This is a genomic window from Paenibacillus ehimensis NBRC 15659 (assembly GCF_004000785.1).
GTDB classification, from domain to species: domain Bacteria; phylum Bacillota; class Bacilli; order Paenibacillales; family NBRC-103111; genus Paenibacillus_G; species Paenibacillus_G ehimensis.
Genome location: NZ_BILX01000023.1, coordinates 1 through 55,281, shown reverse-complemented (window position 1 = coordinate 55,281; position 55,281 = coordinate 1). Strand labels below are relative to the sequence as shown.

59 protein-coding genes, 1 pseudogene and 1 riboswitch (1 of these 61 only partly in view) are annotated in these 55,281 nt (G+C 55.0%); of the genes and pseudogenes, 49 read left to right on the top strand and 11 right to left on the bottom strand.

Annotated features, from left to right (window positions below):
• On the bottom strand, positions 1 to 2 hold a 2-nt sliver of the coding sequence (locus PEH01S_RS15320; protein ID WP_127486454.1) for a hypothetical protein. 307 nt of this gene lie to the left of the window's left edge; only 2 of the gene's 309 nt are visible here; only part of the start codon is in view: it crosses the left edge, with 2 bases visible at positions 1 to 2; the stop codon falls past the left edge of the window.
• Positions 3 to 65: 63 nt separating this feature from the next.
• Between PEH01S_RS15320 and infC the strand changes: the two genes are divergently transcribed.
• From infC to PEH01S_RS15280, 9 genes are all read left to right on the top strand, one after another.
• Positions 66 to 545 carry a translation initiation factor IF-3 gene (gene infC / locus PEH01S_RS15315; RefSeq protein WP_127486452.1) on the top strand — a complete coding sequence of 160 codons (480 nt, stop codon included), beginning with the start codon at positions 66 to 68 and terminating at the stop codon, positions 543 to 545.
• Positions 546 to 666: 121 nt separating this feature from the next.
• Entirely contained in the window at positions 667 to 1,479 is an 813-nt protein-coding gene (locus tag PEH01S_RS15310; RefSeq protein ID WP_127486450.1) for a class I SAM-dependent methyltransferase, read from the top strand.
• A 37-nt stretch (positions 1,480 to 1,516) separates the two neighbouring features.
• The gene (locus PEH01S_RS15305; protein WP_127486447.1) at positions 1,517 to 2,398 is read left to right on the top strand and encodes a phosphotransferase family protein; all 882 of its coding nucleotides are present in this window, start codon (positions 1,517 to 1,519) and stop codon (positions 2,396 to 2,398) included.
• Positions 2,399 to 2,654: 256 nt separating this feature from the next.
• Entirely contained in the window at positions 2,655 to 3,383 is a 729-nt protein-coding gene (locus PEH01S_RS15300; RefSeq protein ID WP_025850613.1) for an MBL fold metallo-hydrolase, read from the top strand.
• A gap of 2 nt (positions 3,384 to 3,385) precedes the next feature.
• Positions 3,386 to 3,982: a TetR/AcrR family transcriptional regulator gene (locus PEH01S_RS15295; protein WP_025850612.1), complete on the top strand. Its 597-nt coding sequence runs from the start codon at positions 3,386 to 3,388 to the stop codon at positions 3,980 to 3,982.
• A 109-nt stretch (positions 3,983 to 4,091) separates the two neighbouring features.
• Positions 4,092 to 4,658: a metal-dependent hydrolase gene (locus tag PEH01S_RS15290; RefSeq protein ID WP_025850611.1), complete on the top strand. Its 567-nt coding sequence runs from the start codon at positions 4,092 to 4,094 to the stop codon at positions 4,656 to 4,658.
• A 131-nt stretch (positions 4,659 to 4,789) separates the two neighbouring features.
• Entirely contained in the window at positions 4,790 to 4,954 is a 165-nt protein-coding gene (locus tag PEH01S_RS34615; RefSeq protein WP_161782264.1) for a hypothetical protein, read from the top strand.
• A 242-nt stretch (positions 4,955 to 5,196) separates the two neighbouring features.
• The gene (rarD, locus tag PEH01S_RS15285) at positions 5,197 to 6,096 is read left to right on the top strand and encodes an EamA family transporter RarD (RefSeq protein ID WP_127486445.1); all 900 of its coding nucleotides are present in this window, start codon (positions 5,197 to 5,199) and stop codon (positions 6,094 to 6,096) included.
• Positions 6,097 to 6,220: 124 nt separating this feature from the next.
• Positions 6,221 to 7,120, top strand: coding sequence for an aldo/keto reductase (locus tag PEH01S_RS15280; protein ID WP_127486444.1), 900 nt, complete (start codon positions 6,221 to 6,223; stop codon positions 7,118 to 7,120).
• Positions 7,121 to 7,124: 4 nt separating this feature from the next.
• Here the strand turns inward: PEH01S_RS15280 and PEH01S_RS15275 are convergent, their stop codons facing one another.
• A complete protein-coding gene (locus tag PEH01S_RS15275; RefSeq protein ID WP_025850608.1) occupies positions 7,125 to 8,279 on the bottom strand; it encodes an MFS transporter in 1,155 nt (384 codons plus the stop codon).
• Between the two features lie 265 nt (positions 8,280 to 8,544).
• On the opposite strand from PEH01S_RS15275, the gene PEH01S_RS15270 reads away from it, so the two are divergent.
• From PEH01S_RS15270 to clpP, 3 genes are read left to right on the top strand one after another with little or no spacing between them, the layout of a single operon-like run.
• Positions 8,545 to 8,964, top strand: a complete 420-nt coding sequence (locus tag PEH01S_RS15270; protein ID WP_127486443.1) for a MerR family transcriptional regulator — start codon at positions 8,545 to 8,547, stop codon at positions 8,962 to 8,964.
• A 44-nt stretch (positions 8,965 to 9,008) separates the two neighbouring features.
• On the top strand, positions 9,009 to 9,503 hold the full coding sequence (locus tag PEH01S_RS15265; protein WP_127486442.1) for a hypothetical protein: 495 nt from the start codon (positions 9,009 to 9,011) through the stop codon (positions 9,501 to 9,503).
• Positions 9,504 to 9,521: 18 nt separating this feature from the next.
• A complete protein-coding gene (gene clpP, locus PEH01S_RS15260; protein WP_127486441.1) occupies positions 9,522 to 10,106 on the top strand; it encodes an ATP-dependent Clp endopeptidase proteolytic subunit ClpP in 585 nt (194 codons plus the stop codon).
• Here the strand turns inward: clpP and PEH01S_RS15255 are convergent.
• Positions 10,103 to 11,068, bottom strand: coding sequence for a cation diffusion facilitator family transporter (locus tag PEH01S_RS15255; RefSeq protein WP_127486440.1), 966 nt, complete (start codon positions 11,066 to 11,068; stop codon positions 10,103 to 10,105). The genes clpP and PEH01S_RS15255 overlap by 4 nt on opposite strands.
• Positions 11,069 to 11,385: 317 nt before the next feature.
• On the opposite strand from PEH01S_RS15255, the gene PEH01S_RS15250 reads away from it, so the two are divergent.
• Positions 11,386 to 12,162 (top strand): DUF1836 domain-containing protein, encoded by a 777-nt coding sequence (locus PEH01S_RS15250; protein WP_127486438.1) that lies wholly within the window; start codon positions 11,386 to 11,388, stop codon positions 12,160 to 12,162.
• A gap of 368 nt (positions 12,163 to 12,530) precedes the next feature.
• Positions 12,531 to 13,988, top strand: a complete 1,458-nt coding sequence (locus tag PEH01S_RS15245) for an alanine/glycine:cation symporter family protein (RefSeq protein ID WP_127486436.1) — start codon at positions 12,531 to 12,533, stop codon at positions 13,986 to 13,988.
• 85 nt (positions 13,989 to 14,073) lie between these two features.
• Here PEH01S_RS15245 and PEH01S_RS15240 read toward each other — a convergent pair whose 3' ends face one another.
• Positions 14,074 to 15,126, bottom strand: a complete 1,053-nt coding sequence (locus PEH01S_RS15240; RefSeq protein WP_127486434.1) for a hypothetical protein — start codon at positions 15,124 to 15,126, stop codon at positions 14,074 to 14,076.
• Between the two features lie 85 nt (positions 15,127 to 15,211).
• Positions 15,212 to 15,994: a hypothetical protein gene (locus PEH01S_RS15235; protein WP_127486432.1), complete on the bottom strand. Its 783-nt coding sequence runs from the start codon at positions 15,992 to 15,994 to the stop codon at positions 15,212 to 15,214.
• A gap of 562 nt (positions 15,995 to 16,556) precedes the next feature.
• Here PEH01S_RS15235 and PEH01S_RS15230 point away from each other — a divergent pair.
• The 9 genes from PEH01S_RS15230 to PEH01S_RS15190 all read left to right on the top strand — a co-directional run bounded on the left by PEH01S_RS15230 (position 16,557) and on the right by PEH01S_RS15190 (position 22,554).
• The gene (locus PEH01S_RS15230) at positions 16,557 to 16,994 is read left to right on the top strand and encodes a GNAT family N-acetyltransferase (RefSeq protein WP_164827859.1); all 438 of its coding nucleotides are present in this window, start codon (positions 16,557 to 16,559) and stop codon (positions 16,992 to 16,994) included.
• A gap of 64 nt (positions 16,995 to 17,058) precedes the next feature.
• On the top strand, positions 17,059 to 18,174 hold the full coding sequence (locus PEH01S_RS15225) for an NADH-dependent flavin oxidoreductase (RefSeq protein ID WP_025850598.1): 1,116 nt from the start codon (positions 17,059 to 17,061) through the stop codon (positions 18,172 to 18,174).
• 224 nt (positions 18,175 to 18,398) lie between these two features.
• Positions 18,399 to 18,788 carry an MmcQ/YjbR family DNA-binding protein gene (locus tag PEH01S_RS15220; RefSeq protein ID WP_127486428.1) on the top strand — a complete coding sequence of 130 codons (390 nt, stop codon included), beginning with the start codon at positions 18,399 to 18,401 and terminating at the stop codon, positions 18,786 to 18,788.
• Positions 18,789 to 18,953: 165 nt separating this feature from the next.
• Positions 18,954 to 19,418 carry a hypothetical protein gene (locus PEH01S_RS15215; protein WP_127486426.1) on the top strand — a complete coding sequence of 155 codons (465 nt, stop codon included), beginning with the start codon at positions 18,954 to 18,956 and terminating at the stop codon, positions 19,416 to 19,418.
• A gap of 177 nt (positions 19,419 to 19,595) precedes the next feature.
• Entirely contained in the window at positions 19,596 to 20,132 is a 537-nt protein-coding gene (locus PEH01S_RS15210) for a GNAT family N-acetyltransferase (RefSeq protein WP_127486424.1), read from the top strand.
• 2 nt (positions 20,133 to 20,134) lie between these two features.
• Positions 20,135 to 20,338 carry a hypothetical protein gene (locus PEH01S_RS15205; protein ID WP_127486422.1) on the top strand — a complete coding sequence of 68 codons (204 nt, stop codon included), beginning with the start codon at positions 20,135 to 20,137 and terminating at the stop codon, positions 20,336 to 20,338.
• A gap of 273 nt (positions 20,339 to 20,611) precedes the next feature.
• Positions 20,612 to 20,938 carry an ArsR/SmtB family transcription factor gene (locus PEH01S_RS15200; RefSeq protein ID WP_025850595.1) on the top strand — a complete coding sequence of 109 codons (327 nt, stop codon included), beginning with the start codon at positions 20,612 to 20,614 and terminating at the stop codon, positions 20,936 to 20,938.
• Positions 20,939 to 20,996: 58 nt separating this feature from the next.
• Positions 20,997 to 21,953, top strand: coding sequence for an NAD-dependent epimerase/dehydratase family protein (locus tag PEH01S_RS15195; protein ID WP_127486420.1), 957 nt, complete (start codon positions 20,997 to 20,999; stop codon positions 21,951 to 21,953).
• Between the two features lie 52 nt (positions 21,954 to 22,005).
• A complete protein-coding gene (locus PEH01S_RS15190) occupies positions 22,006 to 22,554 on the top strand; it encodes a putative glycolipid-binding domain-containing protein (RefSeq protein ID WP_127486418.1) in 549 nt (182 codons plus the stop codon).
• 293 nt (positions 22,555 to 22,847) lie between these two features.
• Here the strand turns inward: PEH01S_RS15190 and PEH01S_RS15185 are convergent, their stop codons facing one another.
• On the bottom strand, positions 22,848 to 23,636 hold the full coding sequence (locus tag PEH01S_RS15185) for a stalk domain-containing protein (protein ID WP_164827857.1): 789 nt from the start codon (positions 23,634 to 23,636) through the stop codon (positions 22,848 to 22,850).
• A 137-nt stretch (positions 23,637 to 23,773) separates the two neighbouring features.
• Between PEH01S_RS15185 and PEH01S_RS15180 the strand changes: the two are divergent.
• The 3 genes and pseudogenes from PEH01S_RS15180 to def form a co-directional block, all read left to right on the top strand.
• Positions 23,774 to 23,995: pseudogene (locus PEH01S_RS15180) on the top strand (DUF2087 domain-containing protein); the annotation flags it as partial.
• Positions 23,996 to 24,386: 391 nt separating this feature from the next.
• Complete coding sequence (locus tag PEH01S_RS15175; RefSeq protein WP_127486414.1) at positions 24,387 to 24,632, top strand: helix-turn-helix domain-containing protein; 246 nt, start codon at positions 24,387 to 24,389, stop codon at positions 24,630 to 24,632.
• A gap of 22 nt (positions 24,633 to 24,654) precedes the next feature.
• Positions 24,655 to 25,173 (top strand): peptide deformylase, encoded by a 519-nt coding sequence (gene def, locus PEH01S_RS15170; protein WP_025850589.1) that lies wholly within the window; start codon positions 24,655 to 24,657, stop codon positions 25,171 to 25,173.
• A gap of 68 nt (positions 25,174 to 25,241) precedes the next feature.
• Here the strand turns inward: def and PEH01S_RS15165 are convergent, their stop codons facing one another.
• Positions 25,242 to 25,457 carry a hypothetical protein gene (locus PEH01S_RS15165; RefSeq protein ID WP_025850588.1) on the bottom strand — a complete coding sequence of 72 codons (216 nt, stop codon included), beginning with the start codon at positions 25,455 to 25,457 and terminating at the stop codon, positions 25,242 to 25,244.
• A 139-nt stretch (positions 25,458 to 25,596) separates the two neighbouring features.
• On the opposite strand from PEH01S_RS15165, the gene PEH01S_RS15160 reads away from it, so the two are divergent.
• Complete coding sequence (locus PEH01S_RS15160) at positions 25,597 to 25,986, top strand: FkbM family methyltransferase (RefSeq protein ID WP_307720094.1); 390 nt, start codon at positions 25,597 to 25,599, stop codon at positions 25,984 to 25,986.
• Between the two features lie 53 nt (positions 25,987 to 26,039).
• On the opposite strand, the gene PEH01S_RS15155 is transcribed toward PEH01S_RS15160, so the two are convergent.
• Entirely contained in the window at positions 26,040 to 26,903 is an 864-nt protein-coding gene (locus PEH01S_RS15155; RefSeq protein ID WP_127486410.1) for a helix-turn-helix transcriptional regulator, read from the bottom strand.
• A gap of 124 nt (positions 26,904 to 27,027) precedes the next feature.
• Here PEH01S_RS15155 and fabF point away from each other — a divergent pair, with 124 nt between their 5' ends.
• Positions 27,028 to 28,266: a beta-ketoacyl-ACP synthase II gene (gene fabF, locus PEH01S_RS15150; RefSeq protein WP_127486408.1), complete on the top strand. Its 1,239-nt coding sequence runs from the start codon at positions 27,028 to 27,030 to the stop codon at positions 28,264 to 28,266.
• Positions 28,267 to 28,369: 103 nt separating this feature from the next.
• On the opposite strand, the gene PEH01S_RS15145 is transcribed toward fabF, so the two are convergent.
• Entirely contained in the window at positions 28,370 to 28,666 is a 297-nt protein-coding gene (locus tag PEH01S_RS15145; protein WP_051570484.1) for a hypothetical protein, read from the bottom strand.
• Between the two features lie 222 nt (positions 28,667 to 28,888).
• Between PEH01S_RS15145 and PEH01S_RS15140 the strand changes: the two genes are divergently transcribed.
• Genes PEH01S_RS15140 through cysC form a run of 6 tightly spaced genes read left to right on the top strand, consistent with a single transcriptional unit; the run spans position 28,889 to position 34,508 of the window.
• A complete protein-coding gene (locus PEH01S_RS15140) occupies positions 28,889 to 29,734 on the top strand; it encodes an STM4015 family protein (protein WP_127486406.1) in 846 nt (281 codons plus the stop codon).
• On the top strand, positions 29,735 to 30,922 hold the full coding sequence (locus PEH01S_RS15135) for an STM4014 family protein (protein ID WP_127486403.1): 1,188 nt from the start codon (positions 29,735 to 29,737) through the stop codon (positions 30,920 to 30,922).
• A 3-nt stretch (positions 30,923 to 30,925) separates the two neighbouring features.
• Positions 30,926 to 31,711 carry an STM4013/SEN3800 family hydrolase gene (locus PEH01S_RS15130; RefSeq protein WP_025850580.1) on the top strand — a complete coding sequence of 262 codons (786 nt, stop codon included), beginning with the start codon at positions 30,926 to 30,928 and terminating at the stop codon, positions 31,709 to 31,711.
• A gap of 30 nt (positions 31,712 to 31,741) precedes the next feature.
• A complete protein-coding gene (locus PEH01S_RS15125; RefSeq protein WP_127486401.1) occupies positions 31,742 to 33,088 on the top strand; it encodes an STM4012 family radical SAM protein in 1,347 nt (448 codons plus the stop codon).
• Positions 33,079 to 33,981: an STM4011 family radical SAM protein gene (locus PEH01S_RS15120; protein WP_127486399.1), complete on the top strand. Its 903-nt coding sequence runs from the start codon at positions 33,079 to 33,081 to the stop codon at positions 33,979 to 33,981. Before PEH01S_RS15125 ends, PEH01S_RS15120 begins: the two co-directional genes overlap by 10 nt.
• Positions 33,969 to 34,508: an adenylyl-sulfate kinase gene (gene cysC, locus PEH01S_RS15115; protein WP_025850577.1), complete on the top strand. Its 540-nt coding sequence runs from the start codon at positions 33,969 to 33,971 to the stop codon at positions 34,506 to 34,508. Before PEH01S_RS15120 ends, cysC begins: the two co-directional genes overlap by 13 nt.
• On the opposite strand, the gene PEH01S_RS34610 is transcribed toward cysC, so the two are convergent.
• Positions 34,502 to 34,675 carry a hypothetical protein gene (locus PEH01S_RS34610; RefSeq protein ID WP_164827856.1) on the bottom strand — a complete coding sequence of 58 codons (174 nt, stop codon included), beginning with the start codon at positions 34,673 to 34,675 and terminating at the stop codon, positions 34,502 to 34,504. The genes cysC and PEH01S_RS34610 overlap by 7 nt on opposite strands.
• Before the next feature lie 214 nt (positions 34,676 to 34,889).
• Between PEH01S_RS34610 and PEH01S_RS15110 the strand changes: the two genes are divergently transcribed.
• Together PEH01S_RS15110 and PEH01S_RS15105 are read left to right on the top strand one after the other, a co-directional pair.
• Positions 34,890 to 36,686 (top strand): M3 family oligoendopeptidase, encoded by a 1,797-nt coding sequence (locus tag PEH01S_RS15110; protein ID WP_127486397.1) that lies wholly within the window; start codon positions 34,890 to 34,892, stop codon positions 36,684 to 36,686.
• A gap of 176 nt (positions 36,687 to 36,862) precedes the next feature.
• Positions 36,863 to 37,516 (top strand): deoxynucleoside kinase, encoded by a 654-nt coding sequence (locus tag PEH01S_RS15105; protein WP_025850575.1) that lies wholly within the window; start codon positions 36,863 to 36,865, stop codon positions 37,514 to 37,516.
• A 105-nt stretch (positions 37,517 to 37,621) separates the two neighbouring features.
• Here the strand turns inward: PEH01S_RS15105 and PEH01S_RS15100 are convergent, their stop codons facing one another.
• Entirely contained in the window at positions 37,622 to 38,974 is a 1,353-nt protein-coding gene (locus PEH01S_RS15100; RefSeq protein ID WP_127486395.1) for an LLM class flavin-dependent oxidoreductase, read from the bottom strand.
• Positions 38,975 to 39,127: 153 nt separating this feature from the next.
• Here PEH01S_RS15100 and PEH01S_RS35815 point away from each other — a divergent pair, with 153 nt between their 5' ends.
• From PEH01S_RS35815 to PEH01S_RS15035, 13 genes are all read left to right on the top strand, one after another.
• Positions 39,128 to 39,256 carry a hypothetical protein gene (locus PEH01S_RS35815; protein ID WP_275452163.1) on the top strand — a complete coding sequence of 43 codons (129 nt, stop codon included), beginning with the start codon at positions 39,128 to 39,130 and terminating at the stop codon, positions 39,254 to 39,256.
• Positions 39,257 to 39,561: 305 nt separating this feature from the next.
• Positions 39,562 to 40,347 (top strand): methionine ABC transporter ATP-binding protein, encoded by a 786-nt coding sequence (locus PEH01S_RS15095; RefSeq protein WP_025850573.1) that lies wholly within the window; start codon positions 39,562 to 39,564, stop codon positions 40,345 to 40,347.
• Entirely contained in the window at positions 40,344 to 41,012 is a 669-nt protein-coding gene (locus tag PEH01S_RS15090) for a methionine ABC transporter permease (RefSeq protein ID WP_025850572.1), read from the top strand. Before PEH01S_RS15095 ends, PEH01S_RS15090 begins: the two co-directional genes overlap by 4 nt.
• A 57-nt stretch (positions 41,013 to 41,069) precedes the next feature.
• On the top strand, positions 41,070 to 41,939 hold the full coding sequence (locus PEH01S_RS15085) for a MetQ/NlpA family ABC transporter substrate-binding protein (protein ID WP_025850571.1): 870 nt from the start codon (positions 41,070 to 41,072) through the stop codon (positions 41,937 to 41,939).
• A 58-nt stretch (positions 41,940 to 41,997) separates the two neighbouring features.
• Positions 41,998 to 42,108: riboswitch (TPP riboswitch) on the top strand.
• An 88-nt stretch (positions 42,109 to 42,196) separates the two neighbouring features.
• Positions 42,197 to 43,981 carry a phosphomethylpyrimidine synthase ThiC gene (gene thiC, locus PEH01S_RS15080; RefSeq protein WP_127486393.1) on the top strand — a complete coding sequence of 595 codons (1,785 nt, stop codon included), beginning with the start codon at positions 42,197 to 42,199 and terminating at the stop codon, positions 43,979 to 43,981.
• 19 nt (positions 43,982 to 44,000) lie between these two features.
• Complete coding sequence (bluB, locus tag PEH01S_RS15075; protein WP_025850569.1) at positions 44,001 to 44,648, top strand: 5,6-dimethylbenzimidazole synthase; 648 nt, start codon at positions 44,001 to 44,003, stop codon at positions 44,646 to 44,648.
• A gap of 173 nt (positions 44,649 to 44,821) precedes the next feature.
• Positions 44,822 to 45,352 carry a GNAT family N-acetyltransferase gene (locus PEH01S_RS15070; protein ID WP_025850568.1) on the top strand — a complete coding sequence of 177 codons (531 nt, stop codon included), beginning with the start codon at positions 44,822 to 44,824 and terminating at the stop codon, positions 45,350 to 45,352.
• 658 nt (positions 45,353 to 46,010) lie between these two features.
• Positions 46,011 to 47,195 carry a Glu/Leu/Phe/Val family dehydrogenase gene (locus tag PEH01S_RS15060; RefSeq protein WP_246062932.1) on the top strand — a complete coding sequence of 395 codons (1,185 nt, stop codon included), beginning with the start codon at positions 46,011 to 46,013 and terminating at the stop codon, positions 47,193 to 47,195.
• 124 nt (positions 47,196 to 47,319) lie between these two features.
• Complete coding sequence (locus PEH01S_RS15055) at positions 47,320 to 48,939, top strand: spore germination protein (RefSeq protein WP_127486391.1); 1,620 nt, start codon at positions 47,320 to 47,322, stop codon at positions 48,937 to 48,939.
• 165 nt (positions 48,940 to 49,104) lie between these two features.
• Positions 49,105 to 49,527 carry a heterocycloanthracin/sonorensin family bacteriocin gene (locus PEH01S_RS36150; RefSeq protein ID WP_407669435.1) on the top strand — a complete coding sequence of 141 codons (423 nt, stop codon included), beginning with the start codon at positions 49,105 to 49,107 and terminating at the stop codon, positions 49,525 to 49,527.
• Positions 49,528 to 49,701: 174 nt separating this feature from the next.
• Positions 49,702 to 51,675, top strand: coding sequence for a putative thiazole-containing bacteriocin maturation protein (locus PEH01S_RS15045; protein ID WP_127486388.1), 1,974 nt, complete (start codon positions 49,702 to 49,704; stop codon positions 51,673 to 51,675).
• On the top strand, positions 51,672 to 53,615 hold the full coding sequence (locus PEH01S_RS15040) for a TOMM precursor leader peptide-binding protein (RefSeq protein WP_127486385.1): 1,944 nt from the start codon (positions 51,672 to 51,674) through the stop codon (positions 53,613 to 53,615). Before PEH01S_RS15045 ends, PEH01S_RS15040 begins: the two co-directional genes overlap by 4 nt.
• A gap of 23 nt (positions 53,616 to 53,638) precedes the next feature.
• Positions 53,639 to 55,234, top strand: a complete 1,596-nt coding sequence (locus tag PEH01S_RS15035; protein WP_127486383.1) for a SagB family peptide dehydrogenase — start codon at positions 53,639 to 53,641, stop codon at positions 55,232 to 55,234.
• Positions 55,235 to 55,281: the final 47 nt, after the last annotated feature.

Genomic DNA, 55,281 nt, shown 5'->3' with positions numbered 1-55,281 from the left:
ATTGAAAAATCTCCTTCTAAGCGGTAAGATGGGTTCATTATATCGAAAGTTCAGGTGGGTTCACAATGATTATTAACGAAAAAATTAAAGCGTCCGAGGTTCATTTGACCGGCGTCGACGGCGAAGATTTCGGCATTGTTCCTACTGCCGAGGCGCTGGCCATGGCCCGGAAGCTCAAGGTCGACCTGGTCTGCACCTCGCTCATGAGCAGTCCGCCGCCGTGCAAGCTGGTCCGCGCCGGGACGGCGAAACAGGAAGCGCAGCAAGCCCGGAAGCGCGAGCAGGCGCCGAAGCTGAAGGAAATTCGTCTGACGCCGCAGATCGAAGAGCACGATTACGAGACGAAGAAGCAGCAGGCGGAGCGGATTTTGAAATCCGGGGATTCTGTTCAATTTGTCGTGCGGATTCAAGGCAAGGAAGGGGCGCAAGCCAAAGCGCTGCTTGAATCGCTGTTGAACGATTTGGCCGCGAGCGGACGCAAGAAGACGGGCATCCAGGTTAGCGGCAAGCAAGCCGCCGTTCAAGTCGATCCGTTGACCGAGTAGGGCGGAAGGACACGCAGATAAGGCAGGACGGATTTTTTAGCTTTAACTAAATTGGGTATTTACTCCTGCTTTCGGATCGCGATAGGATGGAAAGGATCGTAATCTGGAAGGAGTTTTCCATATGGAATACGGAATGAACAAAAATCGGGACAACTGGAACGACCGGACGCCGGTGCATGAGCAATCCGAGTTTTACGACGTGGCGTCGTTTCTTGCCGGCCGTTCGTCTCTCCTCTCGGTCGAGCTGGACGAATTGGGCGAAGTGGCGGGGAAGTCGATGCTTCATCTGCAGTGTCATTTCGGCCAGGACAGCTTGTCTTGGGCCAGGCTCGGAGCGCGGGTGACCGGGGTCGATTTTGCCGAGGAAGCGGTTAAGCTTGCCCGCTCGCTGAACGACAAGCTGGGGCTGGACGCCCGGTTCGTATGCGCAAATGTGTACGATGTGCCTCAGGCGTTGCCGGAGGAGACATTCGACATCGTGTTCACGTCTTACGGCGTCCTATGCTGGCTGCCGGACCTGACCCGGTGGGCGGAAATCATCTATGAGAAGCTGAAGCCCGGCGGCACCTTTTATATTGCCGAAGGTCATCCGCTTGCCGATGTTTTCGAAATCGTCGACGGAGAGCTGCGCATGGTTTATTCGTATTTCGAAGGCGAAGCGATCGTACTTGATCTTGAGGGCACATATGCCGACCGGAGCGCCAAGCTCGGCAATACCGTCACCTACGAGTGGGCGCATTCGCTGGGCTCCATCGTGACCGCGCTGATTCAAGCCGGGCTGCACATCGAATTCGTGCATGAGTTTCCCTTCTGCATGTACGAGAAATTTCCGGGGCAGATGGAGAGAGGCGAGGACGGCTGGTGGAGATTGAAGGGGAAGGAGTTTATCCCGATGCTGTTCTCAATCCGGGCGACCAAGCCGGCGGAAGCTTGAAACGGGCGCAGCTTTGGCGGCCAGGGATTCGATTAATATGGAAAATAAAGCTTTATATTTGGAAACGCTTCGGCGCGATTGTCCCGAGCTGCCTTTGCGCGAGGTCGAGGCGATTGAGTCCGGTCAAAACAACGACGTGCTGCTGGTCAATGGCGAGTGGATTTTCCGATTTCCCAAATATGCGGAAGGGATCGGCCGGCTTCGCTACGAAGTCCGTCTTCTGAAGATCGTAAGGGAGCGGGTGTCGATCCCGGTTCCAGTCCCGGCGAAATGGAATCTCCAATCCGAGCGGATCGGCAGCGTGTTTGTCGGCTATCCGAGAATTCCCGGGAAACCGTTACTTGACGGACAATGGAAGGAACTGGAGAACGGCGGCGTTCCGATGATTCGCGGGCTTGCCCGGCAGCTTGCCGCCTTTTTGAAGGCATTGCACGGCGTGCCCGCCGGCGCATTGGAAGAATCCGGGCCGGAGTATGACGGGTACCGCGAGTGGGCGGACCTGTTCGAGCGCATTCGTGCCAAGCTGTATCCTTACATGAGCCGGGAAGCGCAGCGGTGGACGGAGCGGCACTTTGCAAGCTTTCTCGGCAACGGGTCCAACTTTCAAGTAGCGCCGGTGCTCGTTCACGGCGATTTCGGGGGCTCCAACATCCTTTATGATCCGCGGCGGCGCGAAATTAGCGGCATTCTCGATTTCGGTTCGTCGGGTCCGGGCGACCCGGCGGTAGATTATGCGGGGCTGCTTGCTTCCTACGGGGAGCCGTTTCTGCAGCATATGATCGAGGCTGATCCGGACATTGAAGGGCTGCTGGACCGGGTGAAATTTTATCAAGGAACGTTTGCGCTGCAGGAAGCGCTGTTCGGCTTGGAGAACGACGACCCCGAAGCCTTTCGCGACGGGATCGAATCATATAGGTAAGCTGCATGGGGACGAAGAAGCGGTACAGGGTCGCATAAGATGCCGAGCAGTGATACGGGCGGCCGGGCCGCTCGTCTGCGGCGTGCAAATCCTCGGCTTGATTCGGGCTTGGGCCATAAGGAAACAGTTATCTTCCAAAAGGTAACTGTTTTTTTTGTTTTTCATCCGCCAGAATAAAATAGACTTGCAAAAACTAATGGTATTAGTTATTATAAAACTAATGATATTAGTTAATTGACTAAGGGGAGATATAACGATGCAAATCAAACAAGAACGGACCGTCTACCAACTGACGTTTATGCCGCGGCTTTTCCCGGTAAATTGTTACTTTGTCGAAGAGGACGACGGGTTGACCTTGATCGATGCGGCGCTGCCGTATAGTGCCAAGGGCATCCTTCAAGCGGCCAATACGATCGGGAAGCCGATTGCACGCATTGTCTTAACCCACGCGCACGACGATCATGTCGGCGCGCTCGATAAGCTGAAGCAAGCGCTGCCCGGCGTCCCGGTGCATATTTCCGCGCGGGATGCGCGGCTGCTGACAGGCGATGTTACGCTGGACCCGGGCGAGCCGGACGCCCCGGTCCGCGGCGGCGTGCCGAAGAACGTGCGTACGCGCGCCGACGTGCTGCTTCAGGACGGCGACCGGGTCGGCTCGCTGCTGGCTGTGGCGGCCCCTGGACATACGCCGGGCTCGATGGCTTTTCTGGACACCCGCAACCGGGCATTGATTGCCGGTGACGCGTTCCAGACGAGAGGCGGCATCGCCGTGTCGGGTCAAGTCCGGCCTTGGTTCCCGTTCCCGGCGATGGCTACCTGGAGCAAGGAGCTTGCGCTGGAGAGCGCCCGCAAGCTTCGCGAGCATCGGCCTTCGCTGCTGGCCGTAGGGCACGGGAGCATGCTCGGCGAGCCCGGAAAAGCGATCGACCGCGCCATTGCCGACGCCGAACGCAATCTGCCCCTCGTTGCGAAAAGGAGCGTGTAACGATGTCGCCAAGAATCGGTCTCGATCTGCCTGCCATTCTGCAAGCCGCAGTTGAAATTGCGGATGCCCGCGGCCTGGAGGAAGTCACGCTGGCTTCGCTCGCGCAGAAGCTGGACGTCCGATCCCCTTCCCTTTATAACCATGTGAACGGATTAAGCGGGCTGCGCAGCAAGCTGGCCGTCCACGGCTTGGAGCAGCTTCTGCATGTCATGACGCAGGCTGTTGTCGGCCGCTCGGGAGACGATGCGGTCCGCGAGTTAGGCAAGGCCTACGTGGCGTTTGCCCGCGCGCATCCGGGGTTGTACGATGCGACGCTCCGCGCTCCCGACCCGGAGGACGCAGAGGTGCGGCGCTTGGCCGGCGAAACGGTCGATCTCGTTGTCCGCGCGCTGCAGGCCTACGAGCTGAAGGACGAAGCGGCGCTGCATGCCGTACGCGGACTGCGCAGCCTTCTACACGGCTTCTCCTCCCTTGAGCAGCGCGGCGGGTTCGGGATGCCGCTCGATCTCGACGTCAGCTTCCGGCTGCTTCTCGACACCTTTCTTGCGGGTCTGCACGAGATGAAGCGAAGGGCGAAAGCAGAGTCGAAGCGGGATTAAGAAGGAGGAAACCGGCATGAGCTTTATCGTCTTCGTGCTTTTATTCACGCTTGGATGCGGGTGGCTGGACGCCAAAGCACGCACATACCCGAAAAAGGAGGGCTAGGTCATGTTCGCAGGTCATTTCGGACTAGCCGCGGCAGTGAAGGCCAAGACCCCGAACGTTCCGCTATGGGCGCTTATGCTCAGTACGCAGCTGCTGGACATTGTCTTTGTGCCCCTCTTATTGTCAGGGGCGGAGACGCTGGAGGCGGTCGCGGGCGAAGGCTACGGAGGAAGCTTGATTCACGCGGATTACACGCACTCCTTTGTCGGAGCCTTGCTGCTTGCGTTTCTCGCCGGTTGGGGAGCCGGAAAGCTGTGGGGGAGACGGGGAGGTGTAGCGGTCGGCTCGGTCGTATTCAGCCATTGGCTGCTCGATTTGCTCGTACACCGGGCCGACATGCCTCTTTTTCCGGGGAATGCAGGCGCCTTTCCGCTGCTCGGACTCGGCTTGTGGCAGGTCCCGACGGTCAGCATCGTCCTGGAATCCGCATTGGTCTTGATCGGGGCCGTGCTGTATTACCGGTCGGTCGCGTCGGCCGCGGAACGAAGCCGTCGAGGGTGGGCCATTGCGGCAGGCGGTATCATGGGCTTGTTATTAACCCTTTCGCTTGTAACAGATGTGCTTGGATAGAGGAAGAAAGAGGAGTCTTGCATCTCATTTTGGAAGGAGATGGGAAGTCTCCTTTTTACTTGTTTCCAATAACTTGAATTTCCGTTATAATCACATCCATAGGCACCTGAAAAGATAAGGCCGGTGATCGCATGTCCATTCGGATCAGGGAAGCGGCTCCGGAAGAGCCCGGTCTTGTCTATCGGATGATGCGCGAAGAACAAGCATACCCCGGAGATACGGACCGTTGGTACATCCTGAGCAAGCGATTGATTGCCGAAGCCGGAACCAAACCAGAAAAGGAGATGATCGGATGATTGCAACTTTCATTCACACCATAACCGGATTTCTTTCTATGGATTTATACGAGGCGGTTTTTCCCTTGTTAGCGGTCGCTTTTGCCTGCATTGCCTTATGTTATTTTATCGATAAACGGATCCGCAGGCAGGCCCGATAGAACGCATCGTTCATCACTCGTGCTTGCCGGATACTCGGTTCGGGAGTATACTTAGGTCTTTAGCTATTCCGAAGACGTAGAGATAGAGAAGGAGAGAGAAACGTGAATGCTGGGATCATTTACGGGCTGCTGGCTTACCTTGCCTGGGGCCTTTTGCCGTTGTTTTGGAAAACTTTCATTTCCGTATCCTCGGGAGAAATATTAGGTCACCGCGTGGTGTGGTCCTTCGTATTCGTTGCGCTGCTGCTGTTGATCGGCGGCCGTTGGAAGGCGTTGAAGAGCGCTTTTTCCGAGCGCAAAAATGTTTTGCCGATGATAGGGTGCTCCCTGCTGATCAGCCTCAACTGGCTTATCTACATCTGGGCCGTCAACCATGACCGCGTTGTCGAAACGAGTCTGGGCTATTATATCAACCCGCTGATCAGCGTGCTGCTTGGGGTTTGCTTCTTGGGCGAAAGGCTCCGCGTAGTGCAATGGGCGGCGATGGCCCTTGCCACGGCGGGGGTAACCGTTCTGACCTTTAGCTACGGATCGGTTCCTTGGATATCGTTGGCCTTGGCGCTGAGCTTCGGAGTGTACGGGCTCGTCAAAAAGAAGATGCATCTCGAGCCGATGGTTAGCCTTGCCGGGGAAACGGTGGTCGTGCTGCCTGTGGCCGCCGTTTATTTGCTTGTCGTCGGGATGACAGGCCAATCGACGACATCGTCGTTAAGCGCGGACTATCAGCTGCTGTTGGCGCTGTCGGGAGTGGCCACGGCGATGCCGCTGCTGTGGTTTGCCCAAGCCGCTCAGAGGCTGTCGCTGACGACCGTCGGATTCCTGCAATATTTGGCTCCGACCATTAGCCTCATTCTGGGCGTCGCTCTATACGACGAGCCGTTCACGACCGTGCACCTGATCAGCTTCTGCCTGATCTGGAGCGCGCTGCTGCTGTTCACGCTGAGCTCGCTGAAAGGAAGGCTGGCGATGCGTGCGACAGGTACCGGAGTGCAGAAGGGATGAGCTTCATTGAAGCCGGTTCGACCGCAGGGTCGGCCGGCTTTTTGTTATTCTGCCCGCTTGCGGCTTACAAAGGAGTAAATATTTGTTAAGATAAGGTTAATCCGAAACGAAGGAGTGACAAGCCATGGAAAGACGTCAGTTGGGAAATACGGACATGCAGGTCAGCATGCTTGGATTCGGCGGAGCGGAGATTGGGTTCGAAGGCGCCTCCGTCTCGACCGTGGAGCGGTTGCTCGATTCGGCGCTGGATGAGGGGCTGAATATTATCGATACGGCGGAATGCTATAAAGGCAGCGAGGAGCTGATCGGGAAAGCGGTCGGGCACCGCCGGAAGGATTATTATTTGTTCACGAAGTGCGGACATGCCTCCGGCTTTGCCATTCCGGACTGGGACCCGGATCTGCTCGCCCAAAGCATCGACCGCAGCTTGAAGCGTCTGAAGACGGATTATATCGACTTGATCCAGCTGCACAGCTGCTCGGAACAATTGTTGAGGCAAGGGGACGTCATTGAGGTGCTTCAGCGGGCGCGCGAGGCGGGGAAAGCGCGCTATATCGGCTACAGCGGCGACCGCGAAGCGGCGCTCTATGCCATCCGCTGCGGGGCGTTCGATACGCTGCAAACGTCGGTTAACATTGCGGATCAGGAAGCGGTAGAGCTCACGATACCGGAAGCTGTTCAGCGAAGGATGGGCGTTATCGCCAAGAGACCGCTCGCAAATGTCGCCTGGCGGACCGGCGAGAAGCCCGTTTCGGCTTACCATGAGCCATATTGGGAGCGGTTACAGAAGCTTCGTTACGACTTTCTGCAGGAGGATTTGGAGCATTCGGTCGAAATCGCTCTGCGGTTCACGCTGAGCGTTCCGGGAGTAAGCACGGCCATTGTCGGCACGGCGAACCCGGACCGCTGGGTGCGGAACGCGGAGCTGGCGGGGAAAGGAGTCCTGCCGGAAGCGCAGCTGCAAGCGATTCGCAGCCGTTGGCGCGAAACGGCGTCCGGACAGGACTGGAGAGGACAAGGATAATGCTTCAGGCGTCGAGGGCCTGCTCCGAACGGGCTTGCCTTAAGCTGATGATGACGATCGCTGCGGCGCAGGCGGCGGCGACCCAGCCGTTGAACACAAAGACGCTTCGCATGCCGTACGCCTCGCTCGCATAGCCGCCCAAGAAGCTGCCGATGATCCGGGCAAGGCCCAGATTCAGCAGCCCGTTCAGCGTCTGGCCGCTCGCTTTGAGCTCCTTCGGCACTTCCTGGTTGATATACATCGCCATCGTGACGGTCAGCACGATAAAGATAAGCCCGTGAAGCAGCTGTGTGGGGAGCACCCAGTACGGATTGTCCGTGAACGAGAAGATGAACCAGCGGGCCATGGCCGCCAGACTCGACAAAAGCAAAATATGCGTCATGCGAACGCGCTTCATAATCTTGGAGGCGAACAGCAGAAACGGGATTTCGCTCAGGGACGAAATGACCATCGACCAGCCGAGCAGCACGCTGTCGCCGCCCATTTCTTTGTAGTACACCGGAAAAAACGTATAATAATACCCCATCGTAATTTGCAGCACCAGATTAATCGCCAGATAGGTGACGAGCTTGCGGTTTTTGAACAGCACCCATACCTGCATTTTGTTGCCGGCCGACTGATACCCCGATACCTTGGGGAACTTTGCCAGCAGCATTAGCGACACCAGCATGACCAAGGCGTACGCGTAAAACAAATAGCCGATATGATCCTTGGCGATCCAGCCGAAGGTGATGGACATGACCGCGAAGCCAAAAGTGCCGCCGAGCCGGATCGGGCCGAACGACCAGCGCTTGTGCTTCTCCAATTCTTCCAGCGTGATGGCGTCGCTCAAGGCGAAGATGGACGTTTGGAAAAACGTAAACAGGCAGACGACGACAAGCAAATACAGGAACGCTTCGGAGAAGGGGAACAGCAGAATCATCGCTCCGCTGCCGACGATCAGCCAGCCGAGGACGGCATTTTTCGTCCTGGCCCGGTCCCCGACGGCGCCCCACAGCGGCTGAGCGAGGACGGCGACGAACGGACCGACGCTGAGCAGCGCCCCGATCTGGGTCGGCGTCGCGCCGATCGACTGGAAGTAAACGGGAAGGTACGTCCCGTAAATGGCATTGCCCATGTAAATGACGAAATAGAACAATAGAAAATACGACATAGCCATCGTGAGATCCCGCGCTTTCGTCGGCAAAATGAGGAACGACCATTATTATCTCATTCCTCCGGCGGATTGACAATGAAAATCGGGCCTGCACGCGATGCGCAGCCAAAGCGTATGAACTCGGTTCACGAGCTCGCACGCTTTTTTTTCGTCCGGCCACGGGAAATTTCTTCGTTGCTATTTTGCGCTCCAGCGGATATAATTACAGTCAACTGCATATGTTACAGTAAACTGTAAAACTGACACTAAAGTGTTATGGGGTGATCGGATGAACGGCTACACAGCCAAGCAAATCACGGAGCTGCTCCAACAGGACGAGCCGGGGATCAACCTTCGGACCGTGCGCTATTACACCCAGATCGGGATCGTTCCTCCGCTTGAACTGGCAGGCAACAAACGCGTCTATACGGATAAGCACCTGCATTATTTTCGCGCGGTTCTGACGCTCTCCAAGACCGGGGAAACGCTTGCCGCCATCCAGGAGAGGCTGAAGGATTTACCGTTGGACGAAATCAGGCGGATCGGGGAGAGCATGGACATGTACCGCCCGGAGCGCGTGCTGGAGAACGAGACCTTCCGGATCAGCGAGGATGTGTACATAACAATGGGGCCGCATGCCTCGGGCGAGCTGAAACGAAAAATTATCGCGGCCGTTACGGACGTCGTGAAAGGGGAGAACCGGCTATGATCCTCGCCAGGCTCGCAAAGCAAGCAATGGAGCATGAGGAAGGTATGAATCATCTATGGGTCCGTTTCGAGCTGCCGCATGCCGGGAGCATCACGGATATCCGGTTGACGCTTGATCTGCCTCAAGGCGTGCATCGAGCCCCAAACTTGAACGGCTGCCCGGAAACCAACTGCGGTGTTATTTTACTTGGGGATTCGCCTAAGGATCATGATGTCCTTCTCGAACTGTACACGAAGGAGGCGGCCGTTTGCGGCAGGGCGGAAATTGGGATCGTCTTGGAATTCAAGGACGGGGAAACGCAAATCCGTGCGGTTCATGGCGTCTCCTTGGAGTTAAAAACGGAGGACGAGGCGGAAGAGTGGCCGGTTGACAAGGAGGTAGTCGAACGGGTGAAGGCGCTGCAATGCAGGCTTCAGGACAGAGCTGCCGAAAAGGCAAGCGAATACGTTATCCTTCCACCGATCATCAGACAGCGAAGCGGGGATTTCGAGGATTGGGAGAAAAAGTATCGTGTCGATTACAGCTTTAACTATCGATAACCGAAGGAGGAACGTTTCATGCATTTGATTCCTTATGTCGTCGAGCAAACCGGCCGTGGAGAACGGGCGTACGATATTTATTCCAGGCTGCTGCAGGACCGGATCGTGTTTCTGACCGGACCGGTTACGGACGAAACGGCGAATGCGATCATCGCACAGCTCTTGTTTCTGGATGCGGACGATCCGGATAAAGAAATCAAGCTGTATATCAACAGTCCCGGCGGATCGATTGCGGCAGGCCTCGCCATCTACGATGCCATGCGGCATGTCAAGGCCGATGTGAGCACGTTATGCATCGGACTTGCCGCCTCGATGGGCGCGTTTCTTTTGTCCGGCGGCACGAAGGGGAAGCGCTATGCGCTGCCAAGCAGCGAAATCATGATTCATCAGCCCCTTGGCGGGGCTCAAGGCCAGGCTTCGGACATTGAAATCAGCGCCCGAAGAATTCTCAAGCTTCGCGACAAACTGAACGGGCTGCTCGCGGCACATACCGGGCAGCCCTTGGATACGATTGAACGCGATACCGAGCGGGATTATTTTATGGATGCGCGGGAAGCTATGGCTTACGGCATCATCGACCAAATTCTGTACCGCGACGTTTAAGGATTAAGCTCAGGTCTCCAGTCCCGGACGCCGTTGTCTTCGAGAATGCCTAACGTAACGTCGGTAATGTCCGGATCGTTCAGCAGAGTCGCTCTTAAGCGGAATTTAATATCGTCGGCGTCCGCCAGCGTCAGGCCGACGCGGAGCTCCACGTAGCCGTCGACGTGATACGTCCGGCCTTCCTGCAGAATGCGGAGCCGGTTAATGTCCCGGACATCCGGGTCCGCCAGCAGCAGGCCGGCGACCCGGTCCTCCACATCTTTCGGCGCGGCTACGCCGATCAGGCCTACCATATTGTCATAGCCGACCTTGAACGCCACGCCGACCATGAGCAGTCCGATCAGGATCGTGGCGATTCCGTCCAGCATTTTGAAATCCGACAGCTGCGTTACGATGACCGCGATTAAGGCAAGAGCCGCGCCCAGCGTCGCGACGATATCTTCATAGAAGACCAGCCGGGTAGGAGGGGCGGACCGTCCGACGTTCCGAAATGCCGCCGGGACGATTGCAAGTCCTTTGGCTTCTACCCGCGCTTCGCGGACGATTTCTTTCATCGCCTTCCACAGGATGGCACCGTCGATGAGGATAGCGATCAGCAGGATGGCAAAGTTCAGCCAGAAATTCGAAGCTTCCGCCGGGTGGGCCAGCAGATGAAAGCCTTCCAGTATCGTTTCGTAAGCCATGAAGGAAACGACCATGACCGCGACCATGCAGAACAGATTGATCACACGGCCGAAGCCGGTGGGAAACCGCCGGGTCGGCTGCTTTTCCGCGAGCACGCTTCCGGCAAATACAAACCCCTGGTTGATCGCATCGGCTACGGAGTGCATGGCTGACGCGAACATGGCGCCGCTTCCGCTAAGCGCTGCGGCGACTCCTTTGGCTGCCGCGACTGCCGTATTTCCAAGCGCCGCCATTAAGGAAGAAGTGTTCCCTTTTTTAAGTAAAGCCCATAATCCCATCGTTTGCTCTCCTCATCGTTTTCGAGTTTGATGCACTTCCTGCCGCGCGACCTTGTCCTTCTAGTGTAGCCTGTTTGTCTCCACGGCAAAAGCGTCATAAAGAACTTTTATGTTACGAGTTCTTATGAACTTATATTACGATCTTTTCCATGGAATGACAAAGCTCATTTTGAAGCATTCCCGGCGAAATAACGTCAGAAACGAAAAAGACAATGCCTGAGAAAGCTCATTCTTAGCCGGATGAGCTTTTTGACATTCTCACTACAAAGTCTTAAGATAAGTTCAAATGAACTTGTGTGGAGCAAAGGGGCTCGTGTATGGAAACCTTTTATTTGACGAGAAAACAAATGGGCGGCTTGCTTATGTCTCTTGCAGGAAAGACGAACCGGACGCCGCTCGCTACGCTGCAGGAGGCCTGGGCCAAATCGCACCGGTCGGACATGGAGCACGGCAAGACGCTGGGGGCGTTCGTAGCCACCTCGCTCCCGCCGATCTTCGAGAAGCTGATCAAGATGAAGCATACGAACGAAGGCTTCTCGTTGACCGATATCGTTGCATTGGGCAATCAGATCGAATACGCGCAGTATTCGGTCACTTCGGTGCAAAATTGGGTGAAGCGCGATTTCAAGACGCTCATTCCTTCGCCAAGGCTGGGGAAAAAATATTCAATCGACCAAACCGCGATCTTGTTCATGATTGACGATTTGAAGGCGACGCTCGATTTCGAGTCGATCCGCAAGCTGCTGACGCTCGTCTTCAACCGCCCGGACGACGATGACGACGATGTCGTTTCCCCGCTGCGGCTGTACTCGGCGTACTCCTCGATCTTTGAGGAGCTCGACCAGAACAACGACCAGGTGCTGGACCTGTCCGGACATGACAGCGGCCTGCGGAACCATGACCATATGCTGGAGCATTTAATCAAGCAAAAAGCCGACGAATACGCCGGGGCGGTGGAAGGATTGAGCGACGGGCAGAAAAAGCTGCTGAGCCATACGATTTTTATCGCCATGGTGTCGGTGCAGACCTCGTACTTTCAATCTCTGGCCAAGCGTTATTTGAATGCAACGTTGTTTTTGCAGGATTTGGTGTAGGCGGTCCGGTGCAATTAAAATTCGGACCGTCTTTTTTTCGATCATGCGATACGGCTTGCGTAAAAATCCTCCGAGCTAATCAATATCGGATGACCTTAAAATTTTGTTGTTATTGGCATGGTCCCCGTTGAATTCGTTGCAGATGATAATGTAAGATTATATAACATAAAATAAAGTTATATTTTCTGGTAAAAGCCATATTCTAATAAAGCATGCGAAAAATCATTAATGGTAAGCGCTACCACAAATTTCTTATTGCATTGCAGCGATGTCATATTATATTGTGTAAATATATATAACATATTGAAAGGGTTTACATACATTTTCGAGGCATGAGCATGTAAATAATTTAAAGGGGGAACTTTTATTTGCAAGCACTAGTAGATTGGCTAAACGGGATTATTTGGAGTAAATCGTTAATTTTCCTTTGCCTCGGTGTAGGATTATTTTACTCATTAGCTACCCGCTTCCTCCAAATTAGGCACTTTTTCCACATGATCAAATTGATGTTTGAGGGCAAAAGCTCGGAATCCGGTGTTTCGTCTTTTCAAGCGTTAAGCATCGCGCTTGCGGGCCGGGTGGGAACAGGCAATATAGCGGGTGTAGCTACGGCGATCGCGTTCGGCGGGCCTGGCGCGGTGTTTTGGATGTGGATGATGGCCTTCCTGGGAGCAAGTTCCGCTTTCGTGGAGGCGACGCTTGGCCAAGTCTACAAAACCAAGTTGGACGGCCAATTCCGGGGCGGTCCGGCGTATTACATTGAAAAAGGCCTTAGAATCAAATGGTTTGCCATCCTATTTTCCATTGTAACGGTTTTTGCGACAGGAGTATTTTTGCCGGGTGTCCAGGCGAACAGTATCGCTGCCGGGATCGAAAATGCATTTGGGATTAATACTTTTGTTACCGGGATCGTTTTAGCTCTAATTCTCGGTATCATTATTTTTGGCGGTATTAAGAGGATCGCCCGTGTAGCCGAAGTTGCCGTGCCTTTTATGGCTGCAGGTTACATTTTGATCGCTTTGATCATTGTGTTCGTCAATATGGACCAATTGCCGCATGTCATTTCCCTAATTTTCTCGAGTGCCTTCGGTGCCGATGCCGCTTTTGGCGGAATTATGGGCTCTGCCATTTTATGGGGGGTGAAGCGCGGGGTCTATTCCAACGAAGCGGGTCAAGGTACGGCGCCGCATGCCGCTTCCGCCGCGGAGGTTTCCCATCCTGCCAAACAAGGGCTGGTTCAAGGCTTTTCCGTTTATATCGATACATGGTTTGTCTGTTCCGCAACGGCCTTTATGATTCTGCTGACGGGGATGTATAACGTAACTCCTGAGGGCGCGGCTCCGATTGTGAATAATCTGGCGGATCTCAAACCGGGACCTGTCTTTACACAAAAAGCCGTTGAAACCATCTTCCCGGCATTCGGCGCTCCGTTTATCGCGATTGCTCTTCTTTTCTTCGCATTTACGACGATCATGGCTTATTACTATATGGCGGAAACGAATTTGGCTTACCTGAACCGTGCGGTGAAGCGCGTTTGGTCCGAGTATGCGCTCAAGATCGCGATCATGTTCGTCACATTCTACGGATGCGTGAGAACCGCGGATCTAGCTTGGGGCTTGGGGGATATCGGGGTAGGAAGCATGGCATGGTTGAATATTATCGCTATCCTTCTGCTCACGAAGCCGGCATTGAAAGTGCTGAAAGATTATGAAAGACAGAAGAAAGAAGGCAAAGACCCTGTCTTTGACCCGGTAAAGCTCGGCCTCTCAAACGCTGACTTCTGGGAAAAGGAATACAAGCACCAGGAATCTGCCAAAATGGAGTAAAGAGAAACCGGTCGTAGTCCATCCAACGAGTCTTTGCGTAAGGAAAGGGGAGGCCCTTTCCTTACTTACTTTATGTGATTTTAAATTACTGTTTTAAAAGGACAAAGTTATTAATATAATGCTCGTCCTTTATAAAGATTGGCGTCACTTGGCGCGTGTCCAAATTAAAATAATATAATCCATTTGGAGGCCCCGACTTTTCAATACTGCTGGAAGCTTCCCCCATTGAATTTGGGACCCCTAGTATAAAAAGCCCTTTTTCGTCCGGGGCTATTACAGCATGGGATACCGTACTGATTCCCGGGATGTCCAGCTTTTCTCTCCTCTTTGTCTCCAAGTCGTACAAATAAAGTTCCCGACGTTCGAAAACCATGGGCGCGCTTCTCATGATAGCTTGCTTAGCATCTTTGGAAACATGGAACCTGACGATCTTCTCCTGTGCGGAATAAAGTTCTCTCAGGCTCTTGCCATTCAAGTCATATTCAACGACCCGGTGAACGGCCGGAACCGTGTCGTCTGCTTGGGTTTCCGCTGTTTTTTTACTATTGCGTCTGCCTTCTTGCGCTGAGAACAGAGTGGCATATAAGCGACTTGTGTAAGGATTGAATGTCAAATCTTCAACGGAAGTATCGTCATCTTCAGCGCCAAACCAGAAATTGAGCTGCTTTGTTTCCGTGTTAAAGGTAACCGGCTGAACCGAATTTTTCTCTTTTGAGGCGGCGGCCAAGATCACTAAGTTGCCAGCGGGAATCATATAATTTATGGCAAAAAGGTTCTTTGTAAGCTGCTCTTTTTGCTTTGTTTTCAAATCCAACTTGAAGAGCTGGTCGGAGCCGGTCGAATCACGCTCGGCATAGTAGAGAAGCTGCTGTGCACGATCTACTGCGCCGAGGGGATATTGTGCCGTGTCCGGAGTAATGGCGGCTTCCTCCAGCACTTTAGTTTCAAGATCGTATGTAAAATAGTGGTTTTCTGATTTTTTATTGGTCACCGTAAGTGAGAGGTAGGTTGATTCTTTAGATTTCTCTAAAAACTGTTCCGTCTCCGGATTAGAAATCGATTGGTTACGGGACTCTGCGCAGGCTTGAAGCAGGGAAGCAACTAGAAGTAAAATGACGGCAAACCACGCTCGCTTCATGAAGTTCCTCCTGTCGTTTTGGAAAACAGATAAGTGCCGGACGTACGATCCCGACACTTATCTGTTTTATGAAAGAATGAGACCTTTACTTTTCGTAATACGTTCTGCCGTTAAAACGGCCTGTATTCTTCTTTTTATCCACTTTTGCTCCGAAATCCTTGCTCATCTTGTCAGGCATGATGTCTAAAACCGCATTGGGTAAAGAGCCGACATCGGCTTTGTACACATTGGCTACCTTATCGTTATCCAAATTTCTCACCCTGATTTCCGTATTATACGGAGGTCTGTCGTAATCCATTTTGGTTGCGCAATTATCATTTGTTAATTTTTTGTTGTCAGCTCCTGTTTGGCCAACACCGTCATACCACGTAACATTACCTTCACCAAGTACGTACTTATCCGTAATCGTTAGTTTGTTTGATTTCCACTCGTAAGTGCCATTTTTTGGGGGTGTCCATTTGCTCAGCCCGATGGTTGTTCCTTGAGCATCGACAACTTTCGTAGGCAGCCCCATGCCGTCATAGTAAACGATCATACCGGGCTGTGGAGCCGGCAGTACCGGATCTGGCACCTTAAATACAGGAAGCGATTTTGCCTCTTCCTTCACTTGGGCAACAATGGCGTTTTCTTTTTCATAAGCGGGCCCATTGGAAACTTTGGCCGATTCCGAGGCGGGTTGGGCCGCTGGGTCCGAGTTTTCTTTGAATTCGAAGTTTTTAATTTGGGCATTGTTATGTGCGTCATAAGTAATGATGGTGCCGGGTTCCGCCGTAGCGGGGATGGTTGCCGTCGACTGAGCAAAAGCCGAGGCCGAAACAGTCAAAGCAGCTAAAGCGGAGACAGCAATTGCAACTTTTTTCATTTTCAATACACTCACTCTCCTATTATTCTATTATATGGAATTATATACCATATAATAGAATGATAGCACACCTTAATGGATGTATTAATATGACTTTATTACCAAAATTTATAAATAAATATTTATAAATGTAAGACAATCCCAATATTCGAATAACATTAATTCACAGCCCGTTTCAGCTTCGGGGCCATGCTGCCTACATTCGAAATGCTTTGATTTCCAATAATTTACACACGCGCTTCAATGTGGCTTCGGTTCCGTTTGGCGCATTGCCGGCGATTTATAGCTGAATTGAGGGGTAGGACTATTTACCCGCAGCGCCAAACGATCTTTGTAATAGGTGGTTAATTCGGCCCTGCACCCACACTGCATGCTCTCTCGTATGCATTCCGTATGGTTCGGGCAAACCCTCCTAGTAGATGAATCAACGATTCACCTTCTTACTTATTCTATAGTAATTTTACTTTTTACTTCAGGTTGCGGCAACTTTAGCTGCAACTTGTTCTCGGACAAGCCCCGGCAGGCCGGCCCGTGCTATAATGTTACCGTGAAGGAGGAGAATTCGAACATGTTAACCTTGAGAGCCGCACGAGAAGAAGACATGCCGTGGGTGAACGAGCAGTACCGGGAAGTAGGCTTCGCCGCATCCGATTACGGGAACGAAATGATCGTGATCGCCGAGTGGAATGGGGAAATGGCCGGCGTCGGCCGCTTGGTCAACATGGGGCAGGATACATACGAGATGGGCGGCATTTATGTGCAGGAGCGCTTCCGGGGGAAACAGGCGGCAAGCGCCATCGTCGGTTTGCTGGTGGAGGAGGCTGGGCGGCGGGAGATTCCGCACGTCTACTGCATTCCGTTCGCCCATCTGGAGTCTTTCTACAGCCGGTTTGGCTACAAACGGGTGGAGGACGAGTCTGCCGTACATCCCGGCGTATGGAAGAAGGTTCGGTGGTGCCGCGCCGAGTATCCGCAAGAGACGATTTTGATGAAGCTCAATCCCTGACGGTAATTGGCAGGGATTGTCTGCTATACTAAGCACACTAAACAATTGTAAGGGAGATGCAGCAATGACGAAATCCGTTCAACCACTACTTGAGCCGTTTACGTTACCGAATGGGATCGAACTGAAAAACCGCATCGCCATGGCGCCGATGACGCATTCCGCTTCGCAGCCGGATGGGTCCGTTTCGGATGCGGAAATCAAGTACTACGCGAGACGTGCCAACGGGGTTGGCATGCTGATCACGGCCGCGGCCGGCGTCACCTCCGGCGGAAGCTTCCCGGGTACGGCACTTGTTGACCGCGACGAGCTGATTCCCGGACTGAGCCGCCTTGCTTCCGCCATCAAGAGCGAAGGGGCCAAGGCGGTTCTGCAAATCGTTCACGGCGGACGCAAGTGCCTTCCGGGCGGAGATCTCGTGAGCGCAAGCGCGATCCCGGAAGAAAAGGAAGGGGCCGCCGTGCCCCGCGAACTGACCGATTCGGAGATTACCGGTATCATCCGGGCGTTCGGCGAAGCGACCCGCCGGGCGATCGAAGCCGGCTTCGACGGGGTCGAGCTTCACGGGGCGAACGGATTTCTCATCCATCAGTTTTTCTCCCCGCACTCCAACCGCCGCACCGACCGTTGGGGCGGAACGCTGGAGAAGCGCATGACGTTCCCGCTGGAGCTGATCGGCGAAGTGCAGCGGGTCGTGCGCGAGCATGCGAAGGAGCCGTTCATCGTCGGGTATCGGCTGTCCCCTGAGGAACCGGAAACGCCGGGGATTACGATGGCGGATACGTTGGCTTTTGTCGAGGTGCTTGCAGGCCAAGGACTCGACTATCTCCATATCTCGCTCAATGACTTCCGGTCCGTACCCCGGCGCGGGGCTGACGATTCCCGAACCCGCCTGGAGCTTATTCAGGAACGGGTCGGCGGCCGGGTCCCGGTAATCGGCGTGGGGGCGATCCGCACCGCTCAAGACGCCGTGCAGGCGCTGGAGTCGGGAATTCCGCTCGTCGCGATCGGCCGCGCGCTTATTCTCGAGCCGGATTGGGTCGCCAAAGTGGCGCAAGGACGCGAGCAAGAGCTTCGCATGACGCTGTCCAAGAACGATCAGGAAGCCTTGGTCATCCCGGATTCGCTTTGGAAAATGATCTTGGCCGTACCGGGCTGGTTCCCGGTCGAAGCCGAAGCGTAGCGAAATACGAGCCAGTCGCGAACACACTTCCGGAAAGGGACGGAAGTGTGTTTTTATTTTGTCAAGGGGATTCGATGTGAACTACAGCGAGGCTCATCCTCCCTTGGCAAAGGAGAATCGATGCCATCTCGCGAAATCGTTAGAGCATCGTCCCGGTTGGGAATACTGAGCTTGAGAAGCGTTATGACGTACCTAACAAGCCATTTTCGGAGGAGTGTCGAACCGTGCAGCAAGATCAAACCAAAACCGTGAAATCCGAAGGCGGCTTACAGCTGCTGGACAAGGTCCGAACGTATTGTATAGGGCTGCCCGAAGTGGCGGAGCAGGTGGACTCCTTCGGTCATACCTCGTTTCGGGTGAACGACAAGCCTTTTGTGATGCTTGGGGAACATGGGGAGGACGGTTCGCTGGCCATCAAGACCTCCCCGGCAACTCAAGAGATTCTTTTGCAGCAGGATCAAACGGAGTATTTCAAGACTCCCTACATCGGACAGCACGGCTGGGTCTCGATCCGCTTTGCGAACCGGGCGGACTGGCAAGAAATCGAAGAGCTGATCCAGGAAGCTTATCTCCGGACGGCACCGAAGCGTTTGATTCGACTGTTGGACCGGTAAAGGGAAAACAGTAATGGAAACGGAAGCAAGCTAAAGGCCAAAAACTCTCCATCCTTGGGAAGGGGAGTTTTTTAATTTGCGTGCAGCCAAGGAAGGGATTTCCGCTTATGTGCAGAAATGTTAAGGAACACACGTACGATAGGATGAAAGAAGAGGGTGGACGCTATGAAGTCCGGTTTTCGGGAAGTAAGATTGTCCGAATTGAGCGATATTCAAGTTGAATATTTCATCGGGCCGTCAAAGACCGTAGAATATTGCGATATTATGATTATAAAATACTCGGGCGAGTACGGCTTCGGCTCGGCGGGGAACAGCGATGCGGTCTATATGAAAGCGATGGGCAGGGCGGCGCTGGAAGCCTGGGAGCCGGATGCTGTGATTCTGGACTGGTCCGAGCTGAAGTATGAATGGGGAGATATGCTGGCGCTGGCGCTGGATATCGACACCGGCTGCTGCGAGCCGGCCCTGCCCATGGCAGTTGTTGTGGGCCCGCCTTGCGAGGAGGCCGTCAGGACGCTGCTGCTTGGAATCAACAGCGAGGAAGGGCTGGAAACGATCGAATGGATGTTCAAGAATAAGGACGAGGCGATCGCTTACATCGAAAAACAACTGCAGAAAGCAGAGTCCTAAAAAGTTAAGCTCTGTAACCATTTCCTTGATCATTACGTTTGGTATATGGGCGGCGTGGTTGGAACAGGAGGAACAGACATATTTCACTTGGGTGGTGAGGATCTCGCAGCAGAATATAAGCTATAGTGTGATTGTCCATGCGCACGGGAACCAAATCATAGGAGTGCCTGGTTACTTATGATAACTATAACGACGGAAAGACTGCTCCTTCGGGAATATAAGGAAAGCGATTTCGACGAACTTAGGACGCTGCTTTCCGACTCCAAGACGATGCGCTTTTGGCCTCAGCCTTTTGATGATCAGCAGGTCCGTAATTGGCTGGAAAGAAGCATTCGAAGCTATCAGGATTCAGGGTATGGCAGATGGGCTGTCATTTCGAAGGCGAATCGGAAGCTCATCGGCGACTGCGGCTTCATGAAGTCCAATATTATGAATCGCATCGAAAACGACCTCGGCTATATTATTCACCATCCTTACTGGCGTCAAGGCTATGGGTACGAAGCGGCCAAGGCTTGCTTGGAATACGGCTTCGGTCCACTGGAATTCGACAGCGTATGCGCCAATATGGCGCACGATCATCTGGCCTCGCAGAAGGTGGCCGAAAACTTAGGGATGAAACGGGAAGCGCAGTTTACGAATCCGCGGAACCGGAACCTGCTGACCTATGTATACCGGATAAGCAGAAGTGAGGCTTTTGACAAGGGAGGAAAATGAACATGAACAAGCAAGAATTTGTGATGTTCACGTCACTGATTTCGTTCTTAAAGGAATACGGAATTAACTTTACCGAATTTCTATCCCGGGATGAAGTGAAACGATACACGGAAATCGCCGAGAAGTATGTGTCCATAAGCGACGAGGAATTCAGGGATGAGCTGAAAAACATGATTGAAGAGCAGGCAAAGCGGTTATTGAGCTGATCTTTTGCGGCCCCGGACGAAGCTCCGCGGGCTGTTGATTCAAGTACGGCGATGGGGAGGGAGTCTGCATGAAATTGTAACGATCTTCCGAAGGGTATCGTGTGCGGCGTTGTCGCTTTTGTGCGGTTTTTTGCGAGATTTTGCTGATCGTGCGCGGTTTTTCGACTCGTGAAAATGAGCCAATTGCCCGTGAATGGATCAATGGGTTGCAAGAATAAAAATGATGCAGTACAATGAACATGTTTAAAAGTTTAAACCTATAAGGTGATGACGATCGAAAAGCGCGAGTGCACGAACAAAGAGGTTATTTTGGAAAAATTCAAGTTGAGCACGCCGATCTTCCAGGCTTTGGGCGACGTCAACCGGCAGCAGATCATTGCGCTTCTGCTGGAGCTGAACAGCTTGAATGTCAATCAAATTACCGAGCGCATGAATATTTCCAGGCCTGCGATTTCCCATCATTTGAAAATTTTAAGACAGGCCGATCTAATCGACTTCGACCGCAGCGGCAAAGAGAAATATTATCGGCTAAGCAAAAATCTGCGCGGTTCGCTGCAGCTGATCAAAGATTTGATCGTTGCGGTGGAGGAAAGCAACTAATTTTTTTGGCAAACATGTTTATATGTTTAAACTTGATAAAACAAAGAGGGTGGCATGAATGAAAGCAGTCGTTTTTGGAGGCAGCGGATTTATCGGGAGTCATACGGCGGAGCAATTGGTGTTGGCCGGGCATGAGGTGACCGCGGCCGTTCGCGAGCAGAGCGATACGGCTTTTTTGGACCGTCTGGGGGTGAATGTTGTCCGGGTTGATTTTTCCGATCCGTCGTCGCTTGCGAAAATTATTCGCGGCCATGAGATCGTTTATAATTGTACGGCGGATGCGAAGCTGCACACGGTCATCGATACGGAAGCCGAGGTGGAGGTCAAGCTGACCCGGAGGTTAATCGAAGCGGCCGCTTCGCAAGGGGCCGGACGTTTTGTCCAGCTAAGCACGATTGTCATGTACGATTTTCGGACAGGAGACCCCATTGACGAATCCTACGTGACCATGCCGGAATATCCGATCCAAGCGTTGGCCGTGAAGCGGGAGGAAGTGGTCCGGCAAGCCGGGCGGGAGGCCGGGATCGGGACAATTCTGCTGCGTCCGGCCAGTACGATCGGGGTCCGGGATCTTTCATCGTTCTTCTCAAGGCTGTTCCGAGCGCATGCGCACGATCAATATCCGATCGTTGGAGACGGCTCCGGCCGGGTTTCGCTTATCGATACGCGCGATATCGGGCGGGCGATGGTATGGCTGGGGACCTTGGATAGGAACGGTCAAGCGGACGACGCTTACCTGCTGAAAGGGTTCGATACGACCTGGAGCGGATTGAAGGCCGAGATCGATCGCGCCGCCGGTAAAGCCGCTGCAACGAGACGGATTCCGGAAAGCCTGACGGAGGAGGAGCTGGCTCGGCTGCATTTGACCCCTTTTGCGATAAAGAGCTTCACCGTCAACCGCTTATGGAATGATAGTAAAATTCGCCGGCAAGGCTTTGCCACCCGCTATTCGCTGACCGATGCCGTGGATGACGCCGTCCGGGACTTGCTCCGACGGAACGGGAACGGTTTTTAAACATCGTTCTTAACAAGGCCCCTAGAACATGATAAACTTCCTGTGAAAGAAAATGATGGGAGAGTTTACTTATGCTGCCTGCAAATATTTTTTGGAAAACAATCAAATCCTCATAGATAGTATTGTTGTTGGAAGTCATCATAACAATGAGATTTTTAGAATGAAATATGATATCGTGCTCGATCAAGGCTGGGTCACCAGAGCAGTCACATTGCGTTACTTGGGAGAAGATCAAGGAGTGAGTCTTTCGTCGGATGGTCATGGCATCTGGAAAGACGAGCAGGGGCAAGTCCTTCCCGAATTATCGGGCTGTGTGGATATTGACATTTCATGCACTCCCTTTACGAATACACTTCCGATCAACCGATTGCCGTACGTGCCAATGCAGCAGCAGGAGATACAAGTGGTCTACATTTCCGCCGCCGATTTGAAGTATAAACTGGTTAAACAGAAATATACCTTGCTTGAAAGTCGGAATGATTCGTCTGTGTTCCAATATCAGAGCGGGAATTTTAAGGAGAACATTACGGTTGATTCTAACGGTATCGTACTGGATTATCCAAATCTGTTCTATCGCGAGATGGGGCCGGATGCACGATAAGAGAGTCCATAACAAAAAGCCCCGGAAAGGGGCTCAGGCTGTTGAGAAAGTGGTCAGATGAGATAATAGAGGTTACGATGGGGTGGGGTATCCACTTCCGACCGCTCTTGTCCTCGGGAAATTTGATTGGAAGCCGCTTAATAGCGGACATTTCCCGAAGACAAAGGCGGCCGCTATCGCTTCTCCAGTGGATACCCCACCTCCGTATGCATCTCTATTTTTGTAAACGACCACTTTCTCAACAAGCTCAGCCCCGGAAAGGGGCTTTGTATGTTTCATGCGACAACGAAGGATTAATAATTTTGTACATTTTTGGACCATTCGGCGTAGCCTTTGGAGGATTTCTCTTTTGCGATTTTTGCGTAATCGTCGGCTTTTCCTATGTTATTTAAATATTCGTTATAATCGCTTGCTTTTTTGTCCCGGACATATTTATCGAGATAATCCAATGCAAGCTGGTAATGCCGGGCGCTATCTTGGTAACCGACCAGGATGAATCTAATCTGGCTCGAATCGATACCATACTTATTGAAATCGTCATAGACGCTTTCCGTTGTTTCCTTCGCAAGGTTGGTTAGCGTCTCATTGGCTTTGAAGTAGCTTGTCTTGGCAATGGAAATCAAGGAGGAAGCCTCCGCTTTCCCTGCATTCATGGCATCGGCAGTCAGTCGTATGGTAGTGCGGGCGGAATCGAGCGATTCGCCGAGTGTCTGCAATTTCAAGTATAGCTCGGCGGCTTCGGCATATTTTTTAAGCTTCTTTACATCGTTTTGCTGCTTCGCGACCTCGGATTTGTCCGCTGCTGCAGGAGGTGCCGCAGGAGGCTCGGGGAGCTTGACATCTACCTGATAAGTGTCGCCGTCCCATGTCACGGAAGCCCCAAGCTGCCGGAGCAACGAAATCGGCACGAGCGTGTTGCCGTCATAGATCATGGCCGGCACTTCGCCCGCTTCGAGCGGCTTCCCGTTCGACGTTACTTTCACGATCGGATTTCCTTTGTAATCCCCGTTCAATCCGGAGGCATTTACGGCTCCGGCCATCAGGATCAGGGTGGCGGACAATACCGCAATCTTCTTCTTCATGGAGTTCCCTCTCTGATTCCCCATCGGCTGGGGGATTGGCTAATAACTGGATAACAATACTAATTATCTATATTTTCAGCGAGTTTGTCCAATGACAGGGTCCTAGGCGGCGTGATAGAGTAGAGCTGCCTGAGCATAAAAAGCTTACCGGCCTGACCGACCATCAAAATAGTTTGCTCCGGCATTTTTACCAAGGGATGAGCGAGGCGGCCATTCAGAAGGAAATGGGTATCGGCAGCGCATCGACCATCCGCAATCACCGCTTCGCTCTGAAGGAAAGAGAGCGCCAGTCCAAGGTGTATTTGGCGATGATGGAGCTGCTCAAGGAAAAGGACAAGCGCGCGCCGGCCTTCGTCAAGCCTCGTACAGAAAAAGCACAAGCGGGTTGTGCTGAGAGAGATCGCTAAATGAAGTAACGGTGGGGGAGAAAAGGGGAATTTGCGACGAATCGGCGGGATGAACTGCAGCAGTTATACAAAGAAGTAAAGCCTCAGGCGGGCGCTACCAGTTTACCAGATCAAGAACACCGTCAACGGCTTCTACCGTACGGCGAGCGGGGATATAACCAGGAAAAGTAAGGACCGCTCGCAACACAAGGAAGAGGGATCTGCGTCAGCTTTGACGTTGGTTCCTCTTTTTTGAGTGATAACATGCCATGCTATTTATTATTGCCAGCCGATGTGATATATTAGGTAGTGCCTAACAAATTTAGGCGCTGCCTAATCTTTGGGTTCGGAAAGGGGAAGGGTCATGCTGGTGTGGATGTTGAGAGAAATGATGATGGAGCGGGGCATCCGTACGGGGGCTGTGCTGGCCCGGCTGTTAAAGGAAAAAGCAGGCTACGAGCTGTCCGCTCCTTCGATCAGCGCCCTGCTGACCGGACAGCCGAAGCAGATGAAGGCCGAGACGCTGGACGCTCTATGCACGGCTCTGGACTGTACACCGAACGACTTGTGGGTGCATACGCCGTCGCAAGTCAGAAGCGCATCCATTTAACATGAAAAGAGGCGTTAACGTTATGGCTGAAAAAACAATCCTGCCGTTCGGCGACCCGATTCTTCGAAAAAAGGCCAAGCCGGTGGAAGAGGTAAGTCCGAGAATCCTTAAGCTGCTCGACGATATGGTCGATACGCTGTATGCCGCTGAAGGCAGGGCAGGACTTGCGGCGCCGCAAATCGGATTTTTGCGCAGGGTGATTGTCATGGACTGCGGCGACGGGCTTATTGAACTGATCAATCCGGTCATGCTGGAAATGTCCGGAGAACAGATCGGACCGGAAGGCTGCCTGTCGTTTCCCGGGCACTCCGGTCTCGTGAAGCGCGCCAATCAAGTCAAAATCAGCAGCTGGAACCGGCAAGGCGAGACGTTCGTTCTCGAAGCGGAAGGATACCTTGCGCGCTGTATTCAACATGAAATGGACCATCTGGACGGGGTGCTCTACATCGACCGGATTGAAGGGAATGCGCTCATTCACGACGAGACGGGGCGCAAGGTCAATGTGTTCGACATTATCCGTTTGTCCAAGCCAGAACAGTAAAGCGGCGGAAGCGGCCAAAAAGAAACAGCCCGGACTTGAAACTCAAGTACCGGGCTGTTTCGCGTGCTCTACTTTTTTCTCATCTCAAAAAATTCGCATAAGTCTCTGCGGTGATAAGCGACATCGCTGACCCCGGACTGAATGACGACCGTATCCTGGTCAAAGCGGGTGATGGTCCCGCCGGAACCGACCACATGGTCGTCTTGAAAAACGCGGATCGATGCTTCGCGTTCCATCGCTTCCTGGAAATCCGCATCGGTTACCAATCTATGATTGCGCGCCATGATTGTTCTCCTTCGTCGTTAGGCTGTATCCATTGTACCATATTTGCGAAGAATCATCAGAAAATGCAATGCTGGATAGCCTGTCCGGTCTAGGCGGTGAAAAGGGTATCGCCAGTGGCATGCTGCCTCACCCGGAAGCATACAGTTTAGAAAGACGACGAATCCATCTATCGAGGAGCGAATCGCCGATGTCAACGGTCGTGCATACGATGCCTGCGTTAATCCGGCACGAGATTCCATCGATTTTATTAAAATGGACATTGAAGGAGGGGAGTATCACGCCTTTCTTGGAATGGAGACACTGCTTGAGCGACAAGCCGTCGGCAAGGTAGCATTCGAACTTAACCCGTTAATGTTAAGCGGGCATTGGGACGAATTTCACCGCTTGTTGGAGACGTACCGCGAGCGTTATGCAGCCCGGTTTTATAAAATCACTAACGAAGGCTTGACGGTAGAGGCGAGCCTCGACGAGCTGTTCGCCCATGGGGAAACGGAAACGATCCTTATGTCCCTGAGTCGTCAGGAGTAAGGCTTGGAAGAGGGCGGCGAGCAGGAACCCATTCTCTCTGCCGCCAGATTGGCTCAATCCGCACGATCAGGGGAGCTTAAGCTGCGCTCCATCAACTGCTTCAGCTTCGATTCCGTCGAGGAATCGGGCGCAGGAGTGTATATGCTGCATCGCAGGTCGGAGCTTCCTTGTACCTGCAGCGAGGTAAGGTGAAACAGCATCTTGCCCGCTTTGGCATGCCTGAATTCGATTAACACCTCCGGGGCCGAGCTAACCTCGCTTTGCTCCCACAACCGGTCGAAATCCGGGTGAACCTCCTTCATCTCCGCAAGAAACCGGTCGTACCATTCGTCTTCAACGTATTGCCCGTAATACGCCCGGAAAATCGCGAGAAAACCGCGGACAAAATGCTCCCAGTTGACGGCGAGACGCTGAAATTCTTTTCGAGTAAACAGCAATCGGATCATATTCCGCTGCTCGACCGGAATGTGTTGGAAGTTAAGAAACACATGGGAAGCCGCTTCGTTCCAGCCGACAATATGGCAGCGGCGGTCGGAAATAATGGTCGGGCAAAAGCGCAGCTCCTGCAAAATTCTCCTCAGCGAAGGGCTGATCTCGGGCAGCTCTTCTACCAGCGTATGGGCGCCTGATCCGGTTTCCAGGGCAAGCGAGAATAAATATTTCCGCTCGTCTACCGTTAATTGCAGGGCGGCGGCGACGCAGTCCAGTACCGATTTGGACACCTTGATATCCCGCCCTTGCTCAAGCCAGGTGTACCACGTGGGACTGACCCCGGCAAGCTGGGCAACTTCCTCGCGTCTCAAACCCGGGGTGCGTCTGCGCGTTCCCGCCGGCAGTCCGACTGTTTGCGGGAGCACTTTGGCCCGTTGTGCCTTCAAAAAAGCCGATAACGCTTGAAGTCTCGTTTGATGATTCATTTCGATTCCGCCCTTTTCGTTCATTAACATAGTAGTCATTATACTATAATAAACTGCAACTTGTAATAGGATAACAAGTATGACAACATAAGATTTAATCGAAGAACGAAAGGGAGGAAATACGATGGAACGAGTCGTGTTAACGGGGATGGGGATTATATCGCCGCTCGGGCATGAAGTGGAAACCTTTTGGAACCGTTTGTGCCGGGGGGAATCGGGGATAACCAGGATCGATACGTTCGACACGTCCCGCTTTAAAACGAAAATCGCGGGGCTTGTCCGGGAATTTGACGCCGAGGCCCGGTTCGGCCGCAAAGAAGCGCGGCGGATGGATCGGTTTTGCCAGTTTGCTTTGGCTGCCGCGGAGCAGGCGTTGGAGGACTCGGGCTTGCCGCTTGGCGAAATCGATCGGGAAAGACTGGGCGTATATGTAGGATCAGGCATCGGAGGCATTCAAACGCTTCTCGAGCAGGACGGGATTCTCCGTGAACGGGGACCGGAGCGGGTCAGTCCGACGCTGGTACCGATGATGATATCGAATATGGCCGCAGCGATGATCAGTATAAAATACGGAGCTTTGGGTCCTACCCTGTCTCCGGTAACGGCATGCTCCATAGGTAATACGGCCATTGGCGAAGCGTTCCGGCTAATTCGGGCGGGCGGCGCGGATGCGGTCATTGCCGGCGGTGCGGAAGCCGCCGTGACGGAAATCTCGCTTGCCAGCTTCGGCAACGCTACCGCTTTGTCCGGCCGAAATGACGAGCCAGCCAGGGCAAGCCGTCCGTTCGATGCGGGACGGGACGGGTTCGTCATGGCCGAGGGCGCTGGCATTGTGGTACTGGAGTCGCTATCCCATGCACAGCGTCGGAACGCCCGAATCTACGCCGAGGTAATCGGTTACGGAGCCAGCTCCGATGCCTATCACGTCGTCGCCACTCATCCGGAGGGGATCGGGGCTTACCAGGCCATGCGATCGGCGCTTCGCGAAGCGGCTGTGAAACCCGAGGAAGTGGATGTGATCAGCGCGCACGCGACAAGTACGGAACTGGGGGACAGGTCTGAAACGATGGCGATCAAGAAGCTGTTCGGCGAACACGCTTACCGGATTCCGGTAACGGCCAATAAGTCCATGACCGGTCATATGCTGGGCGCAGCCGGCGGGGTAGAAGCCATTGCTCTGGCCAAAAGTCTGGAGCAGGGAATCATTCCTCCGACGATCAATCAGGAACAGTCGGACCCGGATTGCGATCTGGACTACGTACCGAATGAAGCGCGTCAAGCCAAACTGAAGATCGGCATTTCGAACTCCTTCGGATTCGGCGGACACAATGCGGTCATTGTCCTGAAAGCCTACGCGGAATAGCCGGTCCAAGCATAACAAGGTATAAAATGACAAGTATGAAGGTCCGTTGCGGAACGAAGGGACAACCCCGAGCCCGCGCGGGCTTTTGTATTTTCATCTTTGTTTAGGAAGCTTCCGTAATTTTCTGATTTCTGAGCTTGGCTTTAATCATTTTGATTCGCTGCTGGGCGTAAAACTCGCATGCCGCTCCGCTCAGGCTGCTGAGAGGAACTTGTAGCTCGGTATGGTTGTCGATGATGATCATCGATCCGTTTTCAAAAAATCTAAAGGTAAGATCCGCCCAGAACGGTTCGGACGCGTCCAAAATTTTTTCGATCTGCTGCTCTGTCAGGTTTTCTCCATTTTCGGCCATGACATTTTTGTAGTAATCCCGTTCGATAAATCTAACATTCGTCACCATCGTATCTACACTCCTCTCAGGAAATAGGAACATGCGTTCTTGAATTCTATTATACCAAACATTTGTTCGCAGTCAATACAATTTACAGAAAATTCTCGTAAGTTAGTCAAAATGTTTCTTGATCCTGCACCTCCCGCACAACACGCAGGTTGTTCGGATTGACGAAACCAAAACCGGATGATAGTTTAGAAAAGAGTATGGCAGATTGTGGGAGGGTTATCGATGACAGAAGTCCGTTTGGAAATCGGCTATGACGAATACGAAGATGGAATGCGCATGGAGCAGCTAATCGAGCAATTGGCCGCGAAGCCCGAGAGCCGGGAGATCGTAGAGCTGACGATCGGCTCGTGGGGACAAGCCTATGAAGAAGGTCCCGATACGTTCGTGGATACCTTGATCGGGCATAAAGACGCTTTCCCGGCGCTGCGCAAGCTGTTTATCGGGGATATGGACTCGGAGGAATGCGAAATTTCGTGGATTATGCAGACGAACCTGGCTCCGATTCTGGAGGCGTTTCCGCAGCTTACTTCGTTCTGGATTAAAGGCAGCACCGACTTGTCCTTAAAGCCGTTGAAGCACGAACGGCTGGAGGAATTGGTGATTATCTGCGGCGGCTTGAGCAAGGCAGTGCTCGCCGATATTCGCGACGCCGAGCTGCCGGAGCTGCGCAAGCTGGAGCTTTATCTCGGCGTGGAGGACTACGGCTTCGACGGCAGTCTGGAGGACATCAAGCCGTTTATGGAGCCGGGGCGCTTTCCCAAATTGACTTACCTTGGTCTGAAAGACAGCGAGATTCAAGACGAAATCGCGATCGAGATTGCAAATTCGCCGATTCTCGATCAGTTGCATACGCTCGATCTATCTCTGGGGACCCTCAGCGACAAAGGCGCCGAAGCGCTGTTGTCAAGCGAACGCGTCCGGAAGCTCTCGTTCCTCGACCTGAACTACCACTACATGTCGGACGAGATGATAAAACGCTGGCAAACGTCGGGCATGTCCGTCGATGTCAGCGACCAGCAGCAGAGCGACGATGACGACGACTGGCGCTATCCGGCGGTCACGGAGTAGATGCCCCGTCCGCTGATTGTTGTTGGCAATCCCGGCAACAGGAGGACGACGATGCTGCAGGAAGCGCGCCGAAGGCTCGGGATGCCTCCGGCGCGGATCGTGCCGTATCTCGACCTGCTGCAGGGACGCGTCCGCTGGCGGGAGGTAACCGGCGGCAAGCCTGTCCTTGTCCGGCTGGACTCGCCCGGCGAGTATTTCCCGGTGGAGCGCGAGCTGATCGCGCTCGGCGCGGCCGACGGCAGGGAAGCGGACGAGCTGTTCCCATTGCCGGAGTTTCTCCCGATGCCGGTCATCTCGGCGCAAGCGGCCTGGAACCTGCCTGAACAGCCGGGACGCATCTACTACCCTTCGCAATGGTTTCGCGGCTTCTGCCGTATGCTGTCCGGGCTTCGTGCCGACTTGGCCGACACGGCGCCCGAAGCGAGCTGGACGAACGATCCGCAGGAAATCGCGGTCATGTTCGACAAGCGCCGCTGCCACAGGCTGCTCAGCTCCCGGGGCGTGAGGGTTCCGCCGGCTCCCGGGGAGGCAGGCTCCATCCGGAGCTACGACCAGCTCCGCGAAGCGATGGAGCGGGCCGGCATGCGGCGCGTATTCGTCAAGCTCGCGTTCGGCTCTTCGGCCTCCGGAGTGTTGGCTTACCAGATTAATCCTTCCACCGGAGCGGAACTGGCCGACACGACGATCGGCTTCGAGCGCCTTGGGTACGAACGGATATATTACAATTCGCGCCGCCTTCGCAGATACCGGGAACGCCCGATCATCCGCGAAATCATCAATTGGCTGGGCGCCCAAGGCATGCACGTCGAGCAGTGGGTGCAGAAAGCTTCGCACGACGGCCGTGCGTTCGATATCCGCCAGCTTGTCGTCGGCGGCAAAGCGTGCCACCGGGTTGCCCGGCTCAGCCGCACGCCGATCACGAACCTGCACCTGCGCAACGAGCGGGCGGGGCTGGAGGAGCTCGGGCTGTCCGCGGCCACCGTTCAGGCGGTCGCGGAGGCCGGGGAGCAGGCCGCTTCGTTGTTTCCGCGTTCCGCTGTGGCGGGGATCGACGTGCTTCTCGCCAAAGGCGGCCTGCGCCCTTATATCGTCGATATCAATCCGTTCGGCGATCTGCTGCTGAACGTTCGTTACGAAGGCATAAATGCCTACGAATGGCAAATGACCCGCATGTTAAAGGATGAATGAAGCATGACCATCAATATGAACGACATTGTCGGCACTCACGACATTTTGTTTGTGACGCTTGATACGCTGCGCTACGACGTGGCGAAGCTGGAGGAGGAGAACTGCCCCAATCTGTGCGGCACGGGCGGCTGGGAAAAGCGTCATACGCCGGGCAGCTTTACGTATGCCGCGCACCACGCTTTCTTCGGCGGTTTTTTGCCGACGCCTGCCAATACGGACAAAGCGAGCCATGTCCGGCTGTTCCACTCGAAAAATACGGGATTGCCGACCAACCCGAACACATGGCTGTTCGATACGCCCGACATCGTCTCCGGCCTTGCCGCAGAAGGATACCGGACGATCTGTATCGGCGGCGTTATTTTTTTTACGAAAAAAGTAGCGCTGGCCAAAGTGCTTCCATCGTATTTTCAAGAGAGCTACTGGCGTCAGACGTTCGGCGTAACGAATCCGCGCTCCACCGAGCATCAGGTGAACCATGCGCTGAAGCTGATCGGGTCGGCCGACCCGGGCCAGCGGCTGTTTCTCTTCATGAACGTAAGCGCGATTCACGGACCGAATCATTATTTCGTGCCCGGCGCCAAGCGCGATTCGGTGGACACCCAACGGGCGGCGCTGCGCTATGCGGACGGACAGCTCGGGCGGCTGTTCGAGGCGATGCGCGCGCGGGGCAAGACGTTCTGCATCGTCTGCTCCGACCACGGGACCGCTTACGGCGAGGACGGGTATCACGGACACCGGCTGGCGCACGAAGTCGTATGGAACGTGCCGTACCGGGAGTTTATTTTGTAGACATCAAAGCTATCGAAGGAGGGGCATCAAGTGGAATTCCGGGAATCAGAAGACATCCGGCGCTGGTCGGAGCAGATCGCCGCATCGCCGTACCGGTCTTACTTATACTCCTATCCGCATAAAACGGCCTATCGCGAACTGAACCCGCCGCTGCCGCTGCACGAGCTGTGGAAGCGGGAAAGCGGGGAGTCGTTCTTTTTATATATGCACATTCCGTTCTGCGCGGCCCGGTGCGGCTTCTGCAATCTGTTTACGCTGCCGGACCGGAGCGCCGACGCGCACGAGCAGTATGTCTCCGCACTGGAGCGTCAGGCGAAACAATGGGCGCCCATGGTGGCCCATCGCCCGTTCTCCCGCTTTGCGATCGGCGGCGGGACGCCGACGCTGCTGAATGAGCGGCTTCTCGAACGTTTGTTCAACATCGCGGAGCAGGTGATGGGCCTCGATCCGGACCGTGCCTCGATCTCCGTCGAGACGTCCCCGGACACCGTGACCGATGCGCGAATGAAGCTGCTGAAGGAGCGGAAGGTCGACCGGGTGAGCATGGGCATTCAAAGCTTCATCGAAGCCGAAGCGGCTGCGATCTACCGCCCGCAAAAACCGGGCGAAGTGAGGCGCGCGCTGGAAGTGTTGAAACGCTACGACTTTGCCGTGCTCAATCTCGATCTGATTTACGGGCTGCCCGGCCAGACGGTGGAGTCGTGGCTGTACTCGATGGATCGGGCGCTGGAATACGAGCCTGAGGAAATTTTCATCTACCCGCTGTATACGCGCGAGAACACGATTTTGAAGCCGGAGGAGCTGCGCCGAAGAGGGCAGGACCGCCGGCTGGATATGTACCGTGCGGCTTGCGGCCGCTTGAAGGAGAGGGGCTACGAGGCGTTCTCGATGCGGCGTTTCGCCAAGCCGGACGCGAAGTCCGGGAAGAACCTGCTGCCTTACGGCTGTCAGGAGGAAGGGATGGTCGGTCTGGGCTGCGGCGCGCGTTCGTACACGAGGGAGGTGCATTACGCTTCCCGCTACGGCGTAAGCTACAAGGCGACCCAAAGCATTATCGCCGACTACGTCTCCGCGTCAAGCTACGATACGGCCGATTACGGCTACGTCCTGAACCTGGCCGAGCAGCAGCGCCGTTTCGTGATCAAGGCGCTGCTGCACCGCGAAGGGCTGGAGCGGCGCGCTTATGAAGCGAGGTTCGGCAGCGATCCGTTCGCCGACCGTCCCGAGCTGAGCCGGCTGCTGGCCGCCGGGTTCGCCACATTGGAAGACGGGACGATGCGCCTGACGGACGAAGGCATGGGATATTCCGATGCGATCGGCGACTGGCTGATTTCCGCCAAGGTCAGGGAGCGGATGGAGGAATACGTATGCGTGTAAGCACGACGCTGTATTACCGGGGCGCGCTGTCCTCCTGCAACTACGATTGTCCGTATTGCCCGTTCAGCAAAACGACGGACAGCCGCGAGACGCTGGCGAAGGACAAGGCGCAGCTGGAGCGGTTTGTGGCATGGGTGCGGGAGCAGGGGGCGGACGGCAGACGTCTGTCCCTCTTCTTCAATCCGTACGGCGAGGCGCTGGTTCACCGGTGGTACCGCGAGGCGTTAACGGAGCTGTCCCATCTGGAGCACGTTGACAAAGTGGCGATCCAGACGAACTTGTCCGTCAAGCTGGATTGGACAAGCGGGCTGAACAAAGAAAAGGCAGCGTTTTGGGTCACGTATCATCCCGGTCAAAGGAGCGAAGCGTCGTTTCTCGCCCAGTGCGCACAGCTTTACGTTAAAGGGATTTCTTTCAGCGTCGGCTCCGTCGGGATCAAAAGCTATCTGGAGCCGATCCGTTCGCTGCGCCGTGCGCTGCCTCAGGAGGTTTACTTGTGGGTGAACGCCTACAAGGACCAGCCGGCGTACTATTCGGCCGAGGAGATGGCCGCCTTTCGCGAGATCGACCCTTATTTCGAGTGGAACGCGCGGGATTATGACAGTATGGGGAAGCCTTGCGCCACGGGAAGCCGCGTGTTTTTCGTTACGGGCTCGGGGCTGGTCAAGCGCTGCTATAAGGACAAGGGAGTGATCGGGCATTTGTACCGCGACGGCTTGGAGCGATTGTCCGCGGAGAGACCGTGCCGGATGAAAACGTGCGGCTGTTACATCGGCTATGTGCATATGCCGGAGCTGTCTATGGAGTCGATTTACGGAAAAGGAATATTGGAACGAGTTCCCAGTATGGATGCGCGGTATGCCGGGCAGGAGGTAGTGCCATGCGGCCCTTGAACGATAGAGAAGGCGCCGTTCTCTGGCTCACCGGGCTGTCCGGCTCGGGGAAGACGACGACGGCGAGGGAGGCGGCATCCGTGCTGCGCGGACAGGGACGCCGGGTCGAATGGCTGGACGGGGATGAACTGCGCAAGACGCTGTCCAGCGATCTGGGCTTCACCCCCGCCGACCGGCTAGAGCATATACGCCGGATCGTCGAGCTCGCCAAAGCGCATGCCGACAGCGGCGCAATCGTGCTTGTGTCGGCCATTACACCGTACCGCAGCATGAGAGCTTACGCGAGGTCGGTGCTGCCGCGGTTTATGGAAATTTATGTGGAGTGTCCGCTGGAGGTATGCGAGCGGCGGGACGTCAAAGGGCTGTATGCCAAGGCGCGGCTCGGGCTTATTCCGAATTTTACCGGCATTTCCGACGCCTACGAGCCCCCGGAGCATGCGGAGCTTACGATTCATACGGATGAGCATTCCCTGACGTATAACGTGGAGAAAATCATGCTGGCGCTGCACGCGTTGGACGGTCATTGATTTTTCTCAAAGATACGGATCGGTTTGCGGATTTCCGCATAATTTTCATCGATATCCTGTTTGAGCGATTCCAGAAGATGCAAGGCTTCTTTTTGCTGCTGCTCGTCAGCGATGGAACGGAGGAGCGTCTGAAGACGGTCCAATCTCGTTTTCGTTACGAATCTCATGATGTGTCCTCGCGATCTGCCCAAGCGGTTGGTTTTTTTAAAATCATTCGCAGCCCTTCACCGCTTTCAGGCCAGGTCGGCCGGATAACGGCGCTCCCCCGAATCGCGGGTTTTCGGAAGGGTTAATTGACCACTTGTAGAATAACATGAAGTGCGCAGTTTTTCGCGCTGCTATCCGCTTACATATACTCTTATCCGAAAGGGGTTCCCCTGGATGAACCGACCTTTGCAGCAAACATGGGATTTGGACGTTTTTTTCCCGGGAGGCAGCGATTCTCCCGAATTTGCGCAGTATATGAATGCGCTTGAAGCCGATACGAACCGCTTCCGCAGCGAGCTGGACGCTCTGCCGTCGCCGCAGACCGCAGAAGCTGCCGCCGCTTTGCAGAGCTTCGTAGAGCGGCTGCAGGACCTGCAAAAACGTCTGCGTCAAGCGGCGGCCTTTATCGGCTGCCTGTCCGCGCAAAATCAGGCGGACCGGGGCGCCGTTCGGCTCGGCGGCCGGCTGGACGGCATTCAGGCGAACTACCAGTCCGCCATGACGCGCTTCGACGTGCTGCTTGCGGAGATGCCGGATTCCGTATTCGGCCAGTGGATCGGCAGCGGAGCGATGTCGGAGCTTGCCTTCAATCTGGAGGAACGCCGGACGCAGGTAAAGGACAAGCTGCCGCTGGAGCAGGAAACGTTGGCGAACGACCTTGCCGTCGACGGCTATCATGGCTGGAGCGCCTTGTACGATACGATCGTGAAGCAGATCCGGCTTCCGTACGAGAAAGACGGAAACATGGTCATGCTGTCTGCCGGGCAGTTTTTTAACCAACTGATCAAAGAGCCGGATCGTCAGAAACGGGAGCGCTTGTTCCGGCAATGGGAGGAGATGTGGACGGCCCAGGAAGATTTTTGCGCCGATGCGCTGAACCGTATTGCAGGGTTCCGTCTCCAACTGTACAAACACCGGGGCTGGGATTCGGTGATCCGCGAGCCGCTCCAAATCAACCGGATGACCGACAAAACGCTGCAAACGATGTGGGAAGTGATCGAGAAGAACAAGCCGGTATTTATCGCTTATCTGGAGCGGGTCGCCAAGCTGATGGGAGTGGAGCGTTTAGCCTGGTCGGATCTGAATGCGCCGTTTGAGGGCAAGGACACGAACGTCTCCTACGACGAGGCGGCCGTGATGATCGAGGAGCAGTTCCGCCGCTTCTCGCCGCAGCTCGCCGACTTTACCGTGCGCGCGTTCGAGGAGCGTTGGGTGGAGGCGGAGGACCGCCCGGGCAAACGGCCCGGAGGCTTCTGCACCTCGTTCCCGGTCAGCAAGCAGAGCCGGATCTTCATGACTTACTCCGGGGCGGGGAATCTGTCCACGCTCGCGCACGAGCTTGGCCATGCGTTTCACCAGCATGTGATGAACGAGCTTCCGCCGATGACTCAGCGCTATGCGATGAACGTGGCGGAGACGGCTTCGACCTTTGCCGAGTTGATCGTCAGCGACGCTGCACTGAAACAGGCGGAGACGAGGGAGCGGAAGCTGTTCCTGCTGAAGGATAAAATCCAGCGGGCCGTCGCATTTTTCATGGATATTCATGCGCGGTTCCTGTTCGAGACGCGGTTCTACGAAGAGCGCAAGTCCGGACTCGTCGGCCCGGACCGGTTGAACGAGCTGATGATCGAGGCTCAAAAAGACGCGTTCTGCGGCGCTTTGAGCGAGTACCACCCGCATTTCTGGGCGGCCAAGCTGCACTTCTACAAAACCGGCGTGCCGTTCTACAACTTCCCGTACACGTTCGGCTTCCTGTTTTCCTCGGGCATCTACTCGCTTGCGCGTCGGGAAGGCGAATCGTTCGAGTCGCGGTATATTGCTTTGCTGCAGGATACCGGCCGCCTGACGGTCGAGCAGCTGGCAAGCAAGCACTTGGGAGTGGACCTGGAGCAGCCGGAGTTTTGGCAGCAGGCGGTCGATCTTTCCATCGAAGACGTGAAGCAGTTCCTCGCTTTAACGGAAGAAGGCTAAGCTACGGAAGCGGTCGCCATGACCGCTTTTTTCTTTGGATGCGAAGGCGCAGCCGTTTATCGCAAGTTGAGACAAACCCGGACTTTCCTGCTATAATAGAGCAGTTGTTTTAAGCCATGAACAAGCATTGTTAAAAAGATAAGCTTCACGGAAGCGGCATAAGGAGAAAGGGGACAATGTCAGTGATTGTTGTCGGGGGAATGATCGGTCTGGGGAAAACGTCCGTCGCCGAATTGCTGGGGCGGGAGCTCGGATCGGAAGTATTTTACGAGAGCGTGGACGATAATCCGATTTTGCCGCTTTTCTATACGGCGTCGAAGGAAGAGATCGAGAAGCACCGGTACCCGTTTTTACTTCAGTTATACTTTCTGGACAGCCGGTTTAAGTCGATCAAGAAGGCGCTGCGGAGCAACCGCAACGTTTTGGACCGGAGCATCTACGAAGACTGGTATTTTGCAAAAGTAAACCGCGAGCTCGGACGCATCAACGATCTGGAGTTTCAAGTGTACGAGAATCTTGCAAACAATATGCTCGAAGAGCTGGAGGAGCTGCCGAAGAAAGCTCCCGATCTGATGGTATATTTGAAAGGCTCGTTCGAGACGGTGCTGCGGCGCATTTCGCTGCGCGGACGCGATTTCGAGCAGGACGAATCGCTTGTCGAGTATTACCGGTACTTATGGAAAGGGTACGACGAGTGGCTGATGCAATATTACAAGCAGTCCGACGTGTTAATCGTCGATATGGACCAGACGGACGTCGTGAACAATCAAGCAGACGCCCGGAAGCTGGTCGAGCAGGTGAAGGACAAGCTCAGCGTGCTGCAAATGTAAACGGATGAGCTCCTCGTCCGACAAGACGACGGTTACCATCCATCAATCGAAAGACCGGAACTCCTTCGCAGGTGAAGGAGCCCGGTCTTTTGTCATTCTGGCAAGCTAAAGCTGCGGCTGCTCCGCTCTGGCGGCGGCGAACCGGTTCTGCGGCTTCGGGAGGTGGAAATGGTCTCTCAGCGTACTGCCCTCGTACTCCGTACGGAACAGACCTCTTTGCTGCAGCAGGGGCACGACGTGCTCCACGAAATCCTCCAAGCCTTGCGGAAGCAGGGGAGCCATCAGCATAAAGCCGTCGGCGGCTCTTTCCGTGAACCAGGTTTCCAGCGTATCCGCAATTTTCTCCGGCGTGCCGACGAAATGCTCGCTGCTGAACGAACCGGTCAATAAGGAATACACCTCCCGCAGCGTCGGGTTTTCCTTGGCAATGACGGGCCGGTGCTTGATGTAATCGGATTTCGTTTCCGGCAGCCGGTCCAGCCCGAAGTCCGCCGCTCTCGAATCGAGGGTGGCTCCCGTAAAATCGACGCTTGGGAAATAGTCGGACAAGAAGCCGATGCCCGTCTCCTCGGTAATGTAGGACTCCAGCTGCTTGAGCTTCCGCTTCGCCGCTTCCTCCGTTTCGGCGATGACCGGAGAGATGCCCTGCAAAATATACACGTCGTCGGCCGACCTTCCCGCAGCGGCGACCTTGCTCTTGAAGGAACGGTAAAACTGCTTCGCATCGTCGATATCGTATTTGATGGAAAATATAACCTCCGCCGAGCCTGCGGCAAAGCTTTGCCCGGATTCGGAATTGCCGGCCTGCACGAGAACGGGATGACCCTGCGGGGACCGGCCGATGTTGAGCGGACCTTGCACGGCGAAAAACCCGCCTTGGTGGTTGATCCGGTGCAGCTTGCCACGGTCGAAAAACTGCCCGGTCTCCTTGTTGCGGACAAAAGCGTCGTCCTCCCACGAATCCCACAATCCCTTGACGACTTCGAGGAACTCCTCCGCGCGCTTATAGCGCAGCGAGTGCTCGTAATGCTCCTTGCCTCCGAAGTTGAGCGCCGTATTTCCGGACAAGTCCCGGGTCGTGATGATATTCCAGCCGACCCGGCCTTTGCTGATGTGATCGGCCGACATAAAAAGGCGGGCCAGATTGAACGGCTCGATGTACGAGGTAGAGGCGGTGGCGACGACGCCGATCTTCGAGGTGGCGCCGGCCAGCGCGGTAATGAGCGTGATCGGTTCGTAACGGTTCAAAATATTCGGATGGGACGCTTCGTTGATCGCGAGGCTGTCGGCGATGAAGGCGATATCGAATTTTCCGCGTTCGGCAAGCTGCGCGAGACGCTTGTAATAATCGATGTCGATACTCGCATCCGCTTGGGCTTCGGGATGCCGCCACGAAGCGACATGCATGCCGGTGCCGACCAAGTAGGCGGACAGTTTGATTTGTCTTTTTCGGGTCACAAGCCATACCTCCATATATCCGAGTTAATCAATGTGTTTAATTTGTTATAATTTAACATGATCTTATAACCCCGTCAATTCCTCATCGCATCCGGGACTAAAGTCCAGCAAATCCCTGATCGATTGTCAATATCCATTTCTTAGCCATGTTTTATGATCGGGAATGGCCTGTACGGGCCCGAGGTGCAGGAAGCGGAGGACGGCTCCGTCGACAACAAGGCGCCGCAGCCGATGCTTCGTCAGGAGGCGGCGGCATTGTTTGCAAAAGTGTTGTCCAGTTAAGTAAAGCAAGCGGCGGGAGTGAAGCAGGGCATCCGCGAATAAACCCCGGCATGGGCGTTGTCCCGGGATCCCGGCGCTCCGACTGCTTCTGGGCGTTCGTTTCCCGCGGGACGTTCCATGCAAAAGTTCTTGACATCACCCGGTCCATCCTTTAAATTAAATAAATGAAATCGGTATAGTCGGAATTAAGACGACAACATGCATAATTAGTTGACCAGTCCACTGGAAACTAAGCTTTCCCCGAGCTATGGCTGCGGGGCGACGCTTGGTTTTTTTTATTTTTATCCCGAGAAGCAGGTGAAGGAATGATCGTCATTCGCAATCTTAGCAAATCGTACAGAACGTCGTCAGGCGCATTTCCTGCACTTCAGAACGTCAGCTTGCAGATCGAAAAGGGGGATATTTTCGGCATTATCGGCTTCAGCGGGGCGGGCAAATCGACGTTGATCCGCTGCCTCAACCGGCTGGAGGAGCCGGATTCCGGCAGCATCGAGATCGAGGGCACGGTCATTACGGACTTGAAAGGAAAGGAGCTGCGGCTGGCCCGGCAAAAAATCGGCATGATTTTTCAGCAGTTTAATTTGCTGGACGCGAAGACGGTGTACCAGAACGTCGCGTTTCCCTTGCAGGTCGCGGGACATCCGAAAGCGCACATCCACGGGCGGGTCCGGGAAATTCTCGACCTTGTCGGCCTTGGCGACAAAGAGAACGCCTATCCGTCGCAGCTCAGCGGCGGGCAGAAGCAGCGGGTCGGCATCGCCAGAGCGCTGGTGAACGAGCCCGACGTGCTGCTCAGCGACGAAGCGACGTCGGCGCTCGATCCGCAGACGACCTACTCCATACTGGAACTGCTCAGCGACATCAACCGTCAGCTTAAGCTGACCGTCGTCCTGATCACGCATGAGCTGGACGTGCTGCAGCATATTTGCCGCAGCATGGCGGTGATCGAGCGCGGCCAAATCGTCGAGACCGGGCCGGTCGACAAGCTGTTCCTGAATCCCGAGAGCGATACGGCGCGAAGATTCGTCCGCATACTGGAGCATTACCGCGACAGGCGGTCTGTGATGGAAGGAGTGGGGGCGGGCATATGAGAGACGATCTGATCGAGCTGCTGCTGCAGGGACTTGGCGAGACGGTCTACATGGTGCTTTGGTCTTCCGTCTTCGCGCTCGTTCTCGGCATTGCGCTGGGCATTACGCTCGTCGTTACGGAGAAGGGCGGCATCCTCGAAGCGCCGCTGCTGCACAAAATCATCGGGACGGTCATCAACAGCGTCCGTTCGCTGCCCTTCATTATTCTGATCATTCTGCTGCTGCCGCTCTCCAGGCTGATCGTCGGCACCTCGCTCGGCCCGACGGCCGCTATTGTGTCGCTCTCGATCGGCGCGGCGCCCTTCCTGGGCCGGGTGATCGAGAATTCGCTCAAGGAGGTGAGCGCGGGCAAGATCGAGGCGGCCAAAGCGGTCGGCGCCTCGCCGCTCACGATTATTTTCAGGGTGCTAATTCCCGAAGCGCTGCCGGCGCTTGTCCGCGCGATGACGATCGCGGTCATTGCGATTACGGAATTCACCGCCGTAGCCGGCGCGATCGGGGCGGGCGGTCTGGGCAGTCTGGCCATACGCTTCGGGTATCAGAGGTTTCGCGAGGACGTCTTGATCGCGACCGTCCTGCTCATCATCGCATTGGTTCAGATCATCCAATGGTCGGGCGACTACCTCGCCAAATCGATCGACAAGAAGCGTTACAAGCTGGATTAAGCGCAGGCATCAAATGGGGGATTTTCATCATTTTAATTATAGAAAGTAGGTGTAGGCATGGGGAAAAAAAGTCTTTACTCTCTCACATCCATCTTGATCATTATCGGGGCTATCGTTTCGGGCTGCGCCTCGGGCGGCACCGGGCAGGCCCCGGACACGAAGTCCGCGGCGCAAGGCGATGCCGGAGGCTCGGCGAAACCGGCGAAAGAAGCGACGCTGAAAATCGGGGCGGCCGCCGTGCCGCATGCGGAAATTTTGAACTTCGTCAAGCCGAAGCTGAAGGAGCAGGGGGTCAACCTCGAAGTGGTCGTTTACGACGACGAAGGGCAGCTGAACCCTGCGCTGAAAGACAAGCAGATCGACGCAAACTACTTCCAGCACGTTCCTTATCTGGATTCGGTCAAGGGCGAGAAAGGCTATGATTTTGCCGTCACGACCAAGGTTCATGTGGAGCCGATCGGCTTCTATTCGAGCAAGCTGAAATCCAAGGACGAGATCAAGGAGGGGGCGCGCATCGGCATTCCGAACAATCCGTCCAACGAATACCGCGCGCTGATGCTGCTGCAGCAGCAGGGGCTGATCAAGCTCAAGGACGGCCTGACTACGTACGAAGCGACGCCTAAGGATGTCGCCGACAATCCGAAGAAGCTGAAATTCGTCGAAGCCGATTCTGCAACGTTGCCCCGGTCGCTCCCCGATCTGGAAGGCGCGATTATCAATACGAACCTCGTGCTGGAAGCCAAAATCGATCCGAAATCGGCTTTGTTCCGGGAAGATTCGAAATCGCCTTACGCCAATGTCATCGTCGTGCGCAAGGGAGACGAGACGCGGGACGAGGTGAAGAAGCTCGATGCCGCTTTGACGACGCCGGAGGTGAAGAAGTTTATCGAAGACAAATACGGCGTGGCGGTCGTCCCGGCATTTTAGAAAAATTTACGCTGGCTGTTGATTTTTAGCGGAGCTCGGGTTATTCTTGTACTGACAACTTCATATGCGCGGGAGCTTGGTGAAGCCAGGCTGAGAGGATAACCGGATGTTATCGACCGTTAAACCTGATCTGGGTAATGCCAGCGGAGGAAACACGTAGCCTTTGTATACACAAAGACCGCTTCTTTGCCGTTGCGGTCTTTTTTGTATGCTTTACGTTCCCCGCTTGCTCACATTCATTCGAGGAGGAATTGAAAATGACAAGCGAAAACAAACCAAACCAGCATGCCACGCCGGATGTAACGGGATTTCCCGGGAGCAGGAAGGTGTATGTTCAAGGCTCCCGCGGCGACATTCGGGTCCCGATGCGGGAAATTGCCTTGAGTCCGACGGTGAGTGCGGAAGGGGAAACGACCAATGCGCCCGTACGCGTATACGACAGCAGCGGTCCGTACACGGACGGCGATGTCCGGACGGACATCCGGCAGGGGCTTCCGGCCAACCGGCTGGGCTGGATTATGGAACGGGGCGACGTCGAAGCGTATGACGGAAGAGCGGTAAAGCCGGAAGACAACGGCTTCAAGGAGGAAGAGGGGCCCCGGCGGCAGGAATGGTTTCCCGGTGCACAGCGCCGTCCGCTGCGGGCCAAGCCGGGTGCCAATGTCACCCAGATGCACTACGCCAAAAAAGGAATTATCACGCCCGAGATGGAATATATAGCTATCCGCGAAAATGTAACCCCTGAGTTCGTGCGCAGCGAGGTGGCGCGCGGCCGTGCGATCATTCCGTCGAACATTAACCACCCGGAAAGCGAGCCGATGATTATCGGCCGGAATTTCCTCGTGAAGATCAATGCGAACATCGGCAATTCCGCCGTCGCTTCGTCAATCGACGAAGAAGTGGAAAAGATGCGGTGGGCGACGCGTTGGGGAGCGGATACGGTCATGGACCTGTCGACCGGCAAGCACATTCATACGACCCGCGAATGGATCGTCCGCAATTCTCCGGTTCCGATCGGGACGGTGCCGTTGTATCAGGCGCTTGAGAAGGTCGGCGGAAAAGCGGAGGAATTATCCTGGGAAATCTACCGGGATACGCTGATCGAGCAGGCGGAGCAGGGCGTCGATTATTTTACGATCCATGCCGGGGTGCTGCTGCGGTACATTCCGCTGACCGCGAAGCGCGTGACCGGGATCGTATCCCGGGGCGGGTCGATTATGGCTTCGTGGTGTCTGGCGCATCATCAGGAAAATTTCTTGTACACGCACTTTGAAGAAATCTGCGAAATTATGAAAACGTACGACGTCGCTTTTTCGCTTGGGGACGGCCTGCGTCCGGGGTCCATCGCCGATGCGAACGACGAGGCGCAGTTTGCGGAGCTGGATACGCTGGGCGAGCTGACGCAAATCGCTTGGAAGCACGACGTCCAGGTGATGATCGAAGGCCCCGGCCATGTGCCGATGCATTTGATCAAGGAGAATGTGGACCGGCAGCTTGAGGTGTGCCAGGAGGCGCCGTTCTATACGCTCGGGCCGCTCACGACCGACATTGCGCCCGGCTACGATCACATTACTTCGGCCATCGGCGCGGCGATGATCGGCTGGTTCGGGACGGCGATGCTGTGCTATGTCACCCCGAAGGAGCATTTGGGGCTTCCCAACAAGAACGACGTGCGGGAAGGCGTCATCGCCTACAAAATCGCAGCGCATGCGGCCGACTTGGCCAAGGGCCATCCGGGCGCGCAGGAGCGGGATGACGCGCTGTCGAAGGCGCGGTTCGAATTCCGCTGGCGGGATCAGTTTCATCTGTCGCTCGATCCCGAAAGAGCGCTGGAGTATCACGATGAGACGCTTCCGGCGGAAGGCGCGAAGACGGCCCATTTTTGCTCGATGTGCGGCCCCAAGTTTTGCAGCATGCGTATTACGCAGGATATACGGGAATATGCTAAACAACACGGATTGGAAGACCGCGCCGCGATCGAGAAAGGCTTGGAGGATAAGTCCAAGGAATTCAAGAAAGCGGGTGGTTTAATCTACAATTAATCGCCCTGGGAGGGATCGTATGTTTACGGAGCAGGAAAAGGAAGCTCTATACAAGGTCGTCTATACGAGAAGGGATGTCCGTTCCTTCCTGCCGGACCCGATTCCGGAGGAAGCGGTGACGAACGTGCTTCACGCCGGCCACCATGCGCCGTCCGTCGGCTTCATGCAGCCTTGGAACTTTATCCTGGTGACTTCGGAGCCGTTGAAGGAAAGGCTGGCCTGGGCCGCTGACAAGGAAAGAAGGGCGCTGGCGATCCATTACGAAGGCCAACGGCAAGACCAATTCTTAAGCCTTAAGGTGGAAGGGCTGAAGCAAGCTCCGCTGACGATCTGCATTACATGCGATCCTACCCGGGGAGGCGCCCATGTGCTCGGCCGGAATTCGATTCCCGAGACCGACATGCTGTCCGTCGCCTGCGCGATCCAAAACATGTGGCTGGCCGCCTGTGTGGAAGGGCTTGCTATGGGATGGGTAAGCTTTTATAAGAAAAACGACGTGCGCGAGATTCTGGGAATCCCGCCGCATATCGAACCGGTCGCGCTGCTGTCGGTCGGGTACACGGAGAATTACCCGGAGAAGCCGATTCTGGAGACGGCCCAATGGGAAAAGCGCCGCTCCTTGCAGGACCTCATCTATCATGAGACATGGGGAAATCAGCAGCCGTAAGGATCGAATTTTTCTATTTTTCGATTGAAAATGTCAATTACCCGGCATCTTGACGCCATAACCACCCGATGATACAGTGAAAAACAAATACACCATATCCGATGTGTTTAGTGGAAATAAACTCGCTGCAAATCGGCGCATCGGATGGAGTTTAAGGAAACGGGTGGGGTGCTATGGGGAGCTCGGAAAAAATACGGATTCGCGATGCGACGGAGCTTGACCGGGAATCGATTCTGGCGGTCATGCTGGAAGCATATGAGCAGTACCGGACGGTGCTGCCTCCCGCCCGGTGGGAGCCGTACCGGGAATCGATCCGGGCCTCCGTCGACGGAGACGGTCCCGCGGCCCGGATCGTTGCCGAGCTTGCGGGGAAGGTGGTCGGCAGCGTGCAGCTGTTCTTGTCCTCCGACGCCGCTTACGGCATGCCGGAGCTTGGGATTCAATCGCCGATCATTCGCTTTCTGTCGGTTTCGCCGGCCGCGAGAGGACGCGGAATTGCGACGCTGTTAATTCAAGAAAGCGCCAAGCGCTCCCTGGCATTCGGGGCGGCTACGCTGCATTTACATACGTCGGACATCATGGAGTCCGCGGTTAAATTGTATGAGCGCTTAGGCTTCGAGCGCGCCTTCGACAAGGATATGCGCAATGGCGATACGCTTGTGAAGAGCTACAGGATTCATTTGAAGGAAGCGGCCCTATTATAGCGTATGAAAGATCGTGAGCTGTGCGGACTCGTGGCAGTGGAGACGGAACGGCTAAGGAGATATCGTTAAGACTTATGTCTTCGATATCTCCTTTTATTTTGCCGGATTTCCGCCTGCGACAACGTTCGGACGAGTCGCCGTATAAATGTGTCATCCAAGAAACGCAATCGAAGTTGGCATGAAAAATTTCGCCAACATGATTGTTTGTAACCATCATCACAGCGTAAAGTCGGTTCTATGTATATACTTTCTCCAGTTGAGCCGAACAATCCTCTTAATAGTGCAGTCCGTGTGCTTTCTTCCGTTTTCCCGGTTATTCGGCCGACATGCAATAAGCCCGCATTTTCATAGGATGAGGCCTTGTAGGTTGACCCAAAGCAGCATAATAAAGGAAACTATTCACTAAATAGAAGGTTATAAATAATTATATATTGTACAATATTTCTTTTTGTGTTATACCTTATTGAGGGCAAATGCTGGGCAAGCCAGATATCCGATCTGCCGGGCCCGCGCAAACCAATATAACAACATGGGGGAAGTCCACGTGTCCTTGATCGTAAAGAACGAACAGAACGATAAGAATGAACCTACGCAAGCGCAAGAGAAGCTCAACTTGTTCGAAAGAACGCAAGAAGTTATCCGTACCGCTCTCGATCGAATGGGGTATAAGGACGATGTATACGACTTGTTGAAGGAGCCGCTTCGACTGCTGACGGTGCGCATTCCGGTTCGCATGGACGACGACTCGATTAAAGTATTTACAGGCTACCGCGCTCAGCATAACGACGCGGTCGGACCGACGAAAGGCGGCGTGCGCTTCCATCCGGACGTCACGGAAGAGGAAGTCAAAGCGCTGTCCATGTGGATGAGCATCAAATGCGGCATTACGGGGCTGCCGTACGGCGGCGGTAAGGGCGGAATCCAGTGCGATCCGCGGTCGATGTCCTTCCGCGAGCTGGAGCGCTTGAGCCGCGGCTATGTCCGCGCCATCAGCCAATTGGTCGGACCGACCAAAGACATTCCGGCGCCGGATGTGTTCACCAACTCGCAAGTGATGGCTTGGATGATGGACGAATACAGCCGCATCCGCGAATTCGATTCTCCGGGCTTCATTACCGGCAAGCCGCTCGTACTGGGAGGCTCTGCGGGCAGAGAGTCCTCGACCGCGCTCGGGGTAACGATCGTCATGAAAGAGGCGGCCAAAATCGCAGGCATCGAAATTCCGGGCTCCCGCATTATCATCCAAGGCTTCGGAAACGCAGGCAGCTTCCTGGCTCAATTCCTGCATGAAGCGGGAGCGAAGGTCGTAGGCATCTCCGATGCTTACGGGGCTTTGTACGATCCGGAGGGCCTCGATATCCCGACGCTGCTTGACAAGCGGGATTCGTTCGGAACGGTTACGCCTTATTTTAAAAGTCAGCAAATTACGAATAAAGAGCTGCTCGTCCAAGAATGCGACATTCTGGTTCCGGCAGCTATCGAGAACCAGCTTACGGAGGAGAATGCGCCGGACATCAGGGCCCGCATTGTCGTTGAAGCGGCGAACGGACCGACGACGCTCAAGGCGACCGAAATTTTGACGAACCGCGGCATTCTGCTCGTTCCCGATGTACTTGCCAGCGCCGGCGGCGTGGTTGTCTCCTATTTCGAATGGGTGCAAAACAACCAAGGCTACTACTGGTCGGAGGAAGAAGTTCAAGACAAGCTGGAAAAAATATTGACAACCTCCTTCCACAATGTGTATCGGACCTCGACGGACAAAAAAGTGGACATGCGATTGGCGGCTTACATCGTAGGGCTGAAGCGGATGGCCGAGGCCATCAAGTGGAGAGGCTGGGTATAAGCGTATATTTATAGAAGCATGGCGGAAATCCATCTATGGAAGCATAGGTGGATTTTTGTTATTCAGCCGTCGCTTCGCATAACAAGATTCCGGTTTGCCCACCATAATATGGGGGGCGACGTGCATGTGGAAGTTTATTTCGACTTATATGATGAATTGGGAAGTTATTTTGCAAGCCGTCCTGTGCAGTCTGGTGCCCTATGGTGTGTACAAGCTGGGAGCTTGGTTGAAATCGGTTTTGGCGATCCGCAGCAGCAGCAAGCCTGACGCGGAAGAGCGGTTATATGACTTTACCGGAACGTTCGAGAAGGACTTGTCGGAGCTTCAAGACAGATTAGGCCGCAATGACGACCTTTTGATCCGAACGTTTCGAGTTGGCGAATCGCGTATAAAGGCAGCCTTGGTCATCGTGAAGGAGCTCGCCGACAAAAACTACATCGATACGCACATATTACCCGCCCTGATGTCCGACTTTACGATGCCAAGCTGCGCGGAAGGGCTGCCACCGCTTATCAAAAACCGCATCCTGTCCGTCAGCGGGCTGGGCGAAGCAGGGAACCTCCGCGATTTGCTGCCCGGTTTGTGGAAAGGGAATGCCGGACTCTTGATCGACGGCTGCCCGAACGTCTTCGTCCTGGCCACCGGGAGCGAGAAAAAACGCAGTCTCGGCGAGCCGTCCTCGGAATCTTTGGTCCGGGGACCGCGGGTCAGCTTCAACGAAAGCCTGGCGGATAACACCGCGCTGCTGCGTCAGCTTGGCGGGAGCCACACCCTATGTATCGTATATACCATGGTGGGGCGCAAAGCTCCCAAAACGGCAGCCATCGCTTACAACAGCGACATTGCCAATGACGCATTGGTGCAGGAGGTCCGGCAGCGCATCGCCCGGATCGATATAGACGACGTTCCCGATTCCGGGTATATCGAACAATTTATCGAAGACAACCATCTTACGCTGTTTCCCCAAGTGCAAAATACGGAACGGCCGGATCGGGTAAACAGCGCGCTGATGGAAGGCAGGGTGGCGATCCTGCTGGACGGCTCCCCGTCTGCGCTGATTGTGCCGGTAAGCATCAGCATGCTGCTGCAATCCCCGGAGGATTATTACGAGCGCTGGATCCCGGGCACGCTCGTGCGCGTGCTGCGTTATATCGCAGCGCTGATTTCCACGATCGGACCCGCACTCTACATTTCGTTCATCTCGTTCCATCAAGGGCTGATTCCTACCAAATTGGCGGTGTCCATCGCAGGCTCAAGGGAGGGCGTGCCCTTCCCCTCGTTAATCGAAGCGTTGATCATGGAAGTATCGATCGAAATATTGCGTGAGGCCGGTTTGCGCTTGCCGAAGCCGATCGGCCAGACCATCGGCATCGTAGGCGGCCTGGTCATCGGGGAAGCGGCGGTACAAGCCGGCATCGTCAGCTCGATCATGGTCATCGTCGTTGCCATTACGGCGATTTCTTCGTTTGCCATCCCTCAATACAGCGCAGGAATTGCTTTGCGGATCATACGCTTCGGTACGATGTTTTCGGCGGCCATCTTCGGATTGTACGGGGTTATCCTGTTCTTCCTGCTGGTATGCAGCCATTTGGCCAAGCTGAAGAGCTTCGGCATTCCTTACTTGAGCCCGGCGGCTCCTTACCGGCTCGGGGATTGGAAGGACTTCGTCCTGCGCGCGCCGCTTCCTTTAATGACACGCCGTTCGAAGGCCCTGAGGGTAAAACAGCCGAAGCGCCGCGGATAAAGAAGCATGGATTCGCTTATCGCAATAACCCGGATGACACAAGTCGTCCGGGTTATTCGCCATTATCCGATATGAAAACCTACTTTTCACCATTATTGAAAAATGATTCGGAATTAAGCTTGGCACCCCGTAACACATGCGGATCGAAATTCATAAAAATGTTGTATGTTCTGTCGAGAGCAGAGAAAGCGCGATCACGGAAGCACGCTTCTTGCCCGGGTTCTTCCTTTCAATCTCTTGCCAGTCTCCGGCTCGAGCCGGCACTACTTTATTTTGACGGAGGGAATGTTCAACATGAGTGAATTTCAGAATGAGCTTCAGCAGTTGCAGGTCGCGGCCTACAATGCGGGTCAGGTGACGCCTTTCCAACATCAGGGCGAGTACGAAGCCGATTCTCGTCTGTGTGGCGGCGGTTGCGGTGGTTGCGGCGGTTGCGGTTGTTTCCGTTGTCCATGCGGCTGCGGCTGCTTCCGTTGCTTCTGCAGCTGCTTCTGCGGCGGAGGCTGCGCATGCGCATGCGGAGGCGGACGCTGCGGACGCTGCGGAGGTTGCGGAGGTTGCGGACGTTGCGGCGGACGCTGCGGTTAAGTCATTAACGGGATCGCCCCGCTAGTATCAGCCCCTGCTAATGCTGCTTTGATCCGGACCGCAGGGGCTGGAACGGCCCTAGAAAATAATTGACAAGAAGGACAAACGACATTACATAAGATAGCAGTGAACATCCGGCCGGATTGACCAAAAGTATGGATTAGGAGGAGTGAGATGACCATATTAGATGCTTCCGTGCGCCCGAAAATCAATGGGGACACCTTTTTTGTTCCCGATCCGAGCGGCGCGGTCTATTTTAGAAACAACATGGGCTCGTTCCGGTTGGAAGGCGAGTCCATTGATCGTTGGGTCGAGAAGCTGATACCGGTATTTAACGGGAATTACACGCTTATGGAATTGACGGACGGCTTGCCGGAGCCGCACAAAGGCCGCGTGTTCGATATTGCGGCTTTATTGATCCAAAACGGCTTCGCAAGAGATGTCAGCGGAGACCTCCCTCACCGGCTATCGGAAAGGATTCTTGAAAAGTTCGGCTCGCAAATTGAATTTCTGAGCAATTTTGGAGGTTCCGGCGCGCACCGCTTCGAGCAGTATCGCCAACAGAAGGTGTTAGCGGTTGGCTCCGGTGCTTTTCTGGTTTCATTGGTGGCGGCCTTGCTGGAATCCGGGCTGCCTCGAATGGGAGTGGCCATTGGCGATTCTTCGCCGACCAACCGCGAGCGGTTGAAGGAGCTGGGGGAGCATGCCCGGAAATCCGATCCGGAAATACATATTGTGGAAGTGGCTTACCCCGGACGGGACGCTTCCGCTTGGCGGGAGGTCCTGAAACCGTTCGATTCCGTCATGTACGTATCGCAGGAGGGGGATGTCGAAAAGCTTCGGATCGTCCATGCGGCCTGCAAAGAGGAAGGAAAGCTTTTTCTTCCCGCGATTTGCCTGCAGCAAGCGGGTTTGGCAGGGCCTCTTGAGCGGCCGGAAGACGGGAACGGTTGGGAGTCTGCGCTGCGGCGCATTCATCAGCCCGTTCTTCGTCAAGATCCGCAGCAGCACACGTTTTCTGTCCACGCCGGGGCCTTGCTGTCGAATGTGATCGTGTTCGAGCTGTTCAAAACGGTAACAGGGGCTGCCGATCCGCTGCGAAATCAGGCGGTATATCTGCTGAACCTGGAGACGCTGGAAGGAGATTGGTACTCGTTCCTGCCTCACCCGATGGTGAGCGGCTGCAACCGGATTGAACGGATTCCGGATATCGAGCTGCGGCTGATGCAGGATTCGGACCCGGCGCCGCAAAGCGGAAGGCACAGCCCGCTACTGGATTATTGTGAACGGTTAACCTCGCCGGATACGGGCATTTTTTATGAGTGGGACGAAGGCGACTTAAAGCAGCTGCCGCTTGCGCAATGCCGGGTTCAGGTGGCGGATCCGCTCTCGGACGGGCCGGTTGAACTGCTTCCTTCCATAGTCGGTACAGGATTGACGCATGAGGAAGCAAGACGGGAGTCGGCACTTGCCGGGCTGGAAGCTTATACGTCCCGTTTGGCTGAACTTACGCGGCAGGCTTCAGTTCCGTCGGAAACGGATGCAGCCGGTCTGCATGAGCACGAATATGTCGGCATCGGGGCGGGAGAGACGCTGACCGAAGCCGTATGGCGGGGCTTGCGAAAGTGTCTGGCGGAAGAGCTGGACCTTCGGCGGACCGGTCTAAAGCAGCTTGTCACTCCGGTGCAGCTGAGTAGGGTGGATGACGAGCTGGCCCGTTATTATTTGAAATCCTTGTCTACGCTGCAGGGGGAGCCGGGCCTCGTTCTGGAGGAAGAGCTGCTCGGTTTCCCGGTGGTGCGTGCGGAAATCGGCGGAAGATGGTACACGGGCGTCGATTTGCATATCACCCTTGCGCTTCGAAGGGCTCTTCTCCAAGCGCTGTCGGAGGTTCAAAGTCAAAAACCCCGGCTTCAGGTTCGGATTGCTTCGGTTCCAAGCCGGGCACCGAAGAAGGTCCGGCCGCGCAGCTTGACCGTCCCAGCCTTCGAAGAAACATCGCAGGCCAGCGTGCTGGCCTCCGCCATACAACAGCTCAAGCAGCACGGCAGACAGCTGCATGTATTTGATTACAGGCTCGATCCCTTTTTGAATAAAGGGCCTGTGCACGTCCTGGGCGTTGCGCTGAGAGAGGAGGTTTTGCCATGAGCAGTGTTGTAGCCGTTATCGGCAAAGGCGTGCTGGCGGATTTGATATGCGCCGAACTGCATTCTTCCTTTTGGGTGATCCGTACGGTCGAGCTTGAGGAGGAGGAATTCCGTTCGGCTGATCTGGTCATCCTTGCGCAGGATGGCTGGCTCCCTGCCGTGCAGGATAAGGCGGAGGAGGTGCTTCAGACTGCCAAGGTGCCGTGGCTGCGGGGATTCGTGTCCTTTGGGGAGGCGTTAATCGGACCGTTGGTCCGGCCAGGCGTTCAGGGATGCTCCAGATGCGCGGACATGCGGCGGCTCATGGCCACTACCGACCGCAGGGAGCTGCGTGTGCTGCAGCAGCAGCTTGCCGAACGCGGCGGAATCCCACAGGACGCCTGGGCTTCCCGTACGGGACTGACGCAGGCGGCGACTCTGCTGGCTGCGGAAGCCCGGCGCGTGCTTCTCGGCGGACAGCCTCAATTGGAGGAACGAATCCTGCTGGTGAATCTGAAAACCTTGAAGACTTCACGCCATCTCTTTTTACACGATCCGACGTGCCCGATTTGCGGCGATTTGCCGGAAGATTCGGAGGAGCTGGCCAATTTCTCGCTTGGGTCAAGTCCGAAGGTCCATCCGAACAGCTTCCGCTGCCGTTCGATCGATGATTTGAAGCAGGTGCTTGTCCGCGATTATTTGGATTTCCGGACCGGGCTCATGAATGGCAAAATGAAAGAGGGGATGTCGCCGTTCGCCGATATTACCGTAAATCTTCCGTTTTACGGCGGAGACGAACCGAGTTCCGGGCGGACGCTCTCCTATGCGGACAGCGAGCTGACGGCGATACTGGAAGGCTTGGAGCGTCATTGCGGTGTAGTTCCGCGAGGCAAATGGACCAAGGTTCGCAAAAGCTACCGCGAGATCGCCGATCATGCGTTAAATCCGCTCGAGGTAGGAGTCCACGCGGAAGAGCAGTACGCGCGGCCTGATTTTCCGTTCCGGCGGTTCGATCCCGATCGTGAGATGGACTGGGTCTGGGGCCGCTCTATCATACACAATCGTCCCATTCTGGTACCGGAGCTGCTCGCTTATTACAGCCTCGGCTGCGGAAACGGCGTTGTCTATGAAACGTCCAACGGATGCGCTTTGGGCGGCAGCATGGAGGAGGCCATTTTCCACGGCATTATGGAAGTGCTGGAACGCGATTCATTCCTGTTGACCTGGTATGCGCAGCTTCCGCTTTCCCGTGTCGACCCTTATTCCGCCGGTGACCGCGAACTGAATATGATGATCGACCGGATGAAGGCGGTGGCGGGCTACGAGCTGCACGTGTTCGATGCGACGATGGAGCATGGCATCCCGTGCATCTGGACCTATGCGAAAAACCTGAAACCGCGCGGGATGAACCTCATCTGTGCGGCCGGAGCCCATCTCGACCCGATCCGGGCGCTGAAAAGCGCGATCTTCGAGCTGGCGGGCATGATGCTCTCGCTGGATGAGCGATTCGAATCCAAGCGGCAGGAAAGCGAACGGATGGCAGAGGATCCGTTCCAAGTGAGAGAGATGGAGCATCACTCCCTGCTGTACGGCCTGCCGCAGACGGAGAAGCGTTTGGATTTCTTGTGGAAAAAGCCCGGACCTCCGCTGACGTTTCGGGAGGCGTTCCCGCCGCAAGCCCTGCATGCGGACCTTACCGACGACTTGAAGATGATCTTGGAGAAATTCCGCTCCTTGAATCTGGATGTGATCGTAGTCGATCAGACCTCGCCCGAATTGAAGCGAAATGGGTTAGCCTGCGTCAAAGTGCTGATTCCGGGGATGCTGCCGATGACGTTCGGGCATCATTTGACGCGTGTTACCGGGCTGGAGCGGGTACTGAAGGTTCCCGCGCAGCTTGGCTATACGAAGCAGCCGCTCACGGTCGAACAGCTCAATCCGCATCCGCATCCGTTTCCGTAAGCCTGTCGAAGGGGGAGAGTACAGTGAGCCTTAAGTCTTTTTTGCACAAGCTGCATTACGATCCTGATCATTCCCGGCCGCCGGACTTCGAACCCGACTGGTACAACGCTCCGCTTGCTTATAAGCTGTACCGCGGCTTGCCGACTTTTACGCTCTCATCGGAAGTGCCGCTGACCCTTGAAGGAAGACCCGTGCCGGATAGGCCGGAAATTCGCGATATCGGTCATTTTCTCTGGTATGCTTACGGGCTTGCACAGCTGTGCCAGTCCGCCTTTTACATGGATTACGGAGGGCTGGAGGGAGAGACCAGCGTATTCCACGCGCTCCGAAGGTTCGCACCTTCCGGCGGCTCCCTGTATCCGAGCGAGTTGTACGTGTACTTGAAAACGGACGATTTGCCTGTCGGGCTCTATCATTACGATACGGCGCATCATCGTCTCGTCTTGCTTCGTCTTGGCGATTTTGATGCTTATCTGGCCCGGGGGCTGGGGGACCGCTGCGACCTTTCGGCTTGTTTCGGGGCGGTGTTTGTGTCTACCATATACTGGAAAAATTTTTATAAATACAATAACTTCGGCTATCGTCTGCAAGGACTTGACGCCGGCGCGCTCATCGGACAGCTGCTCGAAACCGCCAAACGGTTCGGATTTCATACGGGGGTATACTTCCGTTTTCTCGACCGGGCCGTTAATCACTTGCTTGGTCTTGCCGAACAGGAGGAGAGCGTGTATGCGGTCATCCCCTTATCGCTGCAGCCTACGGGCGCCTGGTTTTATGGCAGCGGAGCCGAAGCGGGTGTCTTGACATCCCGCCAATTATGTGCCGCGCTCCCCGCGATCCGGCATGAGCATTACGTCCGCTCGCTTCGCACTACAGAGTACCCGATGCTGCTTCGAATGAACGAAGCTTCGTTGATGGAAACGACGGAATCGTTCGGTCCGCTCGATGCCGCGAATATCGGAGGAACGATGACCGGCGGAGGGGAGACGGTCCCGCTGCCCAGAACGCAAAGACTTTCGTTCGATCTGGCTTCGGTCGTTCGCAAACGGTACTCGCCGCACTTGGACTTTGTTTTTAACCCGGTTGATGCTCATCAGACAGCCGCTTTACTCCACGAGGCAACGGCTTCGTTCCCTTATACGAACGATTTGGATCCGGCCGGTCATGAGCCCGGAAGGCGGGTATCTATTTACGGCTGTTTGTACGGAATCGAAGGTATTCCCGACGGCGCTTACCGTTACGATGCGCTTGCTCACGAGCTGCGGCTGATCCGTCCGGGAGACTACAGAATGCTGCTGCAGCAGGGAATAACGATAGGGAATGTGAATTTGTTCCAGACTCCGCTTTGCCTGCACGTAGCCGCGGACAGAAACCACTATGCGGATGCGCTCGGCTTTCGGGGGTACCGCATTCAGCAGATGGAAGCGGGGATGCTGGTTCAGCGGCTGTTGATCGCGGCGGTCGCTCTCGGGCTTAACGGGCATCCGCTTCTTAGCTTCAACCCGGCCGATTGCGATAACATTTACAAGATGGAGGCGGAGGGCGTTACCAGTCTCATCCAAGTGCCGCTAGGCGCCTGCAGACCCAGCTCCCGGCTGGAGGGAGGGCTGTACTCCTGAGAGAACGGCAAAGGACAGCCGCTCGAAGTCACATTCGGGCATGCTGT

What these genes read in the sequence shown, in the direction of transcription:
- PEH01S_RS15175 (WP_127486414.1), top strand. Translation starts at nt 24,387, where the DNA reads ATGCTGGTGTGGATGTTGAGAGAAATGATGATGGAGCGGGGCATCCGT.
- PEH01S_RS15070 (WP_025850568.1), top strand. Translation starts at nt 44,822, where the DNA reads ATGGGGAGCTCGGAAAAAATACGGATTCGCGATGCGACGGAGCTTGAC.
- PEH01S_RS15195 (WP_127486420.1), top strand. Translation starts at nt 20,997, where the DNA reads ATGAAAGCAGTCGTTTTTGGAGGCAGCGGATTTATCGGGAGTCATACG.
- PEH01S_RS36150 (WP_407669435.1), top strand. Translation starts at nt 49,105, where the DNA reads ATGTTCTGTCGAGAGCAGAGAAAGCGCGATCACGGAAGCACGCTTCTT.
- PEH01S_RS15310 (WP_127486450.1), top strand. Translation starts at nt 667, where the DNA reads ATGGAATACGGAATGAACAAAAATCGGGACAACTGGAACGACCGGACG.
- PEH01S_RS15095 (WP_025850573.1), top strand. Translation starts at nt 39,562, where the DNA reads ATGATCGTCATTCGCAATCTTAGCAAATCGTACAGAACGTCGTCAGGC.
- PEH01S_RS15275 (WP_025850608.1), bottom strand. Translation starts at nt 8,279, where the DNA reads ATGGCTATGTCGTATTTTCTATTGTTCTATTTCGTCATTTACATGGGC.
- PEH01S_RS15225 (WP_025850598.1), top strand. Translation starts at nt 17,059, where the DNA reads ATGACGAAATCCGTTCAACCACTACTTGAGCCGTTTACGTTACCGAAT.
- PEH01S_RS34615 (WP_161782264.1), top strand. Translation starts at nt 4,790, where the DNA reads ATGTCCATTCGGATCAGGGAAGCGGCTCCGGAAGAGCCCGGTCTTGTC.
- PEH01S_RS15055 (WP_127486391.1), top strand. Translation starts at nt 47,320, where the DNA reads ATGTGGAAGTTTATTTCGACTTATATGATGAATTGGGAAGTTATTTTG.
- PEH01S_RS15130 (WP_025850580.1), top strand. Translation starts at nt 30,926, where the DNA reads ATGACCATCAATATGAACGACATTGTCGGCACTCACGACATTTTGTTT.
- PEH01S_RS15045 (WP_127486388.1), top strand. Translation starts at nt 49,702, where the DNA reads ATGACCATATTAGATGCTTCCGTGCGCCCGAAAATCAATGGGGACACC.
- PEH01S_RS15305 (WP_127486447.1), top strand. Translation starts at nt 1,517, where the DNA reads ATGGAAAATAAAGCTTTATATTTGGAAACGCTTCGGCGCGATTGTCCC.
- PEH01S_RS15280 (WP_127486444.1), top strand. Translation starts at nt 6,221, where the DNA reads ATGGAAAGACGTCAGTTGGGAAATACGGACATGCAGGTCAGCATGCTT.
- PEH01S_RS15290 (WP_025850611.1), top strand. Translation starts at nt 4,092, where the DNA reads ATGTTCGCAGGTCATTTCGGACTAGCCGCGGCAGTGAAGGCCAAGACC.
- PEH01S_RS15105 (WP_025850575.1), top strand. Translation starts at nt 36,863, where the DNA reads ATGTCAGTGATTGTTGTCGGGGGAATGATCGGTCTGGGGAAAACGTCC.
- PEH01S_RS15060 (WP_246062932.1), top strand. Translation starts at nt 46,011, where the DNA reads ATGGGGTATAAGGACGATGTATACGACTTGTTGAAGGAGCCGCTTCGA.
- PEH01S_RS15135 (WP_127486403.1), top strand. Translation starts at nt 29,735, where the DNA reads ATGCCCCGTCCGCTGATTGTTGTTGGCAATCCCGGCAACAGGAGGACG.
- bluB (WP_025850569.1), top strand. Translation starts at nt 44,001, where the DNA reads ATGTTTACGGAGCAGGAAAAGGAAGCTCTATACAAGGTCGTCTATACG.
- PEH01S_RS15265 (WP_127486442.1), top strand. Translation starts at nt 9,009, where the DNA reads ATGAATCATCTATGGGTCCGTTTCGAGCTGCCGCATGCCGGGAGCATC.
- PEH01S_RS15295 (WP_025850612.1), top strand. Translation starts at nt 3,386, where the DNA reads ATGTCGCCAAGAATCGGTCTCGATCTGCCTGCCATTCTGCAAGCCGCA.
- PEH01S_RS15255 (WP_127486440.1), bottom strand. Translation starts at nt 11,068, where the DNA reads ATGGGATTATGGGCTTTACTTAAAAAAGGGAACACTTCTTCCTTAATG.
- PEH01S_RS15155 (WP_127486410.1), bottom strand. Translation starts at nt 26,903, where the DNA reads ATGAATCATCAAACGAGACTTCAAGCGTTATCGGCTTTTTTGAAGGCA.
- PEH01S_RS15165 (WP_025850588.1), bottom strand. Translation starts at nt 25,457, where the DNA reads ATGGCGCGCAATCATAGATTGGTAACCGATGCGGATTTCCAGGAAGCG.
- PEH01S_RS15250 (WP_127486438.1), top strand. Translation starts at nt 11,386, where the DNA reads ATGGAAACCTTTTATTTGACGAGAAAACAAATGGGCGGCTTGCTTATG.
- PEH01S_RS15205 (WP_127486422.1), top strand. Translation starts at nt 20,135, where the DNA reads ATGAACAAGCAAGAATTTGTGATGTTCACGTCACTGATTTCGTTCTTA.
- PEH01S_RS15270 (WP_127486443.1), top strand. Translation starts at nt 8,545, where the DNA reads ATGAACGGCTACACAGCCAAGCAAATCACGGAGCTGCTCCAACAGGAC.
- infC (WP_127486452.1), top strand. Translation starts at nt 66, where the DNA reads ATGATTATTAACGAAAAAATTAAAGCGTCCGAGGTTCATTTGACCGGC.
- PEH01S_RS15215 (WP_127486426.1), top strand. Translation starts at nt 18,954, where the DNA reads ATGAAGTCCGGTTTTCGGGAAGTAAGATTGTCCGAATTGAGCGATATT.
- PEH01S_RS15040 (WP_127486385.1), top strand. Translation starts at nt 51,672, where the DNA reads ATGAGCAGTGTTGTAGCCGTTATCGGCAAAGGCGTGCTGGCGGATTTG.
- PEH01S_RS34610 (WP_164827856.1), bottom strand. Translation starts at nt 34,675, where the DNA reads ATGAGATTCGTAACGAAAACGAGATTGGACCGTCTTCAGACGCTCCTC.
- PEH01S_RS15210 (WP_127486424.1), top strand. Translation starts at nt 19,596, where the DNA reads ATGATAACTATAACGACGGAAAGACTGCTCCTTCGGGAATATAAGGAA.
- PEH01S_RS35815 (WP_275452163.1), top strand. Translation starts at nt 39,128, where the DNA reads ATGATCGGGAATGGCCTGTACGGGCCCGAGGTGCAGGAAGCGGAGGAC.
- cysC (WP_025850577.1), top strand. Translation starts at nt 33,969, where the DNA reads ATGCGGCCCTTGAACGATAGAGAAGGCGCCGTTCTCTGGCTCACCGGG.
- PEH01S_RS15120 (WP_127486399.1), top strand. Translation starts at nt 33,079, where the DNA reads ATGCGTGTAAGCACGACGCTGTATTACCGGGGCGCGCTGTCCTCCTGC.
- PEH01S_RS15300 (WP_025850613.1), top strand. Translation starts at nt 2,655, where the DNA reads ATGCAAATCAAACAAGAACGGACCGTCTACCAACTGACGTTTATGCCG.
- PEH01S_RS15230 (WP_164827859.1), top strand. Translation starts at nt 16,557, where the DNA reads ATGTTAACCTTGAGAGCCGCACGAGAAGAAGACATGCCGTGGGTGAAC.
- PEH01S_RS15185 (WP_164827857.1), bottom strand. Translation starts at nt 23,636, where the DNA reads ATGAAGAAGAAGATTGCGGTATTGTCCGCCACCCTGATCCTGATGGCC.
- clpP (WP_127486441.1), top strand. Translation starts at nt 9,522, where the DNA reads ATGCATTTGATTCCTTATGTCGTCGAGCAAACCGGCCGTGGAGAACGG.
- fabF (WP_127486408.1), top strand. Translation starts at nt 27,028, where the DNA reads ATGGAACGAGTCGTGTTAACGGGGATGGGGATTATATCGCCGCTCGGG.
- PEH01S_RS15085 (WP_025850571.1), top strand. Translation starts at nt 41,070, where the DNA reads ATGGGGAAAAAAAGTCTTTACTCTCTCACATCCATCTTGATCATTATC.
- PEH01S_RS15145 (WP_051570484.1), bottom strand. Translation starts at nt 28,666, where the DNA reads ATGGTGACGAATGTTAGATTTATCGAACGGGATTACTACAAAAATGTC.
- PEH01S_RS15240 (WP_127486434.1), bottom strand. Translation starts at nt 15,126, where the DNA reads ATGAAGCGAGCGTGGTTTGCCGTCATTTTACTTCTAGTTGCTTCCCTG.
- PEH01S_RS15190 (WP_127486418.1), top strand. Translation starts at nt 22,006, where the DNA reads ATGATGGGAGAGTTTACTTATGCTGCCTGCAAATATTTTTTGGAAAAC.
- PEH01S_RS15140 (WP_127486406.1), top strand. Translation starts at nt 28,889, where the DNA reads ATGACAGAAGTCCGTTTGGAAATCGGCTATGACGAATACGAAGATGGA.
- PEH01S_RS15090 (WP_025850572.1), top strand. Translation starts at nt 40,344, where the DNA reads ATGAGAGACGATCTGATCGAGCTGCTGCTGCAGGGACTTGGCGAGACG.
- thiC (WP_127486393.1), top strand. Translation starts at nt 42,197, where the DNA reads ATGACAAGCGAAAACAAACCAAACCAGCATGCCACGCCGGATGTAACG.
- PEH01S_RS15110 (WP_127486397.1), top strand. Translation starts at nt 34,890, where the DNA reads ATGAACCGACCTTTGCAGCAAACATGGGATTTGGACGTTTTTTTCCCG.
- def (WP_025850589.1), top strand. Translation starts at nt 24,655, where the DNA reads ATGGCTGAAAAAACAATCCTGCCGTTCGGCGACCCGATTCTTCGAAAA.